57 protein-coding genes and 1 pseudogene (2 of these 58 cut by a window edge) are annotated in these 57,671 nt (G+C 44.6%); 8 read left to right on the top strand and 50 right to left on the bottom strand.

The genetic code is table 11. From position 1 onward, the window contains the following. Together scpB and BA724_RS12825 are read right to left on the bottom strand one after the other, a co-directional pair. Positions 1-150 carry the start of an SMC-Scp complex subunit ScpB gene (scpB, locus tag BA724_RS12830; protein WP_069939047.1) on the bottom strand. The gene continues 423 nt to the left of window position 1, outside the view, so 150 of the gene's 573 nt are visible here — the first part of the coding sequence; the start codon lies at positions 148-150; the stop codon falls past the left edge of the window. After that, positions 147-875 carry a segregation/condensation protein A gene (locus tag BA724_RS12825; RefSeq protein ID WP_069939046.1) on the bottom strand — a complete coding sequence of 243 codons (729 nt, stop codon included), beginning with the start codon at positions 873-875 and terminating at the stop codon, positions 147-149. Before BA724_RS12825 ends, scpB begins: the two co-directional genes overlap by 4 nt. Before the next feature lie 145 nt (positions 876-1,020). Between BA724_RS12825 and BA724_RS12820 the strand changes: the two genes are divergently transcribed. Further along, positions 1,021-1,536: a DUF309 domain-containing protein gene (locus tag BA724_RS12820; RefSeq protein ID WP_069939045.1), complete on the top strand. Its 516-nt coding sequence runs from the start codon at positions 1,021-1,023 to the stop codon at positions 1,534-1,536. 7 nt (positions 1,537-1,543) lie between these two features. Here the strand turns inward: BA724_RS12820 and BA724_RS12815 are convergent, their stop codons facing one another. The 15 genes from BA724_RS12815 to BA724_RS12745 all read right to left on the bottom strand — a co-directional run bounded on the left by BA724_RS12815 (position 1,544) and on the right by BA724_RS12745 (position 14,016). Continuing rightward, positions 1,544-1,897: a GNAT family N-acetyltransferase gene (locus BA724_RS12815; RefSeq protein WP_069939044.1), complete on the bottom strand. Its 354-nt coding sequence runs from the start codon at positions 1,895-1,897 to the stop codon at positions 1,544-1,546. A 196-nt stretch (positions 1,898-2,093) separates the two neighbouring features. Then, positions 2,094-3,413 carry a diaminopimelate decarboxylase gene (lysA, locus tag BA724_RS12810; RefSeq protein WP_069939043.1) on the bottom strand — a complete coding sequence of 440 codons (1,320 nt, stop codon included), beginning with the start codon at positions 3,411-3,413 and terminating at the stop codon, positions 2,094-2,096. A gap of 106 nt (positions 3,414-3,519) precedes the next feature. Then, a complete protein-coding gene (locus BA724_RS12805; protein ID WP_069939042.1) occupies positions 3,520-4,935 on the bottom strand; it encodes a spore germination protein in 1,416 nt (471 codons plus the stop codon). 14 nt (positions 4,936-4,949) lie between these two features. Further along, the gene (locus tag BA724_RS12800; protein ID WP_083256221.1) at positions 4,950-5,366 is read right to left on the bottom strand and encodes a stage V sporulation protein AB; all 417 of its coding nucleotides are present in this window, start codon (positions 5,364-5,366) and stop codon (positions 4,950-4,952) included. 1 nt (position 5,367) lies between these two features. Next, positions 5,368-5,964: a stage V sporulation protein AA gene (locus tag BA724_RS19065; RefSeq protein ID WP_069939040.1), complete on the bottom strand. Its 597-nt coding sequence runs from the start codon at positions 5,962-5,964 to the stop codon at positions 5,368-5,370. A 39-nt stretch (positions 5,965-6,003) separates the two neighbouring features. Next, positions 6,004-6,741 carry an RNA polymerase sporulation sigma factor SigF gene (gene sigF, locus BA724_RS12790; protein WP_069939039.1) on the bottom strand — a complete coding sequence of 246 codons (738 nt, stop codon included), beginning with the start codon at positions 6,739-6,741 and terminating at the stop codon, positions 6,004-6,006. A gap of 18 nt (positions 6,742-6,759) precedes the next feature. Further along, positions 6,760-7,200 (bottom strand): anti-sigma F factor, encoded by a 441-nt coding sequence (gene spoIIAB / locus BA724_RS12785; protein ID WP_069939038.1) that lies wholly within the window; start codon positions 7,198-7,200, stop codon positions 6,760-6,762. Continuing rightward, the gene (gene spoIIAA, locus BA724_RS12780) at positions 7,185-7,547 is read right to left on the bottom strand and encodes an anti-sigma F factor antagonist (RefSeq protein WP_069939037.1); all 363 of its coding nucleotides are present in this window, start codon (positions 7,545-7,547) and stop codon (positions 7,185-7,187) included. Before spoIIAA ends, spoIIAB begins: the two co-directional genes overlap by 16 nt. Before the next feature lie 118 nt (positions 7,548-7,665). Beyond that, on the bottom strand, positions 7,666-8,970 hold the full coding sequence (locus BA724_RS12775; RefSeq protein WP_069939036.1) for a pyrimidine-nucleoside phosphorylase: 1,305 nt from the start codon (positions 8,968-8,970) through the stop codon (positions 7,666-7,668). A 15-nt stretch (positions 8,971-8,985) separates the two neighbouring features. Continuing rightward, a complete protein-coding gene (locus BA724_RS12770) occupies positions 8,986-9,801 on the bottom strand; it encodes a purine-nucleoside phosphorylase (protein WP_069939035.1) in 816 nt (271 codons plus the stop codon). Continuing rightward, positions 9,798-10,979, bottom strand: a complete 1,182-nt coding sequence (deoB, locus tag BA724_RS12765) for a phosphopentomutase (protein ID WP_069939034.1) — start codon at positions 10,977-10,979, stop codon at positions 9,798-9,800. The genes BA724_RS12770 and deoB overlap by 4 nt, the downstream gene beginning before the upstream one ends. Before the next feature lie 155 nt (positions 10,980-11,134). Further along, entirely contained in the window at positions 11,135-12,025 is an 891-nt protein-coding gene (xerD, locus tag BA724_RS12760; RefSeq protein ID WP_069939033.1) for a site-specific tyrosine recombinase XerD, read from the bottom strand. 226 nt (positions 12,026-12,251) lie between these two features. Continuing rightward, positions 12,252-12,737 carry a ferric iron uptake transcriptional regulator gene (gene fur, locus BA724_RS12755; RefSeq protein WP_069939032.1) on the bottom strand — a complete coding sequence of 162 codons (486 nt, stop codon included), beginning with the start codon at positions 12,735-12,737 and terminating at the stop codon, positions 12,252-12,254. Between the two features lie 55 nt (positions 12,738-12,792). Beyond that, positions 12,793-13,422, bottom strand: coding sequence for a stage II sporulation protein M (gene spoIIM / locus BA724_RS12750; RefSeq protein ID WP_069939031.1), 630 nt, complete (start codon positions 13,420-13,422; stop codon positions 12,793-12,795). 48 nt (positions 13,423-13,470) lie between these two features. Beyond that, entirely contained in the window at positions 13,471-14,016 is a 546-nt protein-coding gene (locus BA724_RS12745; protein ID WP_069939030.1) for an NUDIX hydrolase, read from the bottom strand. Between the two features lie 67 nt (positions 14,017-14,083). Between BA724_RS12745 and BA724_RS12740 the strand changes: the two genes are divergently transcribed. Together BA724_RS12740 and BA724_RS12735 are read left to right on the top strand one after the other, a co-directional pair. Beyond that, the gene (locus BA724_RS12740) at positions 14,084-15,007 is read left to right on the top strand and encodes an aldo/keto reductase (RefSeq protein WP_069939029.1); all 924 of its coding nucleotides are present in this window, start codon (positions 14,084-14,086) and stop codon (positions 15,005-15,007) included. Beyond that, positions 14,956-15,933, top strand: a complete 978-nt coding sequence (locus BA724_RS12735) for an alpha/beta hydrolase (RefSeq protein ID WP_083256220.1) — start codon at positions 14,956-14,958, stop codon at positions 15,931-15,933. The genes BA724_RS12740 and BA724_RS12735 overlap by 52 nt, the downstream gene beginning before the upstream one ends. 9 nt (positions 15,934-15,942) lie before the next feature. Here BA724_RS12735 and BA724_RS12730 read toward each other — a convergent pair whose 3' ends face one another. Next, entirely contained in the window at positions 15,943-16,719 is a 777-nt protein-coding gene (locus BA724_RS12730; RefSeq protein WP_069939255.1) for an SDR family NAD(P)-dependent oxidoreductase, read from the bottom strand. Then, a complete protein-coding gene (locus tag BA724_RS12725) occupies positions 16,709-17,674 on the bottom strand; it encodes an MBL fold metallo-hydrolase (RefSeq protein WP_069939028.1) in 966 nt (321 codons plus the stop codon). The genes BA724_RS12730 and BA724_RS12725 overlap by 11 nt, the downstream gene beginning before the upstream one ends. A 162-nt stretch (positions 17,675-17,836) precedes the next feature. On the opposite strand from BA724_RS12725, the gene proC reads away from it, so the two are divergent. Next, positions 17,837-18,652 (top strand): pyrroline-5-carboxylate reductase, encoded by an 816-nt coding sequence (proC, locus tag BA724_RS12720; protein ID WP_083256219.1) that lies wholly within the window; start codon positions 17,837-17,839, stop codon positions 18,650-18,652. Here proC and rnz read toward each other — a convergent pair. Further along, positions 18,649-19,566, bottom strand: a complete 918-nt coding sequence (gene rnz, locus BA724_RS12715; RefSeq protein WP_069939254.1) for a ribonuclease Z — start codon at positions 19,564-19,566, stop codon at positions 18,649-18,651. The two genes, proC and rnz, sit on opposite strands and share 4 nt — an antisense overlap. 128 nt (positions 19,567-19,694) lie before the next feature. Between rnz and zwf the strand changes: the two genes are divergently transcribed. Next, a complete protein-coding gene (zwf, locus tag BA724_RS12710; protein ID WP_069939026.1) occupies positions 19,695-21,194 on the top strand; it encodes a glucose-6-phosphate dehydrogenase in 1,500 nt (499 codons plus the stop codon). Between the two features lie 398 nt (positions 21,195-21,592). On the opposite strand, the pseudogene BA724_RS18880 reads toward zwf, so the two are convergent. The 6 genes and pseudogenes from BA724_RS18880 to mce all read right to left on the bottom strand — a co-directional run. Next, positions 21,593-21,778 (bottom strand): annotated as a pseudogene (locus BA724_RS18880) (gluconokinase); the annotation flags it as partial. A 638-nt stretch (positions 21,779-22,416) separates the two neighbouring features. Continuing rightward, entirely contained in the window at positions 22,417-24,132 is a 1,716-nt protein-coding gene (locus BA724_RS12705; RefSeq protein WP_069939025.1) for a sensor histidine kinase, read from the bottom strand. 576 nt (positions 24,133-24,708) lie between these two features. Next, the gene (gene gndA, locus BA724_RS12700; protein WP_069939024.1) at positions 24,709-26,118 is read right to left on the bottom strand and encodes an NADP-dependent phosphogluconate dehydrogenase; all 1,410 of its coding nucleotides are present in this window, start codon (positions 26,116-26,118) and stop codon (positions 24,709-24,711) included. 30 nt (positions 26,119-26,148) lie between these two features. Continuing rightward, positions 26,149-27,267 carry a M20/M25/M40 family metallo-hydrolase gene (locus BA724_RS12695; RefSeq protein WP_069939023.1) on the bottom strand — a complete coding sequence of 373 codons (1,119 nt, stop codon included), beginning with the start codon at positions 27,265-27,267 and terminating at the stop codon, positions 26,149-26,151. 90 nt (positions 27,268-27,357) lie between these two features. Next, positions 27,358-28,908: an acyl-CoA carboxylase subunit beta gene (locus BA724_RS12690; protein WP_069939022.1), complete on the bottom strand. Its 1,551-nt coding sequence runs from the start codon at positions 28,906-28,908 to the stop codon at positions 27,358-27,360. Beyond that, positions 28,905-29,315, bottom strand: coding sequence for a methylmalonyl-CoA epimerase (mce, locus tag BA724_RS12685; RefSeq protein ID WP_069939021.1), 411 nt, complete (start codon positions 29,313-29,315; stop codon positions 28,905-28,907). Before mce ends, BA724_RS12690 begins: the two co-directional genes overlap by 4 nt. 136 nt (positions 29,316-29,451) lie before the next feature. Between mce and prli42 the strand changes: the two genes are divergently transcribed. After that, positions 29,452-29,547, top strand: a complete 96-nt coding sequence (gene prli42 / locus BA724_RS18645) for a stressosome-associated protein Prli42 (RefSeq protein ID WP_169818549.1) — start codon at positions 29,452-29,454, stop codon at positions 29,545-29,547. Here the strand turns inward: prli42 and BA724_RS12680 are convergent. The 5 genes from BA724_RS12680 to BA724_RS12660 form a co-directional block, all read right to left on the bottom strand. Beyond that, the gene (locus BA724_RS12680) at positions 29,540-30,526 is read right to left on the bottom strand and encodes an aromatic acid exporter family protein (protein WP_069939020.1); all 987 of its coding nucleotides are present in this window, start codon (positions 30,524-30,526) and stop codon (positions 29,540-29,542) included. The two genes, prli42 and BA724_RS12680, sit on opposite strands and share 8 nt — an antisense overlap. Before the next feature lie 214 nt (positions 30,527-30,740). Next, complete coding sequence (locus BA724_RS12675) at positions 30,741-31,178, bottom strand: BrxA/BrxB family bacilliredoxin (RefSeq protein WP_069939019.1); 438 nt, start codon at positions 31,176-31,178, stop codon at positions 30,741-30,743. 204 nt (positions 31,179-31,382) lie between these two features. Next, entirely contained in the window at positions 31,383-32,465 is a 1,083-nt protein-coding gene (gene meaB / locus BA724_RS12670; RefSeq protein WP_069939018.1) for a methylmalonyl Co-A mutase-associated GTPase MeaB, read from the bottom strand. After that, on the bottom strand, positions 32,462-34,645 hold the full coding sequence (gene scpA / locus BA724_RS12665; RefSeq protein ID WP_069939017.1) for a methylmalonyl-CoA mutase: 2,184 nt from the start codon (positions 34,643-34,645) through the stop codon (positions 32,462-32,464). The genes meaB and scpA overlap by 4 nt, the downstream gene beginning before the upstream one ends. Then, positions 34,642-36,168: a methylmalonyl-CoA mutase family protein gene (locus BA724_RS12660; protein WP_069939016.1), complete on the bottom strand. Its 1,527-nt coding sequence runs from the start codon at positions 36,166-36,168 to the stop codon at positions 34,642-34,644. The genes scpA and BA724_RS12660 overlap by 4 nt, the downstream gene beginning before the upstream one ends. Before the next feature lie 193 nt (positions 36,169-36,361). On the opposite strand from BA724_RS12660, the gene BA724_RS12655 reads away from it, so the two are divergent. Then, positions 36,362-37,225, top strand: coding sequence for a DUF1002 domain-containing protein (locus BA724_RS12655; RefSeq protein ID WP_141719937.1), 864 nt, complete (start codon positions 36,362-36,364; stop codon positions 37,223-37,225). 361 nt (positions 37,226-37,586) lie between these two features. Here the strand turns inward: BA724_RS12655 and BA724_RS12650 are convergent, their stop codons facing one another. Genes BA724_RS12650 through lpdA form a run of 4 tightly spaced genes read right to left on the bottom strand, consistent with a single transcriptional unit; the run spans position 37,587 to position 42,236 of the window. Then, positions 37,587-38,792 carry a dihydrolipoamide acetyltransferase family protein gene (locus BA724_RS12650; protein ID WP_069939014.1) on the bottom strand — a complete coding sequence of 402 codons (1,206 nt, stop codon included), beginning with the start codon at positions 38,790-38,792 and terminating at the stop codon, positions 37,587-37,589. 20 nt (positions 38,793-38,812) lie between these two features. Continuing rightward, positions 38,813-39,796, bottom strand: coding sequence for an alpha-ketoacid dehydrogenase subunit beta (locus BA724_RS12645; RefSeq protein ID WP_069939013.1), 984 nt, complete (start codon positions 39,794-39,796; stop codon positions 38,813-38,815). Then, on the bottom strand, positions 39,796-40,806 hold the full coding sequence (locus BA724_RS12640; protein ID WP_069939012.1) for a thiamine pyrophosphate-dependent dehydrogenase E1 component subunit alpha: 1,011 nt from the start codon (positions 40,804-40,806) through the stop codon (positions 39,796-39,798). The genes BA724_RS12645 and BA724_RS12640 overlap by 1 nt, the downstream gene beginning before the upstream one ends. Positions 40,807-40,820: 14 nt before the next feature. Further along, a complete protein-coding gene (gene lpdA, locus BA724_RS12635; protein ID WP_069939011.1) occupies positions 40,821-42,236 on the bottom strand; it encodes a dihydrolipoyl dehydrogenase in 1,416 nt (471 codons plus the stop codon). 175 nt (positions 42,237-42,411) lie between these two features. On the opposite strand from lpdA, the gene BA724_RS12630 reads away from it, so the two are divergent. After that, positions 42,412-42,651 (top strand): DUF2627 domain-containing protein, encoded by a 240-nt coding sequence (locus tag BA724_RS12630; RefSeq protein WP_046180432.1) that lies wholly within the window; start codon positions 42,412-42,414, stop codon positions 42,649-42,651. Positions 42,652-43,524: 873 nt separating this feature from the next. Here BA724_RS12630 and spo0A read toward each other — a convergent pair. From spo0A to BA724_RS12555, 15 genes are all read right to left on the bottom strand, one after another. Next, on the bottom strand, positions 43,525-44,301 hold the full coding sequence (gene spo0A, locus BA724_RS12625) for a sporulation transcription factor Spo0A (RefSeq protein ID WP_069939010.1): 777 nt from the start codon (positions 44,299-44,301) through the stop codon (positions 43,525-43,527). A 166-nt stretch (positions 44,302-44,467) separates the two neighbouring features. After that, positions 44,468-45,550 (bottom strand): SpoIVB peptidase, encoded by a 1,083-nt coding sequence (spoIVB, locus tag BA724_RS12620; RefSeq protein ID WP_069939009.1) that lies wholly within the window; start codon positions 45,548-45,550, stop codon positions 44,468-44,470. 89 nt (positions 45,551-45,639) lie between these two features. Continuing rightward, entirely contained in the window at positions 45,640-47,331 is a 1,692-nt protein-coding gene (gene recN, locus BA724_RS12615; RefSeq protein WP_069939008.1) for a DNA repair protein RecN, read from the bottom strand. Positions 47,332-47,348: 17 nt separating this feature from the next. After that, positions 47,349-47,798 (bottom strand): transcriptional regulator AhrC/ArgR, encoded by a 450-nt coding sequence (gene ahrC / locus BA724_RS12610; protein ID WP_069939007.1) that lies wholly within the window; start codon positions 47,796-47,798, stop codon positions 47,349-47,351. Positions 47,799-47,931: 133 nt separating this feature from the next. Continuing rightward, entirely contained in the window at positions 47,932-48,759 is an 828-nt protein-coding gene (locus tag BA724_RS12605) for a TlyA family RNA methyltransferase (protein WP_069939006.1), read from the bottom strand. 2 nt (positions 48,760-48,761) lie between these two features. Then, entirely contained in the window at positions 48,762-50,657 is a 1,896-nt protein-coding gene (dxs, locus tag BA724_RS12600; protein WP_069939005.1) for a 1-deoxy-D-xylulose-5-phosphate synthase, read from the bottom strand. Positions 50,658-50,750: 93 nt separating this feature from the next. Beyond that, entirely contained in the window at positions 50,751-51,623 is an 873-nt protein-coding gene (locus BA724_RS12595; protein WP_069939253.1) for a polyprenyl synthetase family protein, read from the bottom strand. A gap of 5 nt (positions 51,624-51,628) precedes the next feature. Continuing rightward, positions 51,629-51,859, bottom strand: a complete 231-nt coding sequence (gene xseB, locus BA724_RS12590; RefSeq protein ID WP_069939004.1) for an exodeoxyribonuclease VII small subunit — start codon at positions 51,857-51,859, stop codon at positions 51,629-51,631. After that, positions 51,849-53,204 (bottom strand): exodeoxyribonuclease VII large subunit, encoded by a 1,356-nt coding sequence (gene xseA, locus BA724_RS12585; protein ID WP_069939003.1) that lies wholly within the window; start codon positions 53,202-53,204, stop codon positions 51,849-51,851. Before xseA ends, xseB begins: the two co-directional genes overlap by 11 nt. Before the next feature lie 114 nt (positions 53,205-53,318). Beyond that, positions 53,319-54,173: a bifunctional methylenetetrahydrofolate dehydrogenase/methenyltetrahydrofolate cyclohydrolase FolD gene (folD, locus tag BA724_RS12580; RefSeq protein WP_069939002.1), complete on the bottom strand. Its 855-nt coding sequence runs from the start codon at positions 54,171-54,173 to the stop codon at positions 53,319-53,321. Positions 54,174-54,189: 16 nt separating this feature from the next. After that, a complete protein-coding gene (gene nusB, locus BA724_RS12575; protein WP_069939001.1) occupies positions 54,190-54,582 on the bottom strand; it encodes a transcription antitermination factor NusB in 393 nt (130 codons plus the stop codon). Positions 54,583-54,828: 246 nt separating this feature from the next. Then, positions 54,829-55,248, bottom strand: a complete 420-nt coding sequence (locus tag BA724_RS12570) for an Asp23/Gls24 family envelope stress response protein (protein ID WP_069939000.1) — start codon at positions 55,246-55,248, stop codon at positions 54,829-54,831. Positions 55,249-55,262: 14 nt separating this feature from the next. Further along, positions 55,263-56,621 carry an acetyl-CoA carboxylase biotin carboxylase subunit gene (accC, locus tag BA724_RS12565; protein WP_069938999.1) on the bottom strand — a complete coding sequence of 453 codons (1,359 nt, stop codon included), beginning with the start codon at positions 56,619-56,621 and terminating at the stop codon, positions 55,263-55,265. 13 nt (positions 56,622-56,634) lie between these two features. Then, entirely contained in the window at positions 56,635-57,120 is a 486-nt protein-coding gene (accB, locus tag BA724_RS12560; protein ID WP_069938998.1) for an acetyl-CoA carboxylase biotin carboxyl carrier protein, read from the bottom strand. Positions 57,121-57,271: 151 nt separating this feature from the next. Next, on the bottom strand, positions 57,272-57,671 hold the 3' portion of the coding sequence (locus BA724_RS12555) for a SpoIIIAH-like family protein (RefSeq protein ID WP_069938997.1). It continues 119 nt past the right edge of the window; the window shows 400 of its 519 coding nt (coding positions 120-519); the start codon falls outside the window, past its right edge — the gene reads right to left on this strand; it ends in the stop codon at positions 57,272-57,274.

Below are 57,671 nucleotides of genomic sequence, written 5' to 3'. Positions count from 1 at the left end.
TTGATCCTGTTCAAATGCTTCCATCATCGACTGAAGAATTCCTGTTAGTTCGTCTATTGGAATATCAAGAACTGCCGCCATTTGGTCAACAGTTAGCCCTTCGTCTCCCGCTGCGAAAAGCAGGCTTTCAATAATGCTTTTATTTTTCATGTTTCGTTTCCTCCAACTGTCACGTACAGATCGGCAAAATTTCCTTTTTGCGAGACGATAATCTCGTTTTGCTTCATCAATTCTAAAATAGCCAGAAAACTGACAACGAGTTCATTCCGTTCACTCGAATCAAACAAGTCATCAAACCGGATCGGCTCTTTAGAAGCCGCTAATTTTTCTTTCAGCACATTCATTCTTTTTTCCACCGACAGTTCTTCCCGCCGGACTGTCGCTTTTGGCGGCACTGCCAATTTTTTACGGCGTGTCATTTTTTGAAACGCCCCAAGCATATCAAAAATGGACACATTCAGAGGTCCTTCCGCATTAGATGAAAAAAGCTGGTCTGCAGGCGGCCGTGAATATAGCTTTGTCCGCTCTTCTTCTAATTCATGCAGCCTGCCAGCCGCTTCCTTGTATTTTTTATATTCAATTAAACGGCGGGCCAATTCATCCCTCGGATCTTCTTCCTCTATATAGTCGTCTTCCTCTGACGAGTGATCCGGCAAAAGCGAACGGCTTTTCATCGCAATTAATGTTGCAGCCATAACAAGGTATTCACTCGCGACATCCAGTTCAAGCTGTTGCATCGTGTTTACGTATGCTAAGTATTGATTCGTAATTTCCGCTGCTGGGATATCGTATATATCTATTTCAAGCTGCTGAATTAAATGAAGCAGCAAATCAAGAGGCCCTTCAAATGAATCAATTTTCACTTTATATTCCATCGTTCGCTCTCCTGTACTCATTACATTTTTAGCACCCTGTCAAGTATAGTCTATTTCACAGGATCTTTCAGCGTTTAAAGTTGAGAATATGAGGAAAACATGATAATCTTAATTCTAATCCGACCACTTGACTGGGGGAAAATGAATGTACTCATATCCTGTGCCTTATCTTGCCTTTTTGGCACATTTTCATATTGACCATGATTATTTTGAATGTCACGAGCTGTTAGAAGAACATTGGAAAGAAACAGATGGTGCCCGTGATTCCATTTGGGTCGGCCTCATTCAGTCCGCCGTCTTTTTGTATCACTACCGGCGTGGAAACAAGACAGGAGCGCTCCGTATGGCGCAAAAATCATTGCGCTGCCTCAGCCATAATGTGCAGGCACTAGGCCAGCTCGGCATTGATCCGGAACCATTTTTATTTTCCATCCGGCAAACGGCTGATCAAATGAAAAACGGTGCTCCATTTGAACCTATCACGATTCCCATCGCAGATGAACGGCTTAAAAAAGAGTTCAAGCATTTTACCGCGACCTTTGAACCAGAATTGAATGAACGGTTTTTAATAGATAAACATGTGCTGCGTGACCGTACAGACGTGTTAAAAGCCCGCGCAGCCGCCATAGCATTAAAAAAAGCCGGTAAGGTGACGATATAATCGTCCTTTACCGGCTTTCTTTCATGCATTTTTCAAAAAATCGGTTCGTTGCTTCATTTGGAGCAACGGTCCGATCCGAAAATAATTTTGTCACAGCCGCAATCATTTCCGTTCCAATTCCTTCATCGCGAAAGGACGGATTGACTGCAATATGCAAAATTTCAGCTGTTGTTTCACTGACGGCCACGCCAATAACGCCGACAAGATCTTCGTCCACTTTCCAAAGAAACAATTGTCTGCCGTCATTTGCTTCGTAACTCTCAATCGTTTCTTTTAGTGTCCGCAGCTCTTTCTCACGGGGCATATAGGAAAGCAGACCCATTGCAATCTTCTTAAACGACTTTTTATATCGAATCAGCATATAAAATCCCTCTTCAATTAGCAGGATTTACCTGCCTAATATCGCCACGTTTCTTATCTTACTAAATCCAAGACACAATCGCAAGGGCTTTCCTTTAATTTACAATAAAAAACCAGTAATAAAGCCCCCAGCCCAATGCCATCACTGTCAAAATAACAAGTAGAATAATATTGTTTTTCATATTATATGTCCTCGATCAGTTTGTTTGCGGCAGCCCAAGTGGCAAGTCCAATTTTATTAAATCATCAAACGTTTCACGGCGAATAACGAGCTTTGCTTCACCCTTTTCAGCAAACACAACCGGTGGACGAGGAATCCGGTTATAGTTATTGGCCATTGAATAGCCGTATGCTCCGGTGCAAAACATCGCGAGCAAATCACCCGTATTCGCTTTGGGAAGCGGCAAATCCCATATAAGCATGTCTCCGGATTCACAGCACTTCCCAGCTATTGAAACCGTTTCTTCAACCGGATCATTCACTCGATTTGCCAGCACTGCTTCGTATTTCGCTTCATACAATGCGGGACGAATGTTATCACTCATGCCGCCGTCAACCGCCAAATATTTGCGCACATTCGGTACATCCTTTATCGATCCCGTCTCATAAATGGTAATGCCGGCATCGCCAACAAGAGATCGGCCAGGCTCAATCCAGATTTCGGGCATCTTGAGCCCGCATTTTTTCGTTTCGGTTTGTACTTTGCGAATAATTTCTTCAACGTATGCGGCGGGCTCAAGAGGATCATCTTCAGCCGTGTAACGAATGCCAAAACCACCGCCCAAATTTAATACTTCTGATTCGAACGACAGTCGATTATGCCAGTCCGCCAATTTTCCGATAATTTTTTCGGCAGCAAGAATGAAACCGGTCGTTTCAAAAATTTGTGATCCAATATGGCAGTGAAGGCCGAGCACATGAACAAATGGCTTTTTAAGCGCAATGGTTAACGCTTCTTCCGCTTGGCCGTTGTTTAAATCAAAGCCAAATTTTGAATCTTCCTGGCCGGTTAAAATATAATCATGTGTGTGTGCTTCAATTCCTGGTGTAATACGCAGCAAAATGTTCATCGCCTGACCGCGCGCTTCACTGATCTCACCGATCATGTCCAGTTCAAGAAAATTGTCCACCACGATACAGCCTATGCCCGCATCAAAAGCCATTTCAAGCTCTTCACGACTTTTATTATTTCCATGAAAATGAATGCGCTCTGCCGGAAAGCCCGCTTTTTGGGCGGTGTACAATTCCCCCCCTGAAACAACGTCAAGAGACAGCTCTTCCTGCTCCGCCAGCTGCATCATGGCAACCGATGCAAATGCTTTGCTTGCATACGCCACTTGCGCGGTTACACCCAATTTGTCAAATGTCTGTTTAAACCCTCTCGCACGCTCGCGAATAAGTGCAACATCATATAAATAAAGCGGCGTACCAAATTGAGCGGCTGCTTCCACCACATCAACACCGCCAATTTCCAAATGTCCGCGGTCATTTACAGCCGCTGTTCCATATTTATGCATATGTATAATCGCCCCGTTCTATTATCGTTATGCCGTTTGCCCGGCATGAGAATAAAAGTACTATATCATACATTCACCCCCTGCTCAATATATGAAAAATCACCGGTCAGCGAGAATCGATCCGGTTAATTTCCGGAATTCCCGTCTGCTCCGGTGCCTGTCGTCTGATCAAAATCGACCAAAGAGAAGAAGCGTCAAAAGGAATAAGCGGCCATAAATAAGGGGCTCCGAACGGTTTTAAGCGAACAAGGTATAAAAAAACGATCATCACAGACACGACAAATCCGGCTGGCCCGAAGAAAGCGACAGCGAGAAGCATAAAAAGACGCATGATTTTATTCGCCAGCCCCAGCTCATAGCTCGGCGTTGAAAACGTGCCAATAGCTGCAATGGCTGTGTATAAGACAACTTCCGGTACGAAAAGACCTGTATCAATGGCAATTTGTCCAATTAAAATGGCGGCAACGAGGCCCATTGCAGTTGAAAGCGGCTGCGGCGTGTGAATCGAGGCAACACGCAGCCATTCAATCCCTATATCTGCAATTAAAAGTTGAACGGCAAGAGGAATCTTCGTTTCTTCGTTCGGACCGATAAAAGAAAGCGCCTGTGGAAGCATGTCAGGATGTTGTGAAAACAGGAGCCAAAGCGGCAATAAAAATAGAGACATCCACAAACCGATAAAACGAAGCAGCCGAATGAATGTCCCTGCAGCCGGCAGCTGCCGGTACTCTTCTGCATGCTGCAAATGCTGCCAATAAGTAGACGGCATAATCATGACAGCGGGAGAAGTATCCGTATATAAAAGTACGTGCCCCTCCATCAAATGAGCGGCAGCAATGTCTGCTCGTTCTGTATACCGGACAAGCGGATATGGGTTATAGCGCTGCTTAATTAAAAATTCTTCTATTGTTTTGTCTGCCATTGGCGTACCGGCTGTTTCAATGGACTCGACTTCTTTTTTTATTTTATCAACCAGGTCCTTTGATGCAACACCATCCATGTAACCGACAGCAACATCCATTTTCGAAACGTCCCCTGCTTTCATCATTTCGAACCGGAGACGGCCGTCGCGAATTCTTCTTCTTGTCAGGGCGGTATTGACGATAATATTTTCAACAAATCCGTCTCGGGAGCCCCGCACAACCTTTTCAGTGTCCGGTTCTTCCGGCTGCCTGCCCGGGTAACTTCTTACATCTATGATAAATAAGGAGCCCGGTACTGCAATAACGATAAGCCCGGACATCATCGCGACCGGCAATTTAGAAAGATCATCGACTTCTTCGACTGCCTGGTGAACGAGATGCTCCTTGACCAAAGTGGCGGACGATTCTTTTCGCTTTTTTTCAAGTGATACGAGCGATTCGATAATCTCGATGATAAACCGGGTATCACAAAGCCCGTTAATAAAATAAAGATGAAGCGGCTCTCCGGCTACTGTGAGCCGCCTTACGCCTGTATCAAAGCTTTTGCCAAGCCCTGCTTCTTTCTCTAAATACGCATCAATTTCTTCAGGCCTGATCATTGTAATGCCTCCTTTTACATCGGTGAAAATACGATCCATTGAATGAGTGAGCCAGTCATTTTGCCAAGTGCCACAGCCATCATCAAAATGTTAATATCGGCAAACACACCGGCTCTCCTCGCTAGTATCGGAAAGACATTTAGTACTTCTGTTAATGCTGCTGCTGCCATGCCGATAAACAATCCACTAAATAAACCAACAAATGCAGTCGTAACAGCCGGCCAATGAAGATCCACATTAAAGATGTGTAATAGTGTCCCTGCTACTACACCGAGCACGAGTGACAGCTCATACAAATGAATGGATGATGTTGTTTTTGTCGCCGACATCAGCCTGGGAATAACCCCGAGTACTGTAATAAACGCAACGTATCCTGCGCCAGTAGCCAACCCGCCGGATAATCCTAAAAAAAGGATGATAGCAATACTCATTTCACGACTGTTCCTTTTCATTGGCGGCAAGATAGCCGTTAATATCCTCTTCATATTTGAACATTTCTAAATCGAGCGGTCCCGGCTCTTCATTGAGCCGTTTTTGCCAGAGCCGGTTAAAAAATAAAATCATCCCGAGACCAAGACCAATTGAATAAGGAATTTGTAGTAAAAGCGGTTGTTCTTTTTTTACTCCGGTTATTTTTTCATATATCAGCACATGCACTTTTTGCATCGATACATCTTCATGAAAATTCATAATCGTCAGTGCAGCACCCGTAAACAACACAAGCCAGACAAATGCTATTTTCCAAAAAGAAGCCGGCGCAATTGCCGGCTGAAGGCTGACAATAGATTCAGTTTCTCCTGCAATGACGACTTGTGTATCTGGGAACGCTGTTTTTAACGCATGAATCACATCGAGAACGCTTACGACAACGATGTTGCCGGCTGATGGCTGAACCGTTTTAATAACGAGCTTTTCTAAAATCGGCTGCGCTTCTTGATCCACCTCTGCTTCAGCCACATCAAAAAAAGAAATGCGCCGTTCGTCAAGGCGAACATGGCGCTTTAAACTGATGTACATGAATTGCTCCATAGCAGCACCTCCGCTTTTCACGAAGTTTCCCCGTGGCTGCTATTTTTTATTCATATCCTCCCTCAGACTTTTAATAATCTGCTTTTCAAGTCTTGAGACCTGCACTTGAGAAATACCGAGCCTGTTTGCGGTTTCCGCCTGGGTACAGTCTTTAAAAAAACGAAGAAACACAATAAGCTGGTCGCGCTCAGACAGCTTCTCAATCGCTTCTTTTACAACGAGTGATTCAAACCACTCTTCTTCAGGCGCTGCCAGTTGGTCAAGCAGCGTGATCGGTTCTCCTTCGTTTTCATAAACTGTTTCATGAATCGAAGCTGGACGGCGGGAAGATTCTTGTGCCATCAGTGCTTCTTCCATCGAAATGTCCAGCTTTCCGGCTATCTCCTGAACCGTTGGCGGACGCCCAAACTGTGCCGTAAACGCTTCTCGTTCACGCCTCATTTTCCCGGCCGTTTCTTTTAAACGCCTGCTTACCTTCACTTCACCATCATCACGCAAAAAGCGCTGAATCTCGCCAATAATCATCGGAACTGCGTATGTCGAGAACTTTACGTTGTATGAAAGATCAAACTTATCAATACATTTAATTAAGCCGATGCAGCCAATTTGAAACAGATCTTCTGATTCATAGCCACGATTTAAAAAACGGTGCACAACCGACCAGACGAGACGCGTATTCCATTCTACGAGCTTATTGCGCGCTTCGACGTCGCCGGCCTGACTTTTTTTAATCAGTCCTCTCACTTCACCATCGGACAGCTGCACAGCCTGTTTCATTGGATTTCCGCCTGTTCTTTACACACAATTAACACGCTTTCCAGCCAGCCGTTTTTTGAACCGGACGATCGTTCCAGAGGAAGTACTTGATTCGATTTCCAGCAGGTCCGTAAAGTGCTCCATAATCGTAAAGCCCATCCCGGCTCGTTCCATTTCAGGCTTTGTCGTAAAAAGAGGTTCTTTCGCTTCCTCGATATTGCCGATTCCGCGTCCTTCATCACGAACGACTACATCGATTTCCCCGTCTTCAATCGATGCACTTATATAAACCATCCCTGCCGGATTGCTGTCATATCCATGAATAATCGCATTTGTCACAGCCTCCGAAACGGCGGTTTTTAATTCAGCCAAGTCATCTACTGTCGGATTAAGTTTTGCGGCAAACGCTGCAACCGCTACACGTGAAAATGCTTCATTTTCGCCGAGTGCATTAAACGATACGTTCATAGCGTTTTGCATGATGATTCCCCCAATCGATCGAGTGCTTCTTGTTCAGTTTGATCCACATACATAATTTTAAACAAACCTGAAAGCTGAAACAGCCGTTTTACTTGCGTATTTAACCCGCAGACTGTTACACTGCCGCCCATTTCATTAACTTGCCGGTAGCGGCCTAAAATAACGCCGAGACCTGAACTGTCCATGAAAGGCAGGCCCGACAAGTTCCAAACCAAGTGCTGCGACTGATTCATGTCTATTTGTTGTTCCACAAATTCTTTTACCTGCTCGGAATAATAATGATCGAGTTCCCCTGTCAGTCGGATGATGAGAACTTTTCCTTGCGCTTCTGCTTTCATGGTTACCATCGTAATTCCTCCTTTATGTGCTGATACGTTCAATTCTTTTTACAAGAGCCTTTTTCCTTCCTGTTTTCAAAACTAGAAAAAACCTCTTATTTTTCGACAAAAAAGGGACTGACAAAAGTCAGTCCCGAATTACTTTATGAATGAGCGTTGGCCGATCTACGTGTTCTGATGAAAACCGGTATGCCTGTTTCACTTTTTTAATGGAGTTTTCTGGTGATTCTGAATCTGCATGAAGGGTCACAAGCACGTCCCCTTTTTGAACGGTATCGCCGATTTTCTTCTTTAGTGTAATCCCGACGGCGTGATTAATTTCATCCTCTTTCGTTGCGCGTCCTGCTCCTAAATACATGGCAGCTGTCCCGATGGATTCCGCATCAATTTCCGCTACAAATCCTTCTTCATCGGCTGTAACATCCACGTGGAATTTTGCCTGCGGAAGCTTCGTTTTGTCATCAATCATGCTGACATCGCCGCCTTGCGCGATGATAAACTGGCGGAACGCTTCAAACGCCTGTCCATTGTCAAGGTTGGCTTCAAGTGTGATCCGCGCTTCGTCATAATCGCTAAATGCGCCGGCAAGAACCGTCATGTGCGAAGCAATTTCGAGCGACAGTTCCCGCAGGTCATCTACTTTCGCTCCTTGTAAAATATCAACAGCCTCTTTAATTTCATTGGCATTGCCTACTTCAAATCCGAGCGGCTGGTTCATGTCGCTAATGATCGCCACCGTTTTACGGCCTAGATTATTGCCAATCGCAACCATTTCTTTTGCCAATGCTTCTGAATCTTCGAGCGTTTTCATAAACGCCCCTGAACCCGTTTTCACATCAAGTACAATGCTGTCCGCACCAGAGGCAAGCTTTTTACTCATAATGGAGCCGGCAATAAGCGGGATGGCCTCAACTGTCGCTGTTACGTCCCGAAGTGCATATAATTTTTTATCCGCCGGGGCCAGGTTTCCAGTTTGTCCGGCCACCGCAAGTTTATGTTTATTAACATTATTAATAAACTTCTCTTTCGACATTTCAATTTGCAGGCCATCGATCGCTTCGAGCTTGTCGAGTGTTCCACCAGTATGACCGAGGCCGCGGCCAGACATTTTTGCGACTGGCACGCCCGCTGAAGCAACAAGCGGGCCGACAATAAATGTTATCTTATCGCCCACTCCCCCTGTTGAGTGCTTGTCTACTTTATGTCCTTGAATGCCGGACAGATCAATTGTTTCACCGGAATCCACCATCGCTTTTGTGAGAACAGCCGTTTCCCGGGGATTCATTCCTTGAAAATAGATCGCCATCATAAGAGCAGAAGCCTGATAATCCGGGATGTCGCCTTTTGTATAGCCTTTAACAAAAAACTCGATTTCTTCATTTGTTAACGCTTGGCCATTACGCTTGTTGTGTATAACATCGACCATTCTCATCTCATGATCACACCTTTACAAAGATTGGACAATCTCTTTTACGTAAGCAAGGAAATCCGCGCGCACTTTTTCTGTCGTTTCAATCACTTCCTCGTGCGCAAGCGGCTGATCTAAGATTCCGGCAGCCATGTTGGAAATGCATGAAATGCCCAGCACGTTCATGCTGCCGTGACGCGCGGCAATGACTTCCGGCACCGTTGACATTCCGACCGCGTCCGCTCCAAGTAGACGCGCCATACGAACTTCAGCCGGCGTTTCATATACTGGTCCAGTATTTCCAGCGTAGACCCCTTCTTTCACTTTAATACCCACTCGTGCTGCTGCTTGTTTCGCCAGCTTCCGCAGTTCGCCGCTATACGCTGTAGACATATCCGGAAAGCGAACGCCAAGACGGTTATCATTTTTCCCGATAAGCGGATTGCCACCCATTAAATTTAAATGATCTGAAATAAGCATTAAGTCGCCCGGCTCAAATGATTCATTTACGCCGCCTGCTGCATTTGTGACAATAACGGTTTCGATGCCCAATGCCTTCATCACACGTACCGGGAATGTTACTTGCTCGAATGTATAGCCTTCATAGTAATGAAAGCGTCCCTTCATTGCGGCGACGATTTTTCCGGATAACGTGCCGATGACCAGTTCTCCCGCATGGCCTTCTACAGTAGAAACCGGGAAATGGGGGATTGTTTCATAAGGAATGTTAACGGCATTTTCCACTTCATCGGCTAGCACACCAAGACCCGAACCTAAAATGAGCCCAATTTCCGGTGTTTGGTTAAGCTTCTCATTTAAAAACTGTGCTGCTTCGTTAATATGTTCGAAATTCATCGTAATTCCTCCATAAAACTTTTTCCGTACTCAGGCATTGTGACGTTAAAGTTGTCGGCAATCGAAGCACCGATGTCCGCAAATGTTTCACGCACGGCAAGTTCTTCGCCCTGTACAAATGCTTTTGAAAATACAAGAAGCGGCACGTATTCACGTGTATGGTCCGTTCCATGATGAATCGGATCATTTCCATGGTCCGCTGTTAAAATAAGCAAATCATTTTCATTTAATTTATCCAGCAGCTCCGGCAGACGCACATCAAACTGTTCCAGCGCTTTTCCGTATCCTTCCGGGTCACGGCGATGTCCAAATAAAGCATCAAAATCAACAAGATTCAAAAACGACAAGCCCGTAAAATCTTTTTCCGCCACTCCAATAAATTTGTCCATTCCATCCATGTTTGACGTTGTACGAATCGCTTCTGTTACTCCTTCTCCGTCATATATGTCCGCAATTTTCCCAACGGCAATAACATCAAATGATGCGTCTTTTAGTTCATTCATTACAGTGCGGCCAAACGGCTTAAGTGCATAATCGTGGCGGTTTGAGGTACGCTTGAAATTCCCCGGCTCGCCGAGAAATGGACGGGCAATCACACGTCCGACCATGTAATCGCCTGTTTTTGTCATCGCACGTGCCGTTTCGCAAATGCTGTATAATTCATCAAGCGGGACAATTTCTTCATGTGCGGCAATTTGCAGGACGGAATCTGCTGAGGTATAAACAATCAATGCCCCGGTTTTCATATGTTCTTCGCCAAGCTCATCTAAAATTTCCGTTCCACTGGCCGGCTTATTGCCAATCACTTTACGGCCGGACTTTTCTTCCAGTTCCTGGATCAAAGAGGAAGGAAATCCATCTGGAAATACTTGAAAAGGGGTTTGAATATTGAGGCCCATGATTTCCCAATGACCCGTCATCGTATCTTTTCCGTTCGATGCTTCCTGCATTTTCGTCCAAAAAGCAACCGGTTTTTCCACCTTTTTAATTCCTTTAATTTCTTTAATATTAGACAAACCAAGGGCTTCCATATTCGGCATGTTCAAACCATTCATTTTTTCAGCAATATGACCGAGTGTGTCAGCGCCTTCATCTCCAAAAGAAGAGGCATCCGGTGCTTCCCCGATTCCAACTGAGTCGAGAACGATTAAGTGAATCCTTTTAAACGAATGATTCATTTTTCCGTTTCTCCCTTCTAAGTTCATTGTGTTCTTATTTTTACCCTGACTGCTTAACAGATAACCTGTAAAATATTAATTGTCAGAAGTCTGACTTCTCTTTTTCAGTATAATTCATTTGCCCATAAAATACAAAATGCACCTGAAAATTTTTTTCAGGCGCGCGGGTGAAACTGGCTGTATACATCTTTTAACCTTGTTTTTGTCACATGCGTATAAATTTGTGTGGTTGAAATGTCTGCGTGGCCAAGCATCTCCTGCACTGCCCGCAAGTCCGCACCGTTTTCAAGCAAATGAGTAGCGAAGGAATGACGAATGGTATGAGGTGTTAATTCTTTCTCAATCGTTGCTTTTTTCGCCAATGCTTTAATGACTTTCCAAAACCCTTGACGCGTCAGGCGCTGCCCATAATGATTTAAAAATAGGGCTTCATCACGTCGTTTAGTGGAAACAAGCTTTGGACGGCCGCTTTGCAAATATCGCTCAATGGCTGCCAGCGCATGGCTTCCCGCCGGAATGATCCGTTCTTTGCCGCCTTTTCCAGTGCAGCGGACAAAACCCATTGTAAGATGAACATCTTCTTTATTTAAAGCCGTTAGTTCACTAACACGCAAACCGGATGCGTACATCAGTTCAATCATCGCCTTATCCCTCATGCCGAGTGGCGTCGTCGTATCAGGTGCCGCAAGTAATGCCTCTGTTTCTTCCATATTTAATACTTTTGGAAGTGTACGGCCGGATTTAGGCGTTTCAATATGATGTGTCGGATCATGCATGCTGATCCGGTCTTGAATTAAAAAGTGATGAAAGGAGCGAATCGTTGAAATATGACGGGCAATCGTTTTAGCCGACTTCCCCTGGTCTTTGAGCTGTTCTAAAAAATGCAAAATATGCAGCCGCTGAATGTCCGGCATCTTTATTTGCTCTACTTTTTCCATATACTCCGTATAATGGCGCAGATCGCGCCGATAAGCGGAAATTGTATTATCTGATAGTCCTTTTTCTACGAGCGAAAAATGCAAAAAATCATTTACGTGGTCATTCATCCACACATCTCCTTCATTATAAAAAAACCTTCCGATTGGAATCGAAAGGTTTTATCCCACATTACGGGGCAGTAAGACTCACACCTCAAGATTTTAAGGCAACGGAAGAAAACAGGCCGGAGATCCAGCTGCCTGCAAAAGCCCGATTCTTGAGGTACAGTGAAACTTGCCGCTGTGCTTTTCAGCGGTTTAGTTGAACCAAGCCTTCATTGATGGAAGAATCCCTTTATTCTGCGTGCTGCTTTTCTAAATCTTCCTGCTCGTCTTCTTGCTGTTTCGAATGGCATCTGCTGCAAATGCCATGAAACGTCAGGCGGTGATCTTTAATTTTAAAATTCCATCTACTTTCGACAATTGCTTCTACATCATCGAGCAAATCCTCTTGAATTTCATCCACCGCGCCGCACTCAATGCAGACGAGATGATGGTGAAAGTGCGCTGCGCCTTCTTGGCGAAGATCGTAGCGGGAGACCCCGTCCCCAAAATTTATTTTATCAACCACTTTGAGTTCATTTAATAGTTCGAGCGTTCTGTAGACTGTAGCCAACCCAATTTCAGGTGCTTTTTCTTTAACGAGGAGGTACACGTCTTCAGCGCTTAAATGGTCCTCTTCATGTTCAAGAAGAACACGTACAGTAGCTTCGCGCTGCGGTGTTAATTTATAGCTTGCTGCATGCAGCTGTTTTTTTATTCGGTCAATCCGGCTTTCCATTTTTGTCCCCTCCCTCGCCGATGTACTCCTTATTATAACAAAAGGCGTGGATGAATCAAAAGAATTTATTTATAAGAATATTCATCAATTGGCTCGAAATAAATGCTTCTGTTAACGAAGCTAGCAAAATGGCGGCTGCTCCCCCGCCTGCATAGCCTACATAAACAAGAAAACTCTTTGCTACCGGTATAGGCATTGTCTGGCGTGTAGTGATTTTTTTAACGAGACGGATGGAGCAGGACGCCGACATGACCGCGGTAAACAAAAAAACAGGGATAAGAATAACATTTTGTGGCAAAATTGCCAAAATTGATAAGAAAAGCCCGTCCCATTTCATTTGCTGAATAAGAAATCCCACTGAAAACCCAGTCACTGCCCCTTTTAAAAAAAGAAGAATAAAAATGAGGGGTAATCCGATAATCGAAATGCCCGCCACCCACATCGCACCGGTAAACTTTAAATTGTGAATCAAACTTTCAAAGAAAAGATCGGCCGGATTCGCCACAGTGCCGGCTGAAGATTGGCCAAAAAACTCTTTTACATAGGAATACAATTCGGATTTTTGAACTGGCTCCATACTGTTGACTGTTATGGCACCAAAAGCCGTCCCCGTCATAAACAACACGGCTGAAAACAAATACAATGCCGCTCTTTTTCGAATGTGATCGATGATGGCAGTCCACATAAATGGAGGCCCCCTCCCTTTTCGCACTATATGAAAGGGAGCCTGTGATTATGCCAGACCGTTTGAACGGATATATTGAAGCGCCCAGAGCGTTTTCGCATCAAAAATTCGCTCGTCTTTTGCCAGCTGTTCCGCTTCAGAGAGCGTTACTTCCATTAACTCGACAAACTCGTCTTCATCTGCTACAAGTCCTCCTTCGACCTTCTTCAGCCCTTCCGCCAAAAATACATGAACAAGTTCATCCGCAAAGCCTGGTGATGTGTAAAAAGACTGAATGTGTGTGATGCTGCCCGGACGATAGCCCGTTTCTTCTTCAAGTTCTCGTTCGGCGCAATAGGAGGGTTCTTCCCCAGCCTCCAGCTTGCCCGCCGGCACTTCCACGAGCGGGCGCTCCAGTGCTTTTCGATATTGCTCGACTAAAATAATTTTCTTTTCGTCCGTTATGGCAATCACACAAACAGCGCCAGGATGTTTAATTAACTCCCGTTTTGCTTCATTGCCATCGGGCAGCAAAACGTCATCTACCTGAAGGCTGATTACTTTTCCCTGAAAGATCGATTCTGTTTTGGTCGTTTTTTCTTCAAATTTATGCATGCAAGTCCCTCTTTTCTATTTTTTCCTTCCCTGTGATACACTGTATGAAAAAGGAAGGTGATTCACTGTGAATAAACGTGAAATTGGCCAATCCGGCATTTTTGCCAGTGAGCTCGGTCTTGGCTGCATGTCGATCGGAATTGAAGAAAAGCAGGCGGAAGCCATCTTAAAGACAGCACTTGATGAGGGAATTACTTATTTTGACACAGCCGATTTATATGATTTTGGCGTAAATGAACAGCTTGTCGGCAAAACACTCCATGCTGTCCGTGATCAAGTAATCATCGCCACAAAAGCAGGAAACCGCTGGACAGAGTCAAAAGACAGCTGGACATGGGATCCTTCTAAGCCATACATAAAAGAAGCAGCAAAGCAAAGTTTAAAACGGCTCGGTACTGACTATATTGATTTGTATCAGCTGCATGGCGGTACACTTGACGATCCGATTGATGAAACAATTGAAGCTTTTGAAGAATTAAAAGCAGAAGGATTTATCCGCGCATATGGGATTTCCTCCATCCGCCCGACTGTCATTGACCAGTATGTCAAACGATCCGGCCTTTCAAGTGTGATGATGCAGTACAGCATATTGGACCGCCGCCCTGAAGTTCAGGCGCTTCCTATTTTAGCAGAGAATGGCGTGACTGTCGCCGCCCGCGGTCCTGTTTCGTTTGGCCTGTTAAGTCGGAACTGGGGTGACAAGCTGTCGAAAGCATCAAAAAAAGGACTCAATTGGTACACTGACACTGAACTAAAAACCGTGTTGTCAACGCTTGAAAAAAGCTTGACGGATAAACGCACATTAAACGGTCTTGCTTTTCGTTACGTGCTTCAGCATCCCGCTGCGGCTACTGTTGTTGCTGGTGCAAGCTCCGTGGAACAGCTGAAAGAAAATGCTCGGGCGGTACAGGAAGCCGCGCTTACGGAGGAAGAATACAAATGGATACAAGATATATCAAAAACAGCCGACTACGACGCACATCGGCTATAAAAAGAGGGATTGCTGCCGGTCTTTCCGCCGCTTTTGTAACGGCCGGAACGGGTCTTTATTTGTCACAGCGAATTTTATATATCGCTAAAAAAGCAGAAAAAGCCATTACAGAGCGAGAAACAAAAGCCGGCCGGTACGATGAAGATGTTTACAGCCAGCTTCCGAAAGAAGAAGTCTGGGTCTCATCTCTTGATGGCACCCGCCTGAAAAGTGTCTTTATTACTCCGAATCCCGGCCAGCCATACGTTATCTTTTGCCACGGTGTAACCGAACATAAAGTCAATTCGGTCAAATACATGAATGTATTTTTAAAACGGGGCTTTAATGCTGTTCTTTTTGATCATCGCCGTCATGGGGAATCGGAAGGATTAATTACAAGCTACGGACATTTTGAAAAATATGACTTAAAAGCAGTCGTTGATGAACTGATCCGCCGCGAGGGAGCGGACGTCCGCTTCGGCATTCACGGTGAATCAATGGGCGCGGTTACTCTGTTATTGTACGCCGGCACATTAGAAGACAAAGCGTCTTTTTATGTCGCGGACTGTCCTTTTTCAGACTTCCGTAAACAAGTAAAGCATCAAATAAAGCGTGAACTTGGCTTTTCACCGCCGTTTTTTATGACGATTGCTGAATGGGCAGTCTGGCTGCGCGGCCGTTATAAAATAGCGGAACTGTCTCCGCTTGAAGCCGTTAAAAATATTGAACAACCTATTTTGTTCATTCACAGCAAAAAGGATGATTTTATTTTACCGGACATGACAAACGCATTATTTGATGCAAAAAAAGGGCCGAAGCAGCTGTTTATGGCGGAAAACGGTGTACATGCCCAGTCGTATAATGAAAACCCGGAAGAATACGAAAACGCCATTGACCGCTTTTTGTCTGAGTTTCAATTAAATCCCGAACACAAAAGGAGCCTTTGACGGCTCCTTTTATTTTTTAAAAAAAGCGGTTCGGCCAATTCGCTCAACTGTTTTTGGGAACAGTGAATGAATTCGGCTGCCGGCTGCCATCCAGCGGGGCATATTTACTTCGCGCACCGGACGGCCAACAACGTCCATTATTTTCCGGGCGACGTCTTCTGGATTAAGCATAAACTTGCCTGCGTTCTTCACATACGTTCCGCCCGGGTCGGCCTGTTCGAAAAATGGCGTTGCAATTGGTCCCGGGTTAATGGCGGTGACAAAGATACCAAACCGGCCCATTTCCATCCTCAGGCTGTTTGTATAACCGAGGACAGCATGTTTTGTCGCCGCGTAAACCGCTGATTTTGGTGTCGCCATTTTGCCTGCCTGCGAAGCGATATTAATGATGTGCCCGCTTTTGCGTGCCATCATTTGCGGCATTACCTGTTCACAGCATGTAATAAGTCCAGTCACATTTACATCGATCATCTGCTTCGTCTCATCCGGCTTTGCTTCATGTGCCCATGTAAAATAGCCAACACCCGCATTGTTAATGAGTACATCGACTTTGCCAATTTGGTTAAATACAACTTCTATTGCCTGCCGGTCCGTTACATCAGCTTGGAAAATTCGTACGGAGCCTGCCTGCTGGCCAAGTTCTTGCTGCAGCCCTTTTAAACGGTCGAGCCGCCTGGCAATGAGTACAATGTGAAAACCTTCTAATGCTGCTATTTTTGCCAGTTCCAAGCCGAGTCCGGACGTGGCACCGGTAATCACAATTACTTTCTGCTTCTTACGATCCATAATAATAAATCGCTCCATTTTCCACCCGGTCTACGTGAATGCTTCCCTGCTCAAACAAATAATCAAATTGACCAACTGTTTCAGACAGCGTTAAGCCGGTTTCTTTTTTATACACTTCAGGAAACAGCTGAACACATACCTCAAAAACAGTCATAGGCTGATTACGCAGCATGGACAAAACGAGCTCTGCGCGTTCGCGCTGCCGCTCAAAACGGCGCTCGAGCAATGGATGAAGCGATGCAATGTCATTTCCATGGCCGGTCATCACATGCCCAAGATCCAGTTCCATCATTTTCTTCAATGAGTGTTTGTATTGAAGCAATGACTTCGCCCGTTCCCCCCCCTGTTCCATTGGCGGTTCAATTAATGGATTAGACGAAACCGTTTTTAATATATGATCACCGGCTAACAGCAGTCCATCTTTTTCACGATAAAAAACGAGATGGCTTTGGGCATGGCCTGGTGTCTCAAATACATGAAAATCCGGCAATCCCGGCAGCGTATCGCCTTCTTTTAAAAACCCGCTTAGTTTACTGTTTTGTGAACTGAAACGAAGCGTTTTTTCCAAATTGTTCGCAAGCCGGCGCATTTCCATCGGGACACCAAACTCATTAAATAATTCGAGAAAAAATTCTTTTCGCCACTTCATAAACGGCTCATTGTACGACAGCCAGTTTTTCCCGTATTCATGCCCGTAAATGTCCACTTGAAATAAATCCAGAAGGCCGATATGATCAGGGTGGTGATGGGTCAGGATTACCTGCTCAATATCAGACAGTTTGTAACCTGCTTCATTTAAACCGCCTTCAAAAATCGCTTTTGCTTCCGGTGTGTTTATGCCGGCATCTACCATTGTCAAACGGTCGCCTTTGACAATGTATGTATTGACATCGCCGATTGGAAAAGGGGTCGGCACTGTAATTTTTATAATATCTTCGTATAATTGGATTCCCATGTTGTCCACCCCACGCATTTTTAAGTTGCCATTTCTTTTATCCAGTGTACCGCTTCACTAATGAATTGTCATTCACTTTCTGCTCTTCTCTTGACAGATGCATGATTATTCCGCATAATCACTTGAAAAGTCAAAATGTTTAGGCAACAGGGAGGAATTAGATTGAAAGCAGTTTTTGTCGGCGCAGGCTCTATGGCTGAGGCCATTATCGCCGGAGCATTAAAAAGCGGGGCGCTGCAAGCGGACCATACATATGTCACAAACAAAGCAAACGATGCCCGGTTGCGGCAGCTCGCTGAAGAATTTGGTGTTCAAGCCGGTTACGAAGCAGGAGCCGCTTTACAGGATGCAGACATCATTGTTCTGGCGATGAAGCCAAAAGATGCAGAAGCCGGGCTCGAAAGCATTCGATCTTTCATTCATGAAAAATCAGTCGTTATCAGCTTGCTTGCAGGTGTCAGCATCGATTTTATGGAAGAAACGATTGGAAAGCCGTGTGCGATTATCCGCTCTATGCCGAACACGTCAGCAGCCGTAGGGAAATCTGCCACAGCAATCGCATTAAATCAGTTTGTGACAGATAAACAGCATAAATCCGCGCTTCATCTATTTTCAGCAATCGGTACAGCTATTACGGTCGATGAAGCACAAATGGACGCTGTAACAGCCGTTTCCGGAAGCGGACCTGCTTATTTCTATTATATTGCGGAAGCTATCCAGCAAGCTGGCGAAGAGCTGGGGCTGGACCATGAAACCGCAAAGGAATTGCTTATTCAAACGCTTCTTGGCGCAGCCAGTATGCTTTCAAAAAATGATGGCCAGGCAGCTGCGCTTAGAAAAGCAATCACAAGCCCTGGCGGCACGACAGAAGCGGCATTACGGACATTTGATGAATTTCGGGTAAAGCAAGCGATTGCCGCCGGCGTAAAAGAAGCAGCCGTTCAGTCCAAACGGCTCGGAGATGCGTACATTCATTAATCGATTGGCACTTCTAAAAAGTCATGCGCGATGATGACAGACTCAAAACGTGCAAATGCTTCCTTTAAAAGCTGCTGCTCCTCTTCTTTTATGTAGCGGGAGCTGATATGGGTTAAGCATAGTTTTTTTGCACCGGCCTGCACGGCTGTTTCGGCCGCCTGAACCGTCGTTGAATGAAAATAATCACGTGCCATCTTTTCATTTTCCGCATTAAACGTCGCTTCATGCACGAGCACGTCTGCTTCTTTCGCAAGTAAAACCGCTTCCGGGCACTGTCTTGTATCACCGAGGACAGTGATTATTTTTCCAGGCTGCGGGTCACTGATGTAAGGAACCGGGTCAATGATCCGCCCATCCGGAAGCTTTACGGTCTGTCCTTCCTTTATTTGTTTATAGATCGGACCAGGCGGAATATGATCTGCACGCAGTTTTTCAACAAGCAGTTCTCCAGCTTTGTCTTTTTCTGCAAATCGGTAACCGTATGAGTCAATGCCGTGATCCAGCTTTCCGGCTGTAACGGCCATATGGCTGTCTTCAAATACGATGCCTTCTTCTATCTCTTCTATAAAAAGAGGATATTGGAGGTGCGTACTGCTGACACGGAGTGCCGTTTCAATAAAAGCGCGAATCCCGGCCGGCCCATAGACGGTGAGCGGTCCTGTGCCGCCTTGAAATGAGCGGCTGCCGAGTAACCCAGGCAAACCAAAAATATGATCACCGTGTAAATGAGTAATGAAAATTTTTTCAATGCGGCGCGGCTTAAGCGTCGTATGTAAAATTTGATGCTGGGTCGCTTCACCGCAGTCGATCAGCCAGACAGCACCGCGCTCATTCAGCATTTTCAAGGCAATGGATGTTACATTGCGCTGTTTAGCCGGAACACCGGCGCCTGTTCCAAGAAATAAAAGTTCGATAAGAAACACTCCTTTTGTTCGTCTTCTTTTGACATATATGTACCATAAACAAAAATACTTGTCACTTTCATTGTTTTGTGAAAAAATGCAATAGTATAAAAATGAATCTCAAAAGCGGGGTTAGTAACGTGAAACAATCTGAAACGCCATCAGCGCTGACGATCCTGTTCGGTGCAACAGGAGATTTGGCCAAACGAAAATTATATCCATCCCTTTATCGACTTTATCGAAAAGGACATTTATCTTCTGGCTTTGCTGTTATTGGAACAGCCCGACGTCCCTGGGATAACGACGTCTTCCGAGAACATGTCAAGAAATCCATCATGGATTCCTCTTCTATCCATGACAAAATAGATGAATTTATTTCACACTTTTATTATTTGCCGCACGACGTATCCGATTCTGATTCGTATGCCGCACTGCGTACACTTTCTAATGAGCTTGATGAAAAATATTCTCTTGGCGGCAACCGACTCTTTTATCTTGCAATGGCGCCAGAATTTTTCGGCACCATTGCCGATCACTTGAAATTGGACGGTTTGACCGATACAAATGGCTTTGGACGTCTTGTTATTGAAAAGCCGTTTGGCCATGATCTGCCTTCTGCGCAAGAACTTAATGCACAAATCCGCCGGTCATTTGACGAAAAAGACATTTACCGGATTGATCATTATCTAGGCAAAGAAATGGTTCAGAATATTGAAGCTATCCGTTTTGCTAATGCGCTGTTTGAACCGCTTTGGAACAACCGCTACATTTCAAACATTCAAATTACTTCAAGCGAAACACTTGGTGTAGAAGAACGCGGCGGCTATTACGAAACAAGCGGCGCGTTGAAAGATATGGTTCAAAATCATATGCTGCAAATGGTTTCACTCCTTGCCATGGAGCCTCCGATCAGCTTGCAGGATGATGAAATCCGCCGTGAAAAAGTACGGGCTTTTCGTTCGATGCGCCCCTTGAAGCCGGAAACAGTTAATGATTATTTTGTTCGCGGACAATACGGACCAAATGAAGATGAACAGCTCCCGGGCTATCGTGAAGAACTAAATGTAAACCCGGAATCAAATACTGAAACGTATGTAGCCGGAAAAATTATGTTCGATAACTTCCGCTGGGCAGGTGTGCCATTTTACATTCGCACCGGCAAACGGATGCCGCTGAAATCAACAAAGATCGTTGTTCAGTTTAAAGACATTCCAATGAATCTTTATTATCGCCCGGATGATAAAGAAATGGAACCCAATTTGCTCGTGATTCATATTCAGCCGGAAGAGGGTATTACCCTCCACTTAAATGCAAAACGGGCTGGTCATCAATTGCAGACAACGCCGGTTAAGCTAAGCTACGCGAACAGTGGCGTAGATATTATGAATACACCGGAAGCGTATGAAAAATTGATTCATGACGCGATGCGCGGCGATTCAACAAACTTTACCCATTGGGACGAAGTGTCTCTTTCATGGAGCTTTATCGATGTTATTTCAGAAGCATGGCGTAACGAGAAAGCCGAATTTCCGAACTACCCGGCCAATACAAAAGGACCGAAAGCATCCGATGAACTGCTTGAGCAGGATGGCTTCTTCTGGTGGCCTTTGAATATGCTTGATGTGGATATATGCAACTAATAAGAACGGAGCAGATGCGATAGCATCTGCTTTTTCTTTACGGACACTTATTTTAAATCCTTTGCTTTCCTTTAAACTGCCTCCCTCTTTTGTATATTTGTTTTCTCCAGAGAAAAAATAAACATATTTTAAATATTCTAAAAATTTAGTATTTACAAAATCATTTTTCTTTCTTATAATAGGACTTAGCAACACATCTTCTCTAAAAGAGGGTGATTCCAGTGACATAGTGAAAGGCGAAAGCATATTTTTATAGATATGCCGGGTAAAAAAGAAGAAATAATAAATCAAAGAAAGGATTATTACTTGAATGAGTGAAGAAATAATGTAAGCGGCCTTGTTTATCCTGATTAGGAAAAAACAAGGCTGCTTATTTGTTTTCACCTTTTCGTTTTCTTTATACTTAAATCGGCTATATTTTCCCAAATTAACGATAGAGCTTCTTTGCTTTCCCACGGTGAAAAGTATCCCCCAATAACCATATGATTGATTAAATCACCTTCAATATAAGCACTATGGTCAAACTGTTCAGCTAGTCTCTTTGAAGTTGTGGATTTACCTACTCCTGCTGCTCCATCTATAATATAAAATTTTTTTTATTAATTTCACCCACTTTTATATGTACATATGTAATTCAATATTAAGATCTTGAAGTCCTTCTTAAATTAAACTGCTTCTTTAGCTGAATAAGAAAAGGCTGCCGAAATGACAGCCGAGATATTGAACAAAAGCCCCCATTCGTATTATAAGGTCAGCCAGATATTTCTGGCTGACCATTTTTTATATCAATATATGATAACCGTAGCCGGGGTAGGACGGAAGCCCCCGTGGGACTTGATCCCGACAAACCCCGTTAGCCCCCTACTTGTAGAAACATGATTGAGGCTCGTTGGGACTATGATCTCGTATAACAAGCGAAGCTGTGACACTACATGGAGGACTCACACTGGATATATGCACTTTTGAAAAACAAATGGAATTTCCAAGATATAGCCTAAACCAAAAATATAACTAATAATACTAATACTTTCCAACCGATGAAGTCGGAAGGTTATTTGGTATGCGTAAATTTAGTATAGCATGAAATATTTTAAGATTTAATTGAAAGATATTAACAAGCTATTAGCTGGTTTCGTTTAAGTACAATCCTTCAAAATCTGAATATCAACAGTATCCAGGACTAATAGAGACTCTTAGTTTAATACCAAACAATTATATTTTATTATTCTTTCATTCCATCCTTAGGCTGACTATTTTGCGCGATTGGAAGGGCAATTGTAAAACTAGTGCCCTTATTCTCTTCACTTTTCACCTTAATCTCTCCGCTCATGGCTTTAACAATGCTGTAGACGACCATGGTGCCAAGTCCTGTGCCTTTGTCTTTTGTTGTGTAAAAAGGCGTTCCCAGCCTCTCCAGTTGCTCCTCGCTCATCCCTGTTCCACTGTCGGTAACACTTAGCCATGCTTTGGAGCCCGTTTTCTTTAAAGAGACACTGAGCTGTCCCCCTTCAGGCATCGCTTCAATCCCATTCTTAATTACATTAATCAAGCATTGATGAAGCTTGGCGGCCTCTCCAGAAATACACAAATTTTCTTCCCAGAATACTTCAATATGTACATTATTCATATTTGCATATGGGCTTACAACCGTTAAAACATAATCCAATTCTTTAGCCAAATCCAATACCTTTACGTTCTCGAGCGACGGCTTCGCAAAGGTCAGATAATCGGTAATAATATGTTCGGCACGCTCCAGCTCATCCAGCGAAATCGCGAGATACATCATCTTATCTTCCTCATTAAGATTACTCTCCTTTAACAGCTGCAGAAACCCCTTGATTACAGTTAAAGGGTTGCGCACTTCATGAGAGATGCTCGCGGCTATTTCACTGACTGTCTTCAATTTTTCCAACTTCCTCATCTCTTTCGCCAATTTCCTAAAATTATTCGTAAAACGGATGATGATAAATACAGAAATGATGATCGCGATGATAACAACAAGAGAACCTATGATCAAAAGATTCTGGCCAATTTGATCCGCAGATGCCGCCAAATCTTTTTTTTCAATGATAGATATGTATTTCCAGTTATTATTTTTCGAAGTGATAACATGTAAAACGGATTCTTCGCCGTCTACCTTTGCCTCAAAGGCGCCATCCTGCCCGATCGCTCCCAACTCGGGAATGTTCAATTCAGAAATTGATTCAAGATTCAATTCGGGCTTTTTAGGATGCGCAATAATCGTGCCATCGCTTTGCGTCAGAATCACATACCCACTTCCGCCTATTTTCACATCCTGAATCAGGCTCGTCAGCCCATCCAAACTGACATCCAGCCCCATGACCCCGATTCTTTTGCCATTGCGTTCAATCGTGACGACATTGCTGACTATTTTATGGGTTAATCCCGATGATATATAAGCACCTGTCATCAATATTTCGCCAGGGTCCTCCAGGGCCGTTACATACCAAGGCCGCATTCTTGGATCATATCCGGGGAGCGTGGGCCCTTCAGGATACTGGACATAACGGCCTTCCTCAGTGCCCATATACACATACGTTGCATCCGGATGGTTTTTTCCAAAGTGGGAGAAGACTTCATAGATCTCCTTTTCCACTGCCCCATTTTTGCTTGGGGTCATCTGGACGGGTGGGCCCTTCCCTTTAATATCTTTATATGTCATTATGCTGCTGTCTGCTTTCAGTACCCGCGGGTCGGTCGCCAGCGTATTCAAATCTTCCTTTATTCCCTTAAAGTACATCGAGATCGCATTATCCAATTTTTCGATTTCCCTCAGACTGGAATTCACATACTCCCGTTCAGTCGTTTCTCGGACCTTTCCGTTCGCAAAAAATATAATAATAGAAAGGGGTATTAATAAAAGAAGGAGCGAAAACAATATCAGCTTCTTCTTTACTGAAAACCATTTAACTTCCATGACAAACTCCTTTATCGCTAACTGGATACTTTAAAGCGATTCTAATATCCGGGCATTTTCTCCTATTTTAATATATTTGATTAATAAAAACATGTATTTGTTTTAAATTTCTCAGGAAATCCCTTACATTTTATTGATGTTCCAGCGAAATCCAGCTGCTGCAAAAGAACGAGTTAATACTTTTCCTACTTCTTCTAATGCTTTTAACTATGACGAACCAGCTCAATTTCTTATAACACTAACCTGCCCCTTTAGTACAACTATAAAAACCGAAAACCTTTCTTTATTAAGCTAAGTTATTTCGGTTCATGTTTTTTATAAGCAATTCAACTTTCTTCAAAACAGTAAAACTTTATTACAAACGGTTAAACTTTGTTTTAACGGTATAATAAAAAAGCACCGCGCAAAACGGTGCTTTTCTTGTGCTTTAATAAAGTTTGCCGCTCATTCACCACCCAAAAGGCTGTATTAGCCGATTTGAGTATAAACTGTACTAATCCAATATAGCGGCACAAATCATTGATATTAAAAGGTTCTTCACTCTTCTGTATCATTAATTGTAAAATAAATTCTTAATTACTTCTCCATCCACTCTGTGTGAAATGTGCCTTCTTTATCCAAACGACGATATGTGTGGGCCCCGAAATAGTCACGTTGCGCTTGAATTAAGTTGGCTGGCAGCACAGCACTGCGATAGCTGTCATAGTAGGCCATTGCAGAAGATAATGTCGGTACTGGTACTCCATTCAAAACAGCATTTGAAACCGTTTCGCGAAGTGCGGAATGATACTCATTTGTAATTTCGCTGAAATAAGGGTCAAGAAGCAGGTTATCAAGTGCGGCATTGCGATCGTATGCTTCTTTAATTTTTTGCAGGAACTGGGCACGAATGATGCAGCCGCCACGGAAAATCATGGCGATGTCACCGTATTTCAAGTCCCAGCCGTATTCTTCAGACGCAGATCTCATTTGAGCGAAACCTTGCGCATATGAGCAAATTTTGCCCATATAAAGCGCCCGGCGGACTGATTCAATAAACGCGTCGCGGTCGCCGTCAAACGTGCGTTCAGGACCGTTTAAGACATCAGCTGCTTTTACACGCTCTTCTTTCAATGCAGAAATAAAGCGGGCAAAGACAGACTCGGTAATAAGCGGAAGTGGGACACCAAGGTCAAGCGCGCTCTGACTTGTCCATTTACCCGTTCCTTTTTGTGCGGCTTCATCCAAGATCAAATCGACAAGCGGCTTGCCTGTCTCGCTGTCTTTTTTCGTGAAAATGTCCGCTGTAATTTCGATCAGGTAGCTGTCAAGTTCGCCTTTATTCCAGTCAGAAAACACGTGGTGAAGCTCTTCTGCTGACAAGCCGAGCACATTTTTCAAAAGAGAATATGCTTCTGCAATTAATTGCATATCTCCATATTCGATTCCATTATGAACCATTTTCACATAATGGCCGGCTCCGTCACCGCCGATATATGTGCAGCATGCTTCACCCTCCACTTTTGCTGAAATGTCTTTTAAAATCGGAGCAACAAGCTCATAAGCTTCTTTCTGCCCGCCTGGCATGATCGAAGGACCTGTTAGTGCCCCTTCTTCCCCGCCTGAAACGCCTGTGCCGATAAAGTGGAAGCCAAGCTCAGCAAGCTCTGTGTTGCGGCGCTGCGTATCTTTAAAGAACGTGTTGCCGCCATCAATAATAATATCGCCTTTTTCTAAATAAGGCTTCAATGAATCAATTGTTTTATCCGTTGCTTCCCCCGCTTTAACCATAAGCAGGACTTTGCGCGGCACTTCAAGTGATGCCACAAACTCTTCTACCGAATATGTCGGGACAATGTTTTTGCCCACGCTTTCTTTTACCATTTCATCCGTTTTTTCCGGTGAACGGTTAAAAACCGAAACAGTATAACCGCGGCTTTCAATGTTCCACGCTAAATTTTTGCCCATTACGGCAAGTCCCACTACACCAATTTGCTGCTTTGTCATAAACGTACGTCCTACTTTCTCTGCTGTTTTTTACTCTGCGACAATTTCCACAATCGCTGTTGCCATTTCAGCCAGTTTCACAAGTTCTTTAACCGGCATTTTTTCATTAACCGTGTGAATGTCTTCATATCCAACTGCGAGGTTTACCGTCGGAATGCCAAAACCGGCAATAACATTGGCATCACTTCCGCCACCGCTCGTTAATAGCTCAGATGGACGGCCGATTTTCGCTGCCGCCCTTTGGGCTACTTTGACAACATGATCCTCCGCCCCAAATTTAAAGCCCGGATACATAACCTCGATTTCAACTTCTGCACGTCCGCCCATTTCGGCAGCCACTTCTTCAAATGCGGCTTTCATCTTCGCCGTCTGCTTATCCATTTTGGCGGGTTCAAGCGAACGGGCTTCCGCTAAAATCTGTACGTAGTCACACACAATATTGGTCGCTTTTCCGCCTTCAAAACGGCCAATGTTTGCCGTTGTTTCCGCATCAATCCGGCCAAGCGGCATGCGGGAAATTGATTTTGCTGCCATCGTAATTGCGGAAACGCCTTTTTCCGGTGCGACGCCGGCATGTGCTGTTTTTCCGTACACATGCGCTGTCACTTTTGCCTGTGTCGGTGCAGCGATAATAATATTGCCGACATCACCGTCACTGTCGAGCGCAAATCCATATTTCGCCTTAATAAGCGATGAATCGAGTGCCTTTGCACCGACGAGTCCGGATTCTTCACCGACTGTAATAATAAATTGAACCTCTCCATGCTGAATGTTTCTCTCTCTCAGCTGGCGGATCATCTCAAACATCGCAGCCAGTCCCGCTTTGTCATCGGCACCCAAGATTGTCGTCCCGTCTGTTTTCACAATGCCTTCTTCTACGACGGGTTTTACGCCAGTGGCTGGTACAACCGTATCCATATGCGACGTAAAGTAAATCGGATCGACGCCCGGTTTATTGCCCGGTAATGTGCAAATTAAATTGCCGGCTCCATGGCCTGTTTTCGCTGCCGCGTCGTCTTCATATACGAGGACGCCAAGCGCAGTAAATTTCTCTGTTAACGTTTTGGCAATCGTTTGTTCATGTTTCGTTTCGGAATCAATTTGAACGAGTTCTAAAAATTCATTCAATAAACGCTCTTCATTAACCACGCTGCACCTCCAAATTTTCTGCCTATTCAATTATAAACGTTTTAACCCAAAAAATCAGCCGGAAGCGATTATGCTTCCGGCCGCTGCCTCTTATAATGGAATGTTTCCGTGTTTTTTCTTTGGCCGTTCTTCTTTTTTCGTCCGCATCATCTCAAGTGCCTGAATGATTTTAATGCGTGTTTCACGCGGATCGATGACATCATCAACCATGCCACGCGCTGCTGCAACATACGGATTAGCGAATTTCTCACGGTACTCTTCAATCTTCGCTGCACGAGTCGCTTCTGGATCGTCACTTGACGCAATATCACGCGCAAAAATAATATTCGCCGCTCCTTGAGGGCCCATCACGGCAATTTCAGCATTTGGCCATGAAAAAACAAGGTCCGCGCCAATCGATTTCGAATTAAGTGCCACGTAAGCGCCGCCGTACGCTTTTCGTAAAATAACGGTTATTTTCGGTACGGTCGCTTCCGAGTATGCATATAAAATTTTGGCTCCGTGACGGATGATGCCGCCAAGTTCCTGCTTCACCCCCGGGAAAAAACCGGAAACATCTTCAAACGTAATCAGCGGAATGTTAAATGAATCGCAAAAACGGATAAACCGGGCTGCTTTGTCCGATGAATCAATATCAAGACCCCCCGCCATAAATTTCGGCTGGTTGCACACAAGGCCCACCGTTTCCCCTTTGACGCGCGCAAAACCAACGACAATATTTTTGGCGAATTCTTTTTGCACTTCCATAAATGAATCTTCATCTACTACTTGTTCAACCACCTTGCGGACATCATATGGACGCAGCCCGTCAAATGGTACAACGTCCGTAATGTCTTCTAGGTAATCGCTTTCATCACCCGCTTGAACTACCGGCGTTTTTTGTTCATTATTCTGCGGCAAATAAGACAAAAGCCCCCGGACCATTTCGATCACTTCTTCTTCTGAGCTTCCACGAAAATGTGCATTGCCGCTTACTGTATTATGTACTTTCGAGCCGCCTAAGTCCTCTGCTGAAATTTTCTCACCAGTGACGGTTTCAATCACTTTTGGACCAGTAATAAACATCTGGCTTGTTTTATCGACCATAAACACAAAATCGGTAATCGCCGGCGAATAAACCGCTCCGCCTGCACATGGACCTAAAATAACCGAAATTTGTGGAATGACTCCTGAATAAATGGCATTCCGGTAAAAAATATGGCCATACCCGTCAAGAGACAACACCCCTTCTTGAATGCGGGCTCCGCCTGAATCATTCAAGCCAATAAAAGGCGCGCCATTTTTCGCAGCCAAGTCCATGACGTTGGCAATTTTTTGCGCATGCATTTCACCGAGCGCACCGCCAAAAACAGTAAAATCTTGCGAAAACAAATAAATTGGCCGGCCATTTACTTTTCCGTAACCCGTGACGACTCCGTCTCCAGGCCCCTTTACTCCGTCCAGTCCAAAATCCGTATTCCGGTGCTCCATAAATGGGTTTAACTCAACAAATGTCCCCTCGTCAATAAGCAATTCAATCCGTTCACGTGCGGTTAACTTTCCTTTTTCATGCTGCTTGTCAATTCGTTCGTCACCGCCGCCGAGTTCCACTTCCCGTCTTCTGTCCTGCAATTCATGAATGCTGTCAAAAATATCCGTCACAATATTTCCTCCTTTTTTTCACACAGTTCCATTAACACGCCGCCTGTTGATTTCGGATGCATGAATGCAACACTTGCCCCGCCTGCACCCGGTTTTGGGACATCATTAATCATTTGAATACCTTTATCTTTTATTTCAGCAATCCGCTCTTCAATATCTTCTACTTTATACGCAATATGATGGATCCCCTGGCCCCGTTTTTCAATAAATTTGGACACCGGGCTGTCCGGACCAGTCGGTTCTAGCAATTCCAATTTGATATTGCCGGCGTCAAGGAATGCCACCGTCACCCCTTGAGACGCTACCATTTCAGTTTTCATATGTATCATGCCAAGCTGTTCTGTGTACAAAACGAGCGATTCTTGCAGTGATACAACGGCAATGCCGATATGATCTACTTTTTTCATCTCTCCATCCCCTTTGAAGAAAATATGTATGCTGTCCTTTCTTTGACACAAATAGTACTTGCTCTGCAATGAGTCAGTTGATAATCCGCTGAAATGCCGTTACAATAGTTTATAACAACCCCTAAAGGAGAGTTTCATGCGCAATAAAACATTTCAAAAGATCATTGTGTATTTAATGCTGTTCACGATGTTAATTTCAACATTACTGTTTGGCTTGACAATGTTTATGTAACAGAAGGGCGGCACTTCTTTGCTGCTCTTTTTTTCATGCCCCGAAACCGTGCTTTGATAAGCAAATACCGCTCCATTTCACGGACAAACTGCAACAGGGCCGCACGCGCTTCAAATTCTTCACGTGTTTTCGGCAGCGGCATCTCTTCAAACTCCCGCTTCAAGTCGTTTAAATGGCTTAAATGCAGCTTGGCTGTATTGCCTGGATGAATATTCTCTTTTACTTCTTCCATAAATTCCGCAATCATTTCGGCCTGTTCCGGCCGATGTGAAATGGAAATAACAACGGAAATGAGCCGCTCAATAATTTCAAACTGCTTTTCACGCATCGTAAAATATTGATAAAACAGGCTGTTATGGCGGGTAAAATGGTTTTGAACGTCTTTATAGGCAAGCGATTTTGCTTTTTTAAGCAAGTCTGCTGTTTCGGTTAATTCTTTTCCATCCCAGCTATGGTCGTTTGTCCGTAAATACGCCGTAATTTCCTTCAAAATACGTTCAAACAGTTTTTCTGTTTGCTGCTGCATTTTCAAAAGTTCATTTTCCACACTCGGCATGTAGGAATTCAATACGAGTGCAACACCAACTCCGATAACGACCAGACCTATTTCATTTAAAATGATTGCCGTCGACAATTCTTTTGCAGCATACATATGTAAAATGAGAACAGTGCTTGATACGATGCCTTCCTGCGTTTTAAGCGCTACTGTCGTCGGAATAAATACAATTAAGATGAGACCAATTACAACGGCATGGTAGGACAGCAGTTCAAAAAACAAAGCTGAGTAAAAAAGTGCGACCACCCCTGCCACAAGCCGTGTCCATGAAGCTTTCAGCGACTGCTGTTTTGTGTTTTGAATGCAAAGAATAGCAATGATGCCGGCCGAAGCGGCATTATGAAGACCGATCCATTCCGCGATTAAAATGGAAACCGCTATGCCGATTGCCGTTTTGGCCGTTCGATACCCGATTTTTATCATTCTTTTCACCTCGAATTAGGAAAGCGGAAGGCGCCCGCTGATCGGCGACCAGCATAAGACGTGCACTGGCGGAGGCGCTTTTTGCCTCCAGAAGGGCTTGGCTTATGAACGCGAGCCAATGGCGCCTGAAGCTGGACAACATCCAAAACCATATACTTTCTCTCTTCTGAATTAAAGAAAGCCCCGCCGCGTGCGGCAGGGCTTCAGGTCATCTTTACACTTCTTCACAGTGCTGATCGAAAAGTGTTTGCAGATGTTCAACGACAGACATCGGGTGATGTCCTTCAATTTCATGGCGTTCCACCATGGCCTGAACCTGTCCATCTTTAATTAATGCAAAAGATGGTGAGGATGGCGGATAGCCTGTGAAAAAGCTGCGTGCCTGTGCTGTCGCATCTTTATCCTGCCCTGCGAACACAGTTACTAAACGATCCGGGCGCTTATCATAATGAATGGCGTGGGCCGCTGCGGGGCGTGCAATACCGCCAGCGCAGCCACAGACAGAATTCACCATCACAAGTGTTGTTCCTTTTTCGTTTAATACTGTATCGACTTCTTCGGGTGTTGTAAGTTCTGTATAACCAGCCGCTTTAATTTCATCGCGTGCTTGACGAACAACATCGTTCATTAAAAAATTAAAATCCATTCCCATTGTTATTCTCTCCTTCTATGATTAGTAGCTTAATCATAAGGGAAAAAACCGTTTATTTCAATAAAAGGGATTGGCCATTTTTTAAGAACAGGTGAAAAGATTGTTTATTTTTAAAAAATACGGGGTATATTAATAAGGCAACTGGATCCATACCCCTAAACTCCCTGTATTGGCCAGCCGGATTTTATTCGGCTGGTTCTTTTTTTATTTTGTATGCTTAAATACTTCTTCAAATAGTTTTTCTGCTGCCTTGGCAGACGTTACAGCACCATCCATCGCTTTGTTCTCCCAATCCGCAAGATGTTTTTTGACGTACGGATGACGATAAAAATATTGATTCATCTGCTCACTAATTAATGTGTGTACCCAGTCCTTCGCCTGGCTACGCCGGCGTTCTGCCATAACCCCTGATGCTTCTGTCAAAGACTGAAACGTTTTAATCACGTTCCATATGTCGTCGATCCCATCATTTTTTAACGCGGAACATGTAAATGCTTTTGACTGCCATCCTTTTGTCGATGGTTTCAGCATGTGCAAAAATTGATCGTAGTCTTTTTTTGTTTTTTCCGCAGGCAGCTTGTTTTCTCCGTCCGCTTTGTTGACCACAACGGCATCTGCCAGCTCCATAATCCCCTTCTTCATCCCTTGAAGGTCGTCACCCGCTCCTGTCAGGGCAATCAGCATGAAAAAATCAACCATTCCTCTAACAATAAATTCACTTTGGCCTACACCAACTGTCTCAATTAAAATAACATCATAACCAGCCGCTTCACATAACAGCATCGTTTCACGTGTTTTCCGATGAACACCGCCGAGTGTGCCACCGGAAGGAGAAGGACGAATAAACGCGTTCGAGTGCCTGGAAAGCTGTTCCATTCTCGTTTTATCTCCTAAAATCGAGCCTCCTGAAACCGACGAACTTGGATCGATTGCCAAAACGGCGACCCGGTGGCCCTGTTCACATAACATCAGTCCAAACGATTCGATAAAGGTGCTTTTCCCAGCACCCGGTACACCAGTAATGCCAATTCGAATTGCTCGCCCTGTTCGCTTCAGCAGCGATTGAAGCAGCTCCTGTCCATAGCTGTAATGGACGGGAGAATTGCTTTCAATATACGTAATCGCTTTTGCCAGTTCATTCATTGAGCCGTTTGTTATACCTGTGACAATTGCCGCTAAATCCGGCGGCTGGCCGGCTTTTTTTCGAAACATCCTGCGGGGCGGTGCCGTCATGCCATCATGAGAACCGTCCACGCCTTTTCGCACATGCATGTTTTCATCGGTCATTCCACCACTTCCTCGTAGCCAAGACGCTCATACACCTTTTCCAAGATTACTTGTGCAGAAACCGGAATTACTGTGCCCGGTCCAAAAATAGCAGCGGCACCATGTTTTTTTAAAAATTCATAATCCTGTGCCGGGATCACACCGCCGACAAATACGACAATGTCTTCGCGTCCGCGTTTTTGCAGCTCTTCCACAAGAGCCGGCAGCAGCGTTTTATGTCCTGCCGCAAGGGAACTGAACCCGACAGCATGCACATCGTTTTCTACCGCCTGCTTCGCCGTTTCCTCTGGCGTTTGAAACAGCGGACCGATGTCAACGTCAAATCCAAGATCCGCATAAGCTGTCGCAATCACTTTTGCTCCCCGGTCATGTCCGTCCTGGCCCATTTTCGCGACCAATATACGCGGCCGTCGTCCTTCCTGCTCTTCAAATTCAGCCGTCATTTGCTGAACGGTTTCAATTTGTTCAGCATCAGAAAAGTTCGAACTGTATACACCACTCACGGAACGAATCACCGCCTTATGTCTGCCGCTGACTGCTTCAACGGCGTCAGAAATTTCCCCTAGTGTCGCCCGCAGCCTCGCTGCTTCAATAGCCAGTTCAAGCAGGTTTTCTTCTCCTGACTCGACAGAAGCTGTAATCGCGTCAAGTGCTGCTTTTACTTTTTCTTCATCACGGCTTTTACGCACACGTTTAATGCGTTCAATTTGCTTCAATCGAACGGCTGTGTTGTCAATATCCAAAATATCGATCGGATCTTCTTTTTGGAGACGGAACTTGTTCATCCCGATAATCACTTCTTCACCGGAATCGATTTTCGCTTGCCGGCGTGCCGCTGCTTCCTCAATTTTCATTTTCGGAAGCCCTGTTTCAATCGCTTTTGTCATGCCGCCGAGTGATTCAATTTCTTCAATATGTGCCCAAGCGCGCTCCATTAATTCATTCGTCAGAGCTTCAACGTAATAAGAGCCGCCCCACGGATCGATGACATTTGTTATGCCCGTTTCCTCCTGCAAAAAAAGCTGTGTATTCCGGGCAATCCGTGCCGAGAAATCGGTCGGCAGAGCAATCGCTTCATCAAGTGCATTCGTATGAAGCGACTGCGTGTGGCCCATTGCCGCAGCATGTGCTTCAATCAATGTGCGTGTCACATTGTTAAACGGGTCCTGCTCCGTTAAACTCCATCCTGATGTTTGCGAATGGGTGCGCAGTGCGAGCGATTTTTGATTTTTCGGTTCAAATGGCTTGATCAGCTGCGCCCAAATCCGGCGGGCGGCGCGCATTTTTGCCACTTCCATAAAGTAATTCATGCCAATCGCCCAGAAAAACGACAGGCGCGGCGCAAACGAATCAATATCAATTCCGGCAGCGAGACCTGTTCGGACATATTCAAGTCCATCAGCCAGCGTATATGCAAGCTCCAAATCAGCCGGCGCACCCGCTTCCTGCATATGATAACCGGAAATTGAAATCGAGTTGAATTTCGGCATATGTTGAGATGTGTATTCAAAAATATCAGCAATAATCCGCATCGATGTTTCAGGAGGATAAATGTACGTATTGCGCACCATATATTCTTTTAAAATGTCATTTTGAATCGTTCCGGCAAGCTGTTCTTTTGACACACCCTGCTCCTCTGCACTGACAATGTAAAAAGCCATGATCGGCAAAACGGCGCCATTCATCGTCATCGAAACCGACATTTGATCCAGTGGAATGCCGTCAAATAAAATATTGGTATCTTCAACGGAATCAATGGCCACCCCTGCTTTACCGACATCCCCGACAACGCGCGGATGATCGGAATCATAGCCGCGGTGCGTCGGCAGATCAAAAGCGACCGACAGCCCTTTCTGCCCCATCGCTAAATTACGGCGGTAAAATGCGTTGCTTTCTTCCGCTGTTGAAAAACCGGCATATTGACGAATCGTCCACGGACGTGACACATACATTGTCGGGTAAGGGCCACGGGTAAACGGCACCACGCCGGGAAAGTCCTCGATGTGAGCTAATCCCTCTGTATCTTTTTCTGTGTAAAGCGCTTTTAGCCGAATGGATTCATTCGTTTCAAAGGACAAATCCTCGTAAGATTGCTTTGCATCCCGCTCTGCTTTTTTTCGCTCGTTTTCTCCCGACGTTTTCGGTGAGCCGTTAAATGGATTCATGTCTTTTAATGTCATTTCACGCCACCTCCTTTATACAGTAAAAGCATGTCTGTTAATTTTTTGACGATATCGTCTCCTGCTGCGATTCGGCCGTCGATCCCAGCCATATTCCATGTTCCGGCAATGTCAACCACAGCACCACCTGCCGCTTCTTTAAATTGCAGCCCAAATTCTTCCCCAACCTGTTCATATAATTCATCGGGTCCACAAATACAGTAGTATGGGAGCGGGTGGCGTTCCATAAATTGAATGGCTTCTTCTATGGTTTTACAGCTTTCGGAACGAATGGTTTCGATGCCCGCCACAGCCAGCACACCGGCGACGTAATCAGCACGTGGTTTATGTTTTTTTAACTCGCCCAGACAAATTAGCCCCGCCGCAACAGACTGTTCAGTTTGTCTGAGCTGCATGGAAGCAAGACGAAGCGCTTCAAACGGTTCTGCCATTCTTTTTTGTTCAAGCGGCTCAATCGGTGTTCCTTTAAAAGTAGGTTTTGTCTTTTCATTTTTCAAGTGGGCAATCTGTTCTTCAGGATTTGCATATATATTCGTCCCAATCATCTGCTGGCGCCGCGTCGCGATATGCTGTTCTTTTTTCGACTTAACAGCCGCAATGTCTTTTTGAATCACTCCGGAGAGGAGAGCCTGCTTAATGCCGCCTGCTTCTTCCATATCGGCAAATACATCCCATGCCCGCCGGCCAATTTCTTCTGTGAGCGCTTCAATGTAATAAGAACCGCCGCCCGGGTCCATCACTTTATCGAGCAGTGCTTCATGCTTTAAAAGCCTTGAAATGTTGCAGGCTATTCGTTTTGAGAGTTCTGTTGTGCTGCCCGCCACTTCATCAAACGGCTTGACAGTCAAATAATCAATGTTTCCGATGACAGCTGAAAAAGCGGCACTCCCTATCCGTAAAATATTGACATGGGGGTCCAGCACAGACAGCATTGCGTCGCTTGTTTCAACACTCAGCTTCGGCTTGGCATGTTCACTCAGGTTATACGCGCTCATAAATGTGGACCAAAGGGTACGGAATGCGCGAATTTTAGCCAATTCGGTAAAAAAAACGGGCCCTGCGGCAAAATGAATAACACATTTTACAGCAGCTTCATTTTTGTTTTCTGCCATCCCAATAAGGTAAGCAGCTTCGGAAAGCGCCAGTGCCAGCTCCTGAACGGCATTTGCTCCCGCTAAGTGATATGGAACGGTATTAATCGTGATCGTTTCTTGCTTATGTATTTCTGAAAAAACGGAATCCGCTGGAAATATCCCCGCTGCTGCTCCTGCAGAGATCGGATCAACGCCCATCTTTATATCCGTTTTTGGAAAAGCTGGGTCGGGTTGAAATCCCCTTGTAAAAGGTTTTTCGCCTGGTAAAGATAAAACCGTTTTTCGGTCTTCTTTTGTGTATAAAGGCTTTAGTTCAATTCCTTCCGCCGTTTTTGTTTTCAGCTTTGATAAAGGATTCCCCTTTAACGACGCCTCCGCAGCTGATGTCCAGTCTGCGAATGAAACCGGCGGAAATGTCTGATTTTTCAAGATCCCCCACCCCTTTTCTTTGAAATCGGTTACAAAAAAATCCAGTAAAATGGATTTCTTTTTTTATTATAATAGAAAGGGGTGGTATGAAGCAATGGACTTTGGTCAAAACGTGAAAAATTATTGTCCCCATGCTATTCTATTACTAGCTCATTTTTCCAATGAAGTGAGCCAATTTTAAATCAGGAGAGAGATTATGAAAAAATTACTTAGCCTGCTCGGAATTGCCATTTTCAGCCTTGGTACGGTCGTGTCTGCGGATAGCGCACCAGGCGATGTCATTGTAACGCTCGGTGAGAACTTAACACCGGCACAAAAAGAGCAGCTGCTTGAAGAAATGGACGTACCGGCAGAGGTTGAAACGATTACGGTATCCAATGCGGAAGAACATCAATATTTAGGGGACTATATTCCAAAAGCACAAATTGGCACAAAGGCGCTTTCCTCAAGCAAAATCACAACGGCTGAATCAGGGTCTGGATTAAATGTGGAAACGAAAAATATTACATGGGTATCAAAAGAAATGTATACAAATGCGCTGACAACGGCAAGTGTAAAAGATGCGGATATTTACATTACTGCTCCATCTAATGTATCCGGCACAGCAGCGTTAACAGGGATTATTAAAGCGTACGAAACGACAACTGGTGAAGCCATTCCAGAAGAGCAAAAACAAGTCGCTAATGAAGAAATGGTCACAACAGCACAGCTCGGTGAGGACATTGGGCAGGAAGAAGCGACCAACTTAATTGAGCGGATTAAAGAAGAAGTGGCAGCACAAAACCCGCAGACTGTTCAGGAAATTCAAGTGATTATTAATAATATTTCCAACGAACTGAATATTACACTAACAGATGCGCAAGTGGATCAGCTGGCTTCTCTTTTCGATAAAATGAAAGACTTGAATATAAATTGGGATCAGGTCAATTCACAAATTGATAAAGCGAAAGAACAGTGGGACAGCTTCAAAAGCTCAGAAGAAGGGCAGGGCTTTTTCCAGTCCATTATTGACTTTTTACAATCGATCGTTGATGGCATTGCCGGATTATTTAAATAAAAAATGAGGCTGTCCTATAAACCAGGCACATCTGGGTTTTGAGGACAGCCTTTTATTATTCACTCTTTCACGCTAATGCCGGAATATTAGACTTTAACGCCGGAAAATGGTTTTTTTCGGCACAATCAGAAATATATCGGCACTAGCTCATAATAAGCTAGCATACCGAATGCTTTTGGGATATCTCTACTTTTTATTGTTCAGCTTCAAGCGCCCTCTAGGCCTACATCATGCATGTCACAAAATGTGCTTTTAGCTTTGATCCATTAAAAGATACAGCTCAATCCTTCTGGAGGCAAAAAGCACCTCCGCGAGGGTTCGTCTTATTTGCCTTTGATAAGCGGACACCCTTGCGCTTTTCTTAATAAACGGACATTGTTTCTTCGGATGCCGATTCCAGTAATTCTTTCACCCGCTGCATGAACCGGCCGCAAATAAGGCCGTCAAGCACGCGATGGTCGAGTGATAAACATAAATTCACCATATCTCGAACTGCGATCATTCCATCGATAATAACCGGCCGTTTAACAATCGATTCCACTTGTAAAATAGCTGCCTGCGGATAATTAATAATTCCCATCGACTGGACAGAACCGAACGACCCAGTATTATTCACAGTAAACGTTCCACCGCTTACATCTGCTGTTGTGAGCGTGCCGGAACGCGCTTTTCCCGCCAGATCGTTCACTTCTTTTGCGATGCCTTTAATGGACTTGTCGTCTGCCTGTTTCACAACCGGCACGAACAATTTATCATCCGCTGCAACGGCAATGGAAATGTTGATATCTTTTTTACGGACGATATGATCACCCGCCCACATCGCATTCATTTCCGGAAATTCTTTCAGCGCCCGGGCAACAGCCTTGACGAAAAAAGCAAAATACGTGACATTGTAGCCTTCCGCTTTTTTAAATGAGTCTTTAATTGAATCGCGGTACCGGACAAGATTTGTCACATCCACTTCAATCATCATCCAGGCATGCGGCACTTCCTGTTTTGTTCTTACCATATTTGCCGCAACAGTTTGTTTAATACCGTCGATTGGCACAATGATGTCACCGCTGTCTGCTTTTAGGTTATCGGTTTTTACAGCACTTGCCTCTGAAACAGACTGTGCTTTTGAATGGGCTTCGTCAATGAGCGCCTGCACATCTTTCCGTGTAATACGCCCGCCTTTTCCAGTACCCGTTACTTTCGCTAAGTCAATATGATGAAGCTGTGATAATTTCAAGACCGCAGGCGAATATCGGCCGCTTTGATCTTCTGGCGCTTTTTCAAACACTGGTTTTTCTTTTGTTTCTTTCGGCGTCGTTATATCTGCAGATCCTTCTATTTCGATCGTGCAAATAACGTCTCCAACAGCCATTTTCTCATCTTCGTTTGCTAAAATCTCTTTTATGGTACCGGTAAAAGAAGATGGAATATCCGCTGTTACTTTGTCTGTCAGCACTTCTGCGATCGGGTCGTATTTATTGACGTGATCACCCGGTGCGACAAGCCATTTCGTAATCGTTCCTTCCGTCACACTTTCACCAAGCTGCGGCATTTTCACCTGTTGAATTGCCATGCCGTGCCTCCTTTTCTCTGTTAAAATTCAGCGAGATCGCGCATCGCATTCTCTACTTTTTCAGGACTCATCATAAAATATTTTTCCATTGGCAGTGCATACGGCATTGCCGGCACGTCCGGACCTGCAAGCCGCTGGACCGGTGCATCCAGATCAAACAAGCAATGCTCTGCAATAATCGCGGCAACTTCGCTCATTACGCTTCCTTCTTTGTTGTCTTCTGTGACAAGGAGCACTTTGCCCGTTTTTGAAGCCGATTCGATAATCGTTTCTTTATCAAGCGGGTAAACCGTCCGAAGATCTACTATCTCCGCATTTATTCCTTCTTGCGCAAGTTTTTCTGAGGCCTGCAGTGCAAAATGAACACAAAGGCCATAGGTGATCACCGTGATGTCTTCTCCTTTGCGCTTTACATCCGCTTTGCCGATTGGCAGCACATAGTCATCATCCGGCACTTCTCCTTTAATGGAGCGATACGCTTTTTTATGCTCGAAAAACAATACCGGGTCTTCATCCCGAATAGCGGCTTTCAAAAGTCCCTTTACATCATATGGCGTTGATGGCATCACAATTTTCAGGCCTGGCTGATTAGCAAATATCGCTTCAACCGACTGAGAATGATACAATGCCCCATGAATGCCTCCTCCGTATGGGGCGCGGATGACAATCGGACAATGCCAATCATTGTTTGACCGGTACCGGATGCGAGCCGCCTCTGAAATAATTTGATTGACTGCCGGCATGATAAAATCTGCAAATTGCATTTCGGCGACCGGCCGCTTTCCGACCATTGCTGCACCGATGGCAACCCCGGCAATAGCTGATTCTGCAAGAGGTGTATCAAGGACCCGATCTTCACCAAATTGCGCATAAAGTCCTTCTGTCGCTTTAAAAACACCGCCTTTTTTTCCAACGTCTTCTCCGAGAACAAACACTTGTTGATCTCGCTCCATTTCCTCACGCAGTGCCATCGTGACTGCTTCGATATACGAAATAACGGCCATTATTCCCCTGCCCCCTGTTCTGATTCGGCATATACAAAGTGAAGAGCTGATTCAGGACTTGCATAAGGCGCTTGTTCCGCGTATTCTGTCGCCTCATTAATCATTGCTGCTATCTCTTTCTCCAGCTCTTCTTCCCGCTCATCTGTGAGCAGTCCCGCTTCTTTGACATATGATCGAAATGAAATAAGCGGATCCTGCTCCTTTGCCCCGCTCACTTCCTCCGCCGCCCGGTAAGAGCGGTCATCATCATCAGATGTATGGGGAGTGAGCCGATAGGTCAACGTTTCAATCAATGACGGCCCTTCGCCGCGCCGCGCTCGATCAGCGGCTTCTTTTACGCATTGATATACAGCAATCGGATCATTTCCGTCGATCGTATAACCCGGCATGCCATAGCCTGCCGCCCGGTCAGAAACACGGGGAGAAGCCACTTGTTTATCATATGGGACGGAAATCGCATACTGGTTATTTTCACACATAAACAGAACCGGCAGCTTATGCACACCCGCAAAGTTAGCTCCTTCATGAAAATCTCCTTGATTTGAGGAACCTTCACCAAAAGTAACAAGCGAGACAATCGGTTTTTGATCCATTTTAGCAGCAAGCGCAATGCCAACTGCATGGGGAACTTGCGTTGTTACAGGCGATGAGCCGGTCACAATCCTGTTTTTCTTTTGTCCAAAATGTCCCGGCATTTGCCGGCCTCCTGAATTTGGATCTTCTGCTTTTGCAAATGCGGCAAGCATTAAGTCTTTCACTGTCATGCCAAATGCGAGCACGACTCCAAAATCGCGATAATACGGCAATATGTAATCCTGCTCCCGATTCAACGCAAAAGCGGCACCGATTTGAGCTGCTTCCTGTCCTTGTCCGGAAACGACAAACGGAATTTTGCCTGATCGGTTTAACAGCCACATTCTTTCATCTAAACGGCGTGTAAGAAGCATCGTTTCATACATACCGACGACAGCTTCATCCGTTAATCCTGCTTGTTTATGTTTATGTTCCATTACACTTGCTCCTTTCAAAAGTGTATCGCCTTTCCGCTCATCATAAGAGCCGCTTCACCAACGGCTTCTGATAAAGATGGATGTGGGTGAATCATTGTTCCGAGTTCCCACCCTGATGCATGCAGCATGCGGGCAAGTGCTGCTTCCGAAATGAGCTCCGTTGCGTGCGGACCGATAATATGCACTCCTAGTACATCATCCGTCCGGGCATCTGACACCACTTTTACAAAGCCCTCCGTTTCCCCGTATACGAGTGCTTTCCCAATAGCCTGAAACGGAAATTTGCCCGTTTTAACTTCGATCCCCTCCAAGACGGCCTGCCGCTCGGTTATGCCGACACTTGCCGCTTCTGGGTAAGCGTACATACAGCGGGGAACAAATGAATAATCAACCGGATCACTGGCCTTTCCAGCAATATGTTCAACAGCTGTCGTTCCTTCATAAGAAGCCACATGCGCAAGTTGAAGACCGCCAACGACATCTCCAATGGCATAAATGTGCGATTCATTTGTCTGCATCCACTCATTGACCTGGATAACACCATTTTCAACCTTAATTTCTGTGTTCTCAAGTCCAATTTGTTCGGTGTTCGCTGTGCGTCCAGCAGCCACGAGTAGTTTTTCCGCCGAATAAATCTCTCCTGCAGTTGTCTGAACAGAGACGGTGCTGGATTCTTTTTTAAGCATTTCCGGCTTAATCTCTGCATTCACAACAATCTGAATCCGTCGTTTTATAAGCTGACGTGCCATTTCTTTTGATATCTCTTCATCTTCAAATGGCAAAATTCGGTTTCCATATTCAAGAATAGTCACTTTACTGCCAAGATCCGCCAGCATGGATGCCCATTCAACTCCGATAACACCGCCGCCCACAATGATAATGGATGCGGGAATTTTTTTCAGTTCGAGTGCTTCGTTTGAAGATAAAATCATCTCTCCATCCGGTTCTAAGCCAGTAAGAGTTTTTGGACGCGATCCTGTGGCAATGATGACATGTTTCGGTATAAGCATGACATTTTCAGTGCCGTCGTTCATTTGCACCGAAATGGTTCCGGCAATTGGTGAAAATAAAGAAGGACCCATTAATCGCCCGGTTCCTTCATACACATCAATTTTCCCTTTTTTCATAAGCGACTGCACGCCGTTATACAATGTATGTACGATATTTTCTTTTCTTTCCTGAACACGGGAAAAATGAAGCTCCGCTTTGTTTGCTTCGATTCCAAATGCCGCAGATTCTTTCACCGTCCGGTACACTTCCGCACTTCTAAGCAGCGCTTTTGTTGGAATGCACCCTTTATGCAGGCATGTACCGCCCAATTTGTCCTGTTCAACAATAGCCGTTTTTAATCCAAGCTGCGATGCACGGATGGCTGCGGTGTAGCCGCCAATCCCCCCACCTACAATAACAAGGTCATATGCTGTCGCCATATATTTTTCGCTCCCTTATTTATAATTCCTTTATCATTGTATACAGTTTTTAAAACTATGTCATGTAATAAGGTGTGTTTTTATCTATTTTTTCTCCTTGCGTACAGTTCTTGACAAATAAAGCGGTTGCGCTATGATGTGTGATAGAAGATTTTTTGAAAGAAGGGTTTAGTGAATGATCCGGATTATCGCACTGCTCATTCTTGTCATCCCCGGTTTTTTGGCAGGAGTTGGGATTAAATTAATGCGAGACATGTTATTTGGTATTTTACAGCCGCCGTTCCCAGCTCTATGGATGCAGTTTATTGCCGGATTGCTTCTATTCATTGGCGGTCTTGGCTTTGTCGCCGGCTTTATTTTCAGGCGGGACCGCAAACAAAATAAAGTTCAGCCAAAATTTCAAGATAAGAAGTAAAAGCGATCTCAAAACGAGATCGCTTTTTGTTTAAGAATCCATGTATTCAATCCGAAGCTTGTCTGCAGCCATCTCATTAAATTCTGAATTTGCAGGTTTCATTCTGAAGGCCGCTCTGTTAATATAGGCGTTTTATGTACACATATTCAATTATTTGCATAACTCTTTATCGTTTTTTTACCTGGCAGTTTACCGCCCATGGCTCGTCGTCTTGATTGTAACGAATCTCCTGTTAGACCGCAAGTTATTTGGAATGTGAAATTTCGACACTGTGGAGTTGATGTTATCGTTGTTTTTAGCTATATATTATAGAAGAAAAACTTCTAGAACGTATCCTGTTTGGGAGCTATATAAGTTGAACAAAGATTCTTACACAGCAATATGCTCAACGTCGTTTTTTTCATAATTATCTGCATACAGTAAACATCCATACAAGAAACAGACAGTCCGCTTGCTCCACCTGTACGGACATGACCGATTACTTGTGGTTCTTAATTAGTTTATTGATTTGAATTTTGCACATTATGTTTTTTATACTTTACTCAATACAATATCGATCCTTTTGACTTCTTTTATGGCCGCTTCAAGCAAATAGGCACATGCGTTCCAACTGATAAAGAGACGGACAAAATTCCTTTAAAGCCAAATTTTTCGGCATAATCACTTCAGCAATATGTCATCTTTTGCTTGGGCAAACGTTGACCTTTTTCTTTAAAATCTCTGTTTATCCGATTTCGTTAAACAAAAAAAAGCCCCCTTTGCGATAAAGAGGTACGCTTTAATTCACCGTGAGCCTGCCGCATATTTAACGGCTCGCTTCGGCAGCTTATCGGCTATAAAGTTGTACGGTGTCTTGACGGTGCCAGGACAGCGTTAAGAAGCCATATATTCAATCCGGAGCTTGTCCGCCACCATGGCGATGAATTCACTGTTCGTAGGTTTTGCTTTAGAAACTGAAACCGTATAGCCGAACAGGGCAGCAATAGACTCCATATTGCCACGGCTCCAGGCGACTTCGATAGCGTGGCGGATCGCCCGCTCTACTCTGCTTGGAGTCGTATTATACTTTCTGGCGATTTCTGGATAAAGAACTTTCGTAATCGAGCCAAGCAGCTCGATGTCATTGAATACCATTGTAATCGCTTCTCGCAAATATAAATATCCTTTTATATGAGCTGGTACGCCTATTTCGTGAATAACGGCCGTAATGCTGGCATCGATATTTTTCTTCTGTTTTTTTGGCTCTTCTTTTCGTTCCATATGGCGCATCGGCTGATCGGCTCCAGCCACTTGACGGATTTGACTGACGAGGCTCTCCATATCAAACGGCTTTAGCATAAAGTAAGAAGCACCTAATTCAACTGCTTTTTTCGTGACATCCTCTTGCCCGAAAGCGGTCAGCATAATGACGTGCGGCTGTTTTTGTCCGCTTGTCCGAAGCCGTTCGAGAACTGCCAGCCCATCCATATGGGGCATAATAATATCTAAAATTAATACGTCTGCCTCTGCTTCCGGCAGCATCGTCAAACATTCCTGACCATTTAGGGCCGTTCCAACGATCGTCATATCTTCTTGGCTTGTTATTACTTCTTCAAGCAGCTGCACGAGCTGCCGATTATCATCTGCAATTGCTACCTTTATTTCAGTCAAATTGTTTCCTCCTCATTCCTGTATCCTTAAGGTTATTCTAATGGTTTTTTCGACAAAGCGAAATGGATTCCTTTAAAAAATTCAAAATATTTATTTTACATGTTTTTTTGTCATTTTTCGACTTTTTTCTTAATAATTTTCGTCAAAAAAAGAGCGCAACTGCGCTCTATAACAATCCTGCATCTTTTAACATCCAATCAATGTGCACACCATATCCGGAGAGTGGGTCATTTACAAAAACATGCGTGACCGCTCCAATTACACGTCCATTTTGTAAAATCGGGCTGCCGCTCATCCCTTGAACGATTCCCCCCGTTTTCTTAATGAGCCGAGGGTCAGTCATTTTAATAATCATTCCTTTAACTGCTGGTTTCGTCTGCTGAATAGTCCGGATAACGGAAATATTATATTTTTCAATTCGATTGTCTTCTGTTACAGTCCAAATTTGCGCTGGACCTTCCTGCACTTCATCCGGGTGGGCTGCTGGATAAATTTTAGCCCCATCCATATCACGTTCAAGCCGTCCGAACAAACCGAATGGTGTATTCGATGTCACGTTTCCCCATTTTTCTTCTGTCGGAATGTCAGCGGTTTTTTCCCCTGGAACCCCTTCCGCTGCTTTTTTAATGCCGGTAACGCGTGCTGGGTACAGTGTGCCTTTTATAGGAGCAAATGGCTTACCGGACTGCAGGTCACTAATCACATGACCGAGTGCTCCGAATTTTTTTGATTTCGGTTCATAAAAGGTTAACGTCCCTATGCCAGCTGTTTTATTTTTAATGTATAAGCCAAGTTTAGAAATATTTGTCCCTGAATCTTTAACCGGTTTTACGGAAAGATCCAGCGTCTTCTTGCCACGCAGTACTGTAAGTTTCACGGATGTTCGCTGTTCCGCCGCTTTTTGCACGTATGGACGGATCGCTTGCGGTTCTGTTACTTTATGGTTATTTACCCGCGTGATCACATCTCCCGGCAAAAGACCCGCCGCTTCCCCTGGGGAAATGCGTTCCGTATCGGTTTCAATGAAATGAAACCCAACTACGTAAAGCCCTTTTGTTTCAAGCTGGACCCCGACTGATTGACCACCTGGCACTACAAAAATTCGTTCCTGCTGTTCCTGCACCGGCGGAAAGCCTGCTGACTGCAGCAGTTCTGTTTCCGTTTGTGCTGCCTGAATGGACGCCCCGCCTGCAGTCCACATCGTAAAGAAAAGAAAAAATGAAAAAAGCCCCCGGTTCAATACCGCCATACCACTCCCTCCTTTTCATCTTGCTCTGTTACTTTGTCCGGAGGGGGGGGTTATTATAACGGTAATTAGGGGGCTAGATGGATGGCATTTCAAACAGCCGAATGTTTCAATTTTGCGGATAAAGAAAGCAGCTCTCTGGCATGCTCCTTTGTTAAGTCAGTCATTTCCACACCGGAAATCATCCGCCCAATTTCAGCCGCTTTTTCTTCTTCACTGAGAGGGGTCACGGTTGTACTTGTCCGTGCGCCTTCGAGGTTTTTTTGAATATATAAATGGGTATCGGCCATGGCGGCTACTTGTGGTAAGTGAGAAATGCACAGCACTTGTGAGTGGACGGCAATTTTATAAATTTTTTCACCAATGGCCTGAGCAACCCGCCCACTGACACCTGTATCCACTTCATCAAAAATAATCGATGTAACGCCTTGATGACGTGAAAAAATCGTTTTCATCGCAAGCATAACCCGTGACATTTCACCGCCGGATGCAATTTTCACAAGCGGCTTTAATGGTTCTCCTGGATTTGTTGTCATGTAAAATTCAATTTGATCCATGCCGTCTTTTTTAAACTGCCCTGATTCATTTTGAATATTCACATTAAAAACGGTTTTTTCCATATAAAGCTCTTTTAACTCCCGGTGAATCGCTTTTTCAAGCTGGGCTGCTGCCTCACTGCGAAGAACAGACAGTTTTTTCCCTTCCGCCTCGACGTCGAATTCTGCCTCTTCCAATTCTTTTTGAAGCCGGTTAACATGTGTATCGCGGTGTGTGAGCTGATCAATTTCTTCGGCAATCGACGCGCCATATTGCAAAATCTCATCAATCGTTGCGCCATATTTGCGCTTAAGCTGGCTGATTTCATTGAGGCGGCTTTGGATCTCGTTGAGGCGTTCCGGATTAAATTCAAGTGTATCCAGTAAAGAACTTACATCGCGAACCGTATCTTCAAGGACGTAAAAGCTATTTGCAGCTGACTCGTGAAGCGATTTATATTCTTCATTAATCTCCGCTGCAGACTCAAGGCCGTTAATACTCAAGCCAAGCCAGTCCAATGCTTTTCCATCACCGGATAACGCGTTGTACGCTTCAGATAAAGCACCATACAATTTCTCAAAGTTCGCCAGCTGCTGGCGTTCCGCTTCAAGCTTTTCTTCTTCTCCGGACACCAATGCCGCTTTTTCGATTTCATTCAGCTGAAATTGAATTAAATCAAGCCTGTGTGCCAAATGCTGGTCATTTTCACTTAAACGGCGGATTTCCGACTGCAAATAAGCATAGCGGCCATATACTTCTTCATACTGCCCTCTAGCTTTTAAAATTGATGCACCGCCAAAATCATCCAGCAGCCGAATATGACTTGCGGCGTTCATTAATTCCTGATGTTCATGCTGTCCATGAATATCCATGAGCCGGGCACCAATTTCCCGTAAAATAGACAATGTAACCATTTTTCCATTTATCCGGCACACGCTTTTGCCTGCTGCTGAAATTTCCCGCCGCAAAATAATCGCTTCCTCATCCACATCGATGCCAAACTCCCGGCAGATCGGTACACATGGGTGACCCTTATGAATGGCAAACATCCCTTCAATCTCAGCTTTTTTTTCGCCATGGCGGACAAATTCACCAGATCCCCTTCCACCCGTTAATAGCTGGAGTGCATCAATGATAATTGATTTCCCTGCACCCGTTTCACCTGTCAATACGGTCAATCCCCGTTCAAATGAAAGAGCAAGGGAATCAATAATGGCAAAATGGCGAATTGATAATTCCTGAAGCACAATCGGTCACATCCTTATTAAAGCATTTCTAAAAAGCGGGTCGATACGAGGTCAGTCTGTTCCGGTGCCCGGCAAATAAGCAGGCACGTATCATCGCCGCAAATTGTCCCCATAATTTCTTCCCAATCAAGGTTATCAATAAGTGCCCCAACTGCCTGCGCATTACCCGGCAATGTTTTCATGACAACAAAATGACCGGCCGAATCAATGCTCACAAAACAATCTACGAGAGACCGTTTTAATTTTTGCAATGGATTAAAGCGCTGGTCCGCGGGCAAGCTGTATTTATAACGTCCATCCATTAAGGGAACTTTCACAAGATGGAGCTCTTTAATATCACGCGAAATGGTCGCCTGCGTTACATTGTAGCCAGCTTCACGCAGCAAATCGACAAGTTCATCCTGTGTTTCAATTTCATTATTTGCAATCATTTCTCTAATTTTTATATGTCGCTGTCCTTTATTCATATCGTTCACCTCATAATGTATAATTATACTTGTTTATACATTACCATACTGTATATACAATGAAAAGTATAGAAAAAGCGGCACGTTTCCATTTTATATATACGGAATCGGCCGCTTTTTTAAGCTAAGACGGTTAGCTTTTTTGGTTGAATTCTTCATGAGCTGCTGCCACAGCCTGTTCTGATGTAATTGGCAGCTTAATGTTCCCGCCATTTGCTTCTCCGGGCCAGCGAATATGCAGCAAAAATTCAATGTTGCCGTCGCCGCCTGTAATAGGTGAATGCGATACATTTACTACATCATACCCAAGTGTGGATGCAAGCTGGATAATTTTTTCAATAACAGCCTGATGAACCGCACGGTCACGCACAATTCCTTTTTTGCCGACTTGTTCACGCCCCGCCTCAAATTGCGGCTTTACAAGCGCCATAACATCCGCTCCCGGGACAAGAAGCGTTTTTAAGACCGGCAAAATAAGTGACAGGGAAATAAATGATACATCAATTACAGCAAAATCAGGCATGCCGCGTTCCAAATCTGCTGGCGTCACGTAGCGGAAATTGGTCCGCTCCATGACAACAACGCGCTCATCCTGGCGAAGCTTCCATGCCAGCTGATTGTATCCAACGTCCAATGCATAAGACATTTTGGCACCATTTTGAAGTGCACAATCCGTGAACCCGCCCGTTGATGCACCGATATCAATTAATATTTTGTCCTGAACGGTTAGATCAAATACACGCAACGCTTTTTCAAGCTTTAATCCCCCGCGGCTCACATATGGCATCGTTTTTCCTTTTATCTCAAGCGGCGCATCGACTGGAATTTTTTCTCCTGGCTTGTCGATCCGCTCTTCATTGGAATAAACAATTCCGGCCATAACAGCACGCTTTGCTTTTTCACGTGTTTCGATTAATCCTTTTTCTACAAGGAGCACGTCAATTCGTTCTTTTTTGGCCATCTTTATGCACGTTCCTCTTGCTTTTCCCGAACGAGAGCTGTTAGTTTACGAACCGCCTCTTCCTTCGTTAAGTGAATGTCTTCAAGCAGCATTGTCACACTGCCATGCTCAATAAACTGATCTGGAATCCCCATTCGGTCAATGACTGCGCCATGATGCCCTGATTCATGCGCATATTCCAGAACCGCGCTGCCGAATCCACCTTCAAGCACAGCTTCTTCGATTGTTAAAATCGGCATGTTCTGGGTAAATAGCTCGTTCAACATCGCGCGATCAAGCGGCTTAATAAAGCGGGCATTCACCACTTTTACACTCATACCGCGGGCTTCAAGCTCTTCTGCTGCTTCAAGCGCCATCGGAATGGTTGTCCCAAACGTTAAAACAGCCGCATCTGTTCCTTCTTTTATTACTTCCCATGAACCAATTGGAATGACACCAAGCTGCGGGTCTATGTCAACACCAAGTCCATTGCCCCGCGGAAAACGCATCGCGATAGGACCCGAGTCATACTGAATCGCGGTGTTGACCATGTGGCGTCCTTCATTTTCATCTTTCGGCATCATTAAAACCATATTCGGCAAGTGGCGAAGAAACGCAATATCGAACACACCTTGATGTGTCTCACCATCTGCTCCCACGAGTCCAGAACGGTCAATACCGATAAAAACATTTAAATTCGGGCGGCAAATGTCATGCACAACCTGGTCATATGCGCGCTGCAAAAATGTCGAATAAATAGCCAAAAACGGCTTCATGCCTTGTGTGGCCAGTCCGGCAGCCACAGTTGCAGCATGCTGTTCAGCGATGCCGACGTCAAACATCCGGTCGGGAAACTCGCTAGCGAATCCAAGAAGTTTTGAGCCAACCGGCATAGCTGGGGTAATCGCCACCACACGCTCGTCTGTCCGGGCAATTTCACGTACGGTTTCACTCACAACCGCACTCCACGCAGGGGGCTCGTTTTTCGCTTTAATCATGTCTCCTGTGTCCATTTTATATGGACCTGTTCCATGCCACGAACCGATTGTATCCGTTTCAGCAGGCTTGTACCCTTTTCCTTTTTTCGTAATCACATGAACGAGCACCGGGCCTTCTGTCCGTTTCGCCTGCTCCATACTTTTGATTAAATCATCAAAATTATGTCCATCAATCGGACCGAGATACGTAAAGCCAAATTCTTCAAAAAACATACCGGGAACAAACATGTACTTTAAACTGTCTTTCATCCGTTCTGCTGTTGAAGCGACTTTGCCGCCTACGGCCGGAATCCGCTTTAATAGAAGCTCTAAATCATCTTTCAGCTTATTATATTTGCCGCCTGTTCTCATTCTTCCAAGCATATTGTGCATTGCACCTACATTTGGGGCAATCGACATTTCGTTGTCGTTTAAAATGACGATCATATTCGTTTTTTCATGGCCGATATGATTAAGTGCCTCTAGTGCCATTCCCCCTGTGAGCGCACCGTCTCCGATGACCGGAACAATATGGTCGCCTGATTTTTTCAAGTCACGGGCAATCGCCATGCCCATTGCAGCGGATAATGATGTTGAACTATGCCCAGTCTCCCATACATCGTGTTCGCTTTCATTCATTTTTGGAAATCCACATAGTCCTTTGTATTGGCGCAGCGTATCAAATTTACCCGCACGGCCGGTTAAGATTTTATGAACATAGGACTGGTGCCCGACATCAAATAAAAATTTGTCTTTTGGGCTGGTAAAGCAGTGATGGAGAGCAACAGTTAACTCGACAACCCCAAGGTTGGGGCCGATATGCCCGCCTGTTACCGACAATTTTTCAATGAGAAATTTACGGATTTCAGAACTTAGCTGCTCCATTTCATGCACATTCATTTTTTTCACAAAAGATGGGTCTTTAATGGATAATAGATCCAAGTGGATCAGCTCACTTTCCTGACTGTTTCAGTTTTAGTTAAAATGTACCGTTATTATAGCACACGCCAATTGGCGCTAACAATTTCCGGCATTTTACGACGTCCGTTTCGCAATTACATCGGCAAACGCTTCTAAAAGGGGTGCCGGCCTTTTTAATAAAGCAATTGCGTCGTGAGCACCTTGCAGCTCTTCAGACAACTTTTGTTTTGCGCCATCCATTGTCAATAAAACCGGATACGTACTTTTTTCATTTGACTCGTCGCTGCCGACCGGCTTACCAATTTCTTCTTCCGTTCCTTCCACGTCTAAAATATCATCACGAATTTGAAAAGCCAGACCGATATGACGCGCATATGTTTCAAGCAGCGCTGTTTCCGCTTTATCTGCACCGCCAATGAGCGCACCAGCCATAACACTGAATGCCAGCAGGCGGCCTGTTTTATGATGATGAATATATTCAAGCTCAGCAAGAGAGAGCGTTTTTTTCTCACCTTCCATATCAGCAGCCTGACCGCCTACCATACCCGCTGGACCTGCCGCCACTGACAGCATACGGATTAATTGGACGGCTTGCTCCGGCGAATACACATCGGAACGGGCAATGATTTCAAATGCATATGTCAACAGAGCGTCGCCTGCCAAGATGGCTGTTGCTTCCCCAAACAATTTATGATTGGTCGGCTTCCCGCGACGCAAATCATCATTGTCCATTGCCGGCAAATCATCATGAATTAACGAGTATGTATGGATCATCTCCAGGGCGCAGGCAGCATCGAGTCCTTTCTCCGCTTTTTGTCCATACGTTTCAAGTGCTGCAAACAAGAGCATTGGCCGAATCCGTTTCCCTCCCGCTTTTAATGAATACGCCATCGCTTCTTTCAATTCATTCGGCGCCTGTAATTCATTTACATATCCGAGCATATACGGTTCGAATATCTGCAGCTTTTCGTCCATATATTTTTTCATATCCGTCACGCGTCTTCACCGTCCAAACGAAATGGCTGATCTCCATCGCTTGTGACCAGCTTAGCCAGTTCTGTTTCGGCTTTTTTTAATTTGCTGTGGCATAAAGCGGACAATTCCATTCCGCGCTTATATTCTTCAAGTGCTTCTTCCAGCGGCACGTCACCTTCTTCCAGACGCGCAGTGATTTTTTCCAGTTCGTCCATTGCCTGTTCAAAGCTTACATTTTCAGCTTTCATCTTTTTCCCCTCCAATTAAGCCGACATGTGCATAAATCGTGCCATCTGTCATCTGCACACGAATGCGGTCTCCTTTTTCTACCTCTTGGACTGTTTTTATCAATGTTTCGTTATCACTGTATACAAGGCTGTACCCTCTTTCCATCACTTTTAATGGACTGAGGGCATCAAGCATAGCGACATTTTGCTGAAAAGCCGATTTTTTTTCATTCACAGCTGACTGGGTCAGCCAGTGCAAGCGTTTTTTTATTTTTTCAAGCTGTGCCGATTCGAATTCAATGCGTGGACCGGGACCCATTCTTGAGAGCCGGAACGATGCATGCTGCACAGCTGTTTTTTTTCGATCGACCAATGATTTTGTCTGACGAATAAGCTGTTCGTGCAGCCGGTCTGCCCGCTCAAATTGCTGCCTGTAAAGCGCTTGTGGATTACGCATTACGTAGGCGTTTAAAATAGCCTGATGCCGGTTTCTTGACGAACGGATTTTTTCTGAAGCAGCCCGCATGAGGCGGTTTTCTTTCGTCTTAATTCGTTCTGATACTTCTTCAATGTGCGGAACTGCCATTTCTGCTGCTGCAGTTGGGGTCGGTGCCCGTAAATCCGCCGCAAAATCAGCAATCGTAAAATCGGTTTCGTGTCCCACTGCAGAGATCACCGGTATCTTTGAAGAACGGATCGCCCGGGCAACTGCTTCTTCATTAAAGGCCCATAGCTCTTCTATTGAACCGCCGCCGCGTCCGGCAATCACAACATCCGCACGCCCGTCTCCATTGATTTTTTGCAGCTGGCTCACAATCGATGCGGCAGCGCGATCTCCTTGGACAAGCGCCGGATAAATGAGCACTTCCGCAGAAGGATAACGGCGGTTAATCGTCGTTAAAATATCGCGAATCGCTGCACCGGTTGGCGAAGTTACCACCGCAATAGAAGAGGGATAAGCAGGAATAGGGCGCTTAACATCTGTGCGAAACAGCCCTTCCTGCTCAAGTTTCTTTTTCAGCTGTTCAAATGCAGCAAACAAATTGCCGGCTCCATCCTGCTGCATTGTTTTTACATACATTTGATATTGACCGCTTGATTCATATATGGTCACGTCTCCCGTCAAGATGACTTCCATGCCATTTTCAGGACGAAATGTTAAAGACTTTGCAGAAGCAGCAAACATCACTGACATGATACGTGCGCTGTCGTCTTTCAGCGTAAAATACAGGTGCCCGCTCGAATGATGCTTCACGTTGGACAACTCGCCCTTTACAGCCATATTTTTCAAATGCGGATCCGCATCAAATTTTCTCTTTATGTATTTCGTTAACGCTTTAACGGTCAAATGCCGATTTGGCTCCATCTCTGTTCACCTTTTTCTTCACAAGAAATGCGCAAGGCGCTTTATGTTCATAAAAAAACTGTCTTTCCGATTATAACACGATCGAAAAGACAGTTTCATTCATCTACTATGAATTTATTTCGCTGCGAATGCTTTTGCTGATTTCACTGTGTTGTAAAGAAGCATTGTAATGGTCATCGGACCAACACCGCCTGGTACCGGTGTAATAGCACCCGCTGTTTCTTTCGCACTGTTAAAGTCCACATCACCGCACAGCTTACCTTCTTCATTTCGATTAATGCCGACATCAATAACAACTGCGCCTGGCTTTATGTGTTCTGCTGTTACATAATTGGCAATGCCTACTGCCGCAATCACAACATCTGCCTGACGCGTGATCGATGGCAAGTCTTTCGTACGGGAATGACAAATCGTGACCGTTGCGTTGTTCATTAATGAAAGCAATGCAGCCGGTTTGCCGACAATATTGCTTCGTCCAATGACAACAACGTGCTTGCCTTCAAGCGAAATATTTTCTTTTTCCAGCATTTTCATGATACCATATGGCGTGCATGAATAAAACGTATCTTTACCGATTGCCATCTTCCCGACGTTTACTGGATGAAAGCCGTCTACATCTTTTTCAGGCGCAATCGCATCGATCACCTTGTCTTCAGAAATATGCTTCGGAAGCGGCAGCTGAACAAGAATACCGTGAATGCTTTCATCGTTATTCAGTTCCTCCACTTTTTGCAAAAGTGCTTCTTCCGTTAGCTCAGCCCCAAAGCGGTGAACTTCCGAATGAATGCCAATTTCTTTGCTGCTTTTTTCCTTACTGTTTACGTACGTATGAGAGGCAGGATCATCGCCAACGATTACGACTGCAAGCCCTGGTGTTGTGCCGGATGCTTTCAGCGCATCAATTTCTTCTTTTAGTTCTGCACGAATATCTTTCGCAATTGCTTTTCCGTCAATAATAGCTGCTGTCATGAAAAAAACTCCTCACTTAGTCCATTGATTGATTGATTTTTGATAAAACACCATTAATAAATTTGCCGGCGCGCTCATCACTAAAATACTTCGCCAGTTCAATTGCTTCGTTTACGGCCACTTTAGCCGGAACGTCGTCTGAATAGTTCATTTCGTATACCGCGAGACGCAAAATGTTTCGGTCGACTTTTGCCAATCGGTCAAATGACCATTTTTCTAGATTATTTTTAATTATTGCATCAATTTCATCACGATGTGTTTCCACACCGGCAACAATTTTGTGCAAATAACTGCTGTCACTTTCATCGCCGTCTAAGACATTCTCAACTGCCTCCGCTGACTCCGCTCCACTTAAATCCATCTGATAAAGAGCCTGTATGCCCTTTTCCCGTGCCGTGCGTCTATTCATTCGATTGCTCCTTTATATTTAATGCCTTTTTGATCATAGCATAAAAAAGCCCGGGCGAAAACAATCGAAAAGTGCAACGCGCCCGTTTATCACCGACAAGAATAGGGCGAGCACTGTCGGAGACGCTTTTTGCCTTAAAGGGCCTCATGTTTAGCAAGCATCCTGCCTTCGCACTTCAAGATTGCCATGGCGCCTTGAGCTGGGCAATGAGAAAAACGCTCCAGCAATGCCGGAGCGCTTTCATTATTAAACTTCGTCCTGGTACTCGGGTTCAGGCTGCTTTGTTTCAAATTGAATACCAACAATATGAATATTTACTTCATTCGCTTCAAGAGCCGTCATGTTTAGAAGTGTTTGACGGATGCCTTCCTGCACAAGCTGTGCCACTTGTGGAATGGAAACACCAAATTTTACGACACAATACACATCCACTTTAATGCCTTCCTCTGTTAAATCAACGCGGACACCTTTGCCATGATTTTTTTTGCCAAGACGCTCCACAACACCGGCCGCAAAACTGCCGCGCATTTTTTCGACGCCATCTACTTCTGATGCGGCAATGCCGGCAATGACTTCAATCACTTCGGGGGCAATTTCAATACGGCCATGGCCGCCTTCCCCATTGCTCATTTCAAGTACCTGATTCACAGATTGCTGTTCTGACATGCTATGCACCTCCATTAGATTTGAGTTTTCATCACATCGTACGTTTCAAGAAATTTCGTATTGAAATCTCCACTAATAAATACGTCATGCTCAAGCAGTTTTTGATGGAAAGGAATAGTTGTATGAACACCTTCCACAACAAATTCTGAAAGCGCCCGCTTCATCCGTGCAATCGCTTCTTCCCTCGTTTTTCCGTGCACGATTAATTTCGCAACCATTGAATCATAAAATGGCGGAATCATGTATCCCGGATAAACGGCAGAGTCGATACGAACACCAAATCCGCCTGGCGGAAGGTAGCCTTCTACTCTTCCAGGTGACGGCATGAAATTTTTCTCTGGATTTTCTGCGTTAATCCGGCATTCAATCGCCCAGCCCTCAAATGTGACATCTTCTTGTTTAATGGACAGTGCTTCGCCGGAAGCAACACGGATTTGTTCTTTAATTAAATCAACGCCCGTAACCATTTCAGTTACTGGATGCTCTACTTGGATTCGTGTGTTCATTTCCATAAAATAAAACGTGCCGGCATGTGCATCATAAATAAATTCTACCGTGCCTGCGCCTGTATAATCAACCGCTTTTGCTGCTTTAACAGCTGCTTCACCCATTTGGGCTCTTGTTTTTTCATTTAAAGCCGGTGATGGCGTTTCTTCAAGCAGCTTTTGCATGCGCCGCTGAATGGTGCAGTCCCGCTCGCCAAGATGGATGATATTTCCATGCGTGTCAGCCATCACTTGAATTTCAACATGGCGGAAATCTTCAATAAATTTTTCAAGGTAAACACCCGGATTGCCAAAAGCAGTCGCCGCTTCTTGCTGCGTCATGTTAACGCCTTTTTCAAGCTCTGCCTCATCACGTGCGACACGAATCCCTTTTCCGCCGCCGCCCGCTGTTGCTTTAATGATAACCGGATAGCCAATTTGAGCAGCTACAGCCAAACCTTCTTCAACATCTTTAATGATCCCATCCGAGCCTGGAACAATCGGCACTCCTGCTTTTTCCATCGTATCACGTGCAACGTCTTTTGTACCCATTTGTGTAATCGCTTCAGGTGATGGACCGATAAACGTAATATTACATTCACGGCACAATTCTGCAAAGCTTGCATTTTCCGCCAAAAAGCCATAGCCGGGGTGAATCGCGTCTGATTCCGTCAACTTGGCAACGCTGACAATATTTGTGAAGTTTAAATAACTGTCTTTTGAAGCTGTTGGTCCGATGCAGTATGCTTCGTCTGCTAACTGCACGTGCAGCGCTTCACGGTCTGCTTCTGAAAATACAGCCACTGTTTCAATCTGCAGCTCTTTGCAGGCACGAATAATCCGAACTGCAATTTCGCCGCGATTGGCAATCAATACTTTTTTAATCATCGCAAATTCTCCTTTATTCCGGTTTGACTAAGAAAAGCGGCTGGCCGTATTCAACGAGCTGGCCGTCTTTTACGAGGATTTCGACAATTTCGCCGTCCACTTCCGCTTCGATTTCGTTAAACAGCTTCATTGCTTCAACAATACAGACTACAGAGTCTGATTTAATTTTAGATCCAGGTTTTACGTATGCTTCTGCGTCCGGTGATGGTGATTGATAATATGTTCCAACCATTGGCGAAGTGATTTTATGTAAATTGGAATCTTCTGCTGCCGCCTTTGGCGCTTCCGGTGCCGGTGCTTCTTGGATAATAGATGCAGTCGGTTGAACAGCCGGTGTTAATTGAACAGCCGATGCCGGTGCTTCCGGTGCTGCAGCGTATGTAGTCGTTCCGGTAGATTTTTTCATTTTTAGCTTGCTTCCTGCTGATTCAAATACAAATTCTTCAATTCCTGATTGATCGACCAATTTGATCAACTCTCTAATTTCTTGTACTTTCATGTATTCTACACCCCTTTTAGGAAATAAATATGAGCCGTTTTACTATAGCAAAAAAAAAAGCTCCTTTTCTCATTTTATCTTTTTTTCTTCAATTAGCAAATACAGAATTTGAATGAAACAAGCCCGCTTCGTAAAAAAGCGGGTTCTTTTTTTATTTAAATGGCTCAAATTCCACTGAAACAGGCATTTTATCGCCCATTTCTTCTTTTGCCAGCCTGATTAATTCATTGGCGGCCTCAGTAGAATGGCTGTCCGCTTTTACGGTAATTCGAATTTCTCCATCCATCGTTCGAACGAGTGCATCCTCATATCCTTTTGACTTAATAACCGTTTCTAACATCCGTTCGTTTGATGCCTGCTCGTCCAACTGCTGCATATTTGTATATGCTTCATCTTTTTCTTCAGCCGACAAATCAGCGGATGCCACTTTTGCCGTTAATTCTTCTTTCAGACGGCTGCGTTCTTCTTCCGCTTCAAGACGAATCATTTCAAACACTTCATCACTCGGCGTTTCTTCAACCGCCACATCCACATCTTCTGCTGGTTCCGGG

Origin of the sequence: Domibacillus iocasae (assembly GCF_001750285.1) — a bacterium.
GTDB classification, from domain to species: Bacteria; Bacillota; Bacilli; order Bacillales; family Domibacillaceae; genus Domibacillus; species Domibacillus iocasae.
This window is presented reverse-complemented; position numbering and strand designations above follow the sequence as displayed.

Excerpts from the sequence above, each read along its gene's own strand:
- BA724_RS12825 (WP_069939046.1), bottom strand. The coding sequence starts at position 875 with ATGGAATATAAAGTGAAAATTGATTCATTTGAAGGGCCTCTTGATTTG.
- BA724_RS12820 (WP_069939045.1), top strand. The coding sequence starts at position 1,021 with ATGTACTCATATCCTGTGCCTTATCTTGCCTTTTTGGCACATTTTCAT.
- BA724_RS12815 (WP_069939044.1), bottom strand. The coding sequence starts at position 1,897 with ATGCTGATTCGATATAAAAAGTCGTTTAAGAAGATTGCAATGGGTCTG.
- lysA (WP_069939043.1), bottom strand. The coding sequence starts at position 3,413 with ATGCATAAATATGGAACAGCGGCTGTAAATGACCGCGGACATTTGGAA.
- BA724_RS12805 (WP_069939042.1), bottom strand. The coding sequence starts at position 4,935 with ATGATCAGGCCTGAAGAAATTGATGCGTATTTAGAGAAAGAAGCAGGG.
- BA724_RS12800 (WP_083256221.1), bottom strand. The coding sequence starts at position 5,366 with ATGAGTATTGCTATCATCCTTTTTTTAGGATTATCCGGCGGGTTGGCT.
- BA724_RS19065 (WP_069939040.1), bottom strand. The coding sequence starts at position 5,964 with ATGGAGCAATTCATGTACATCAGTTTAAAGCGCCATGTTCGCCTTGAC.
- sigF (WP_069939039.1), bottom strand. The coding sequence starts at position 6,741 with ATGAAACAGGCTGTGCAGCTGTCCGATGGTGAAGTGAGAGGACTGATT.
- spoIIAB (WP_069939038.1), bottom strand. The coding sequence starts at position 7,200 with ATGCAAAACGCTATGAACGTATCGTTTAATGCACTCGGCGAAAATGAA.
- spoIIAA (WP_069939037.1), bottom strand. The coding sequence starts at position 7,547 with ATGGTAACCATGAAAGCAGAAGCGCAAGGAAAAGTTCTCATCATCCGA.
- BA724_RS12775 (WP_069939036.1), bottom strand. The coding sequence starts at position 8,970 with ATGAGAATGGTCGATGTTATACACAACAAGCGTAATGGCCAAGCGTTA.
- BA724_RS12770 (WP_069939035.1), bottom strand. The coding sequence starts at position 9,801 with ATGAATTTCGAACATATTAACGAAGCAGCACAGTTTTTAAATGAGAAG.
- deoB (WP_069939034.1), bottom strand. The coding sequence starts at position 10,979 with ATGAATCATTCGTTTAAAAGGATTCACTTAATCGTTCTCGACTCAGTT.
- xerD (WP_069939033.1), bottom strand. The coding sequence starts at position 12,025 with ATGAATGACCACGTAAATGATTTTTTGCATTTTTCGCTCGTAGAAAAA.
- fur (WP_069939032.1), bottom strand. The coding sequence starts at position 12,737 with ATGGAAAGCCGGATTGACCGAATAAAAAAACAGCTGCATGCAGCAAGC.
- spoIIM (WP_069939031.1), bottom strand. The coding sequence starts at position 13,422 with ATGTGGACTGCCATCATCGATCACATTCGAAAAAGAGCGGCATTGTAT.
- BA724_RS12745 (WP_069939030.1), bottom strand. The coding sequence starts at position 14,016 with ATGCATAAATTTGAAGAAAAAACGACCAAAACAGAATCGATCTTTCAG.
- BA724_RS12735 (WP_083256220.1), top strand. The coding sequence starts at position 14,956 with ATGGATACAAGATATATCAAAAACAGCCGACTACGACGCACATCGGCT.
- BA724_RS12730 (WP_069939255.1), bottom strand. The coding sequence starts at position 16,719 with ATGGATCGTAAGAAGCAGAAAGTAATTGTGATTACCGGTGCCACGTCC.
- BA724_RS12725 (WP_069939028.1), bottom strand. The coding sequence starts at position 17,674 with ATGGGAATCCAATTATACGAAGATATTATAAAAATTACAGTGCCGACC.
- BA724_RS12705 (WP_069939025.1), bottom strand. The coding sequence starts at position 24,132 with ATGGAAGTTAAATGGTTTTCAGTAAAGAAGAAGCTGATATTGTTTTCG.
- gndA (WP_069939024.1), bottom strand. The coding sequence starts at position 26,118 with ATGACAAAGCAGCAAATTGGTGTAGTGGGACTTGCCGTAATGGGCAAA.
- mce (WP_069939021.1), bottom strand. The coding sequence starts at position 29,315 with ATGAAAAAAGTAGATCATATCGGCATTGCCGTTGTATCACTGCAAGAA.
- prli42 (WP_169818549.1), top strand. The coding sequence starts at position 29,452 with ATGCGCAATAAAACATTTCAAAAGATCATTGTGTATTTAATGCTGTTC.
- BA724_RS12680 (WP_069939020.1), bottom strand. The coding sequence starts at position 30,526 with ATGATAAAAATCGGGTATCGAACGGCCAAAACGGCAATCGGCATAGCG.
- BA724_RS12675 (WP_069939019.1), bottom strand. The coding sequence starts at position 31,178 with ATGGGAATGGATTTTAATTTTTTAATGAACGATGTTGTTCGTCAAGCA.
- meaB (WP_069939018.1), bottom strand. The coding sequence starts at position 32,465 with ATGACCGATGAAAACATGCATGTGCGAAAAGGCGTGGACGGTTCTCAT.
- scpA (WP_069939017.1), bottom strand. The coding sequence starts at position 34,645 with ATGACATTAAAAGACATGAATCCATTTAACGGCTCACCGAAAACGTCG.
- BA724_RS12650 (WP_069939014.1), bottom strand. The coding sequence starts at position 38,792 with ATGGCAATTCAACAGGTGAAAATGCCGCAGCTTGGTGAAAGTGTGACG.
- BA724_RS12645 (WP_069939013.1), bottom strand. The coding sequence starts at position 39,796 with ATGGCCGTTATTTCGTATATCGAAGCAGTCACGATGGCACTGCGTGAG.
- BA724_RS12640 (WP_069939012.1), bottom strand. The coding sequence starts at position 40,806 with ATGGAACATAAACATAAACAAGCAGGATTAACGGATGAAGCTGTCGTC.
- lpdA (WP_069939011.1), bottom strand. The coding sequence starts at position 42,236 with ATGGCGACAGCATATGACCTTGTTATTGTAGGTGGGGGGATTGGCGGC.
- BA724_RS12630 (WP_046180432.1), top strand. The coding sequence starts at position 42,412 with ATGATCCGGATTATCGCACTGCTCATTCTTGTCATCCCCGGTTTTTTG.
- spoIVB (WP_069939009.1), bottom strand. The coding sequence starts at position 45,550 with ATGGCGGTATTGAACCGGGGGCTTTTTTCATTTTTTCTTTTCTTTACG.
- ahrC (WP_069939007.1), bottom strand. The coding sequence starts at position 47,798 with ATGAATAAAGGACAGCGACATATAAAAATTAGAGAAATGATTGCAAAT.
- BA724_RS12605 (WP_069939006.1), bottom strand. The coding sequence starts at position 48,759 with ATGGCCAAAAAAGAACGAATTGACGTGCTCCTTGTAGAAAAAGGATTA.
- BA724_RS12595 (WP_069939253.1), bottom strand. The coding sequence starts at position 51,623 with ATGAAAAAATATATGGACGAAAAGCTGCAGATATTCGAACCGTATATG.
- xseB (WP_069939004.1), bottom strand. The coding sequence starts at position 51,859 with ATGAAAGCTGAAAATGTAAGCTTTGAACAGGCAATGGACGAACTGGAA.
- xseA (WP_069939003.1), bottom strand. The coding sequence starts at position 53,204 with ATGGAGCCAAATCGGCATTTGACCGTTAAAGCGTTAACGAAATACATA.
- folD (WP_069939002.1), bottom strand. The coding sequence starts at position 54,173 with ATGACAGCAGCTATTATTGACGGAAAAGCAATTGCGAAAGATATTCGT.
- nusB (WP_069939001.1), bottom strand. The coding sequence starts at position 54,582 with ATGAATAGACGCACGGCACGGGAAAAGGGCATACAGGCTCTTTATCAG.
- BA724_RS12570 (WP_069939000.1), bottom strand. The coding sequence starts at position 55,248 with ATGTCAGAACAGCAATCTGTGAATCAGGTACTTGAAATGAGCAATGGG.
- accC (WP_069938999.1), bottom strand. The coding sequence starts at position 56,621 with ATGATTAAAAAAGTATTGATTGCCAATCGCGGCGAAATTGCAGTTCGG.
- accB (WP_069938998.1), bottom strand. The coding sequence starts at position 57,120 with ATGAAAGTACAAGAAATTAGAGAGTTGATCAAATTGGTCGATCAATCA.